This is a genomic window from Aquitalea palustris (genome assembly GCF_003693445.1).
In the GTDB taxonomy this organism is placed as follows: domain Bacteria; phylum Pseudomonadota; class Gammaproteobacteria; order Burkholderiales; family Chromobacteriaceae; genus Aquitalea; species Aquitalea palustris.
In genome coordinates this window covers 1-41,664 of record NZ_RFAR01000070.1, presented here as the reverse complement: position 1 = coordinate 41,664, position 41,664 = coordinate 1, and the positions used below count along the sequence as shown (strand labels likewise).

The window sequence follows — 41,664 nt, the reverse complement described above, 5'->3', positions numbered from 1 at the left end:
CCCAAAGGCGTTTACGTACAAGCAGTGCTGCCGGCAGCCACCCGCACCGAGATTTGGCAGCGCGCCGGCATTGACGTCAACACGCTCCCGGAGGTGATGGAAGTGGGTGAGCTGGTTGATGCCGCGCTGGTTGGCTTTGACCGTCGCGAGCCGGTGACGATTCCCCCCTTGCATGTTGCCGAGCGCTGGGATGCGCTGGATGGGGCGCGGCAAGGGCTGCTGTCCGACATTCGGCAAGCCCATGCCGCTGAACGCTATCAGCAACAACACTGAGCCATCCACCGTATTCATCGGAATGTGAGTCCAACACCAAGGTCACTTCAATGCCCAATCTCTTATTTAGCCCTACCCAGCTTGGCAGCCTGCCGCTGAAAAATCGCATCGTGATGGCACCGCTGACCCGAAGCCGCGCCATCGCAAATCTGCCCAATGACTTGATGGCGGAATATTACAGCCAACGGGCGGGCGCAGGACTGATCATTACCGAGGGGACATCCCCATCGCCAAATGGCCTGGGTTATCCGCGCATTCCCGGACTGTTCAATGCAGAGCAAGTACAGGGCTGGCAACGGGTGACTGAGCGTGTGCATCAGGCCGGGAGCAGGATTTTTGTGCAATTGATGCATACCGGCCGTGTCAGCCATCCTGCCAACATGCCGGATGGTGCTCGCGTCCTGGCACCGTCACCGATTGCTGTGCCTGGTGAAATGTGGACGGATACGGCTGGTATGCAGCCGCATCCGGTGCCACATGAAATGAATGAAGCGGACATCGCCCAGAGCATCGCCGAATATGCCGAGTCGGCCAAACTGGCCTTGCAGGCTGGCTTCGATGGGGTCGAGCTGCATGCCGCCAATGGCTATCTGATCGACCAGTTTCTTAATACCGCCTCCAATCAGCGCAATGATCGCTGGGGTGGTTCGGTTGAAAACCGCATCCGCTTTGCGGTGGAAGTGGCCAGAGTCACTGTCGCTGTGGCTGGTTCCAAACGTGTGGGCATGCGCATCTCTCCGTATGGTGTTTTCAATGCCCAAGTACCAGATGCAGAAATGGACACGCTGTACCTGCGCTTGATTGATGAGTTGAATACCCTCGGCCTGCTGTATATCCATGTCGTTGATCACAGCGCAATGGGCGCTCCAGAAGTCAGCCCCGAATTGAAAGCCAAAATACGTAGCGCATTCAACGGGCAGTACATCCTTTCTGGTGGCTACGATGCCGCACGCGCCGCGGCCGATCTCAATGCAAACCGTGGCGACCTTGTTGCATTTGGTCGTCTGTTCATCTCGAACCCTGACCTCGTAAATAAGCTGCAGACCGGGCAGGAACTGGCCGAGCCGGATTTCGCTACCTTCTACACGCCTGGTGAAAAGGGCTACACCGACTATTAATCGATGTCTCATCCCGCTTGTGCTTGAGGTCACACTCTGATGGCCTGCGCAACCCGGCAGATGCTCAAGCAAATTCAAGGAGAGAAACATGCCTCTCGTGCGTATCGACATCAAAAAGAACCCTGATGCGACCTTTGCCCAAAAACTGGGCAAGGTGGTTTACGCGTCGATGAAGAAGGCGATCAATGTTCCAGACAAGGACAACTTTCAGGTCCTGACAGAGCACGACGACAATCATTTTGTCTACGACCCCTCGTATCTCGGAATACCTCGGACTGATGGCGTGGTGTTTATCCAGATCACGCTGAATGAAGGACGCTCGACGGAACAGAAGAAACTGCTCTACCAGACGATAGCGGAGGGGCTCCATGCAGAAGCGGGTGTTCGGCTGGAGGATGTCTTCATCAGTCTGGTCGAGGTCAAAAAAGAAAACTGGTCATTCGGCAGTGGCCTTGCCCAGTACGCAAACTGATGCGCTCGGCACCATCAGCTGATTCAGCACACGAATACTTCCATTAACGGAGTAAAGGATGAAATACAGCATTTTTGGCAAAACTGGCTTGCAGGTATCGCAAGTGGCTTTGGGTACCGGCAACTTTGGCACTGGCTGGGGCTATGGAGCCGATCCGGACGTTGCTGCCGATATTTTCAACGCCTATGCCGAGGCAGGCGGTAACTTTATTGATACCGCAGACATTTATCAGTTCGGCCAAGCGGAAGCACTGCTCGGAGACCTGCTGAAAGGACGACGTGAAGATTTTGTCCTGGCAACGAAGTTTACCAACGGTGCGGAACCTAATGCCAACCGGCTTGTAACCGGTAATAGCCGCAAGGCAATGATTGCCTCGGTGGAAGCCAGCCTTAAACGGCTCAAGACGGATCGAATCGACATCTACTGGGCACACCATCCTGACGGCATCACGGCCATTGAAGAAATCGTGCGCGGTTTTGAAGATCTGGCGCGTGCCGGCAAGATTCTGTACGCAGGCTTGTCGAATTTTCCTGCCTGGCGGCTTTCCCGGGCAGTCACCTACGCAGAATTAACGCAGGCAGTTCCCGTCGCAGCGGCCCAGTTTGAACACAGTCTGGTGCACCGCGAGCCAGAGGCAGATTTGTTCCCTGCATCACTTGCGCTGGGCCTGGGTATCGTCACCTGGTCACCACTGGGTGGCGGTATGCTGACTGGCAAGTATCGACAGGGGGAAAAGGGACGGGCTGAAGGTTTTGGTGGGCGTGTGTTTCAGGCAGAGAATTCAAGCCAGCGCACGCAGATTATTGACACGGTACTGGCGATTGCAACAGAGCTAGGGGTGAGTGCCAGTCAGGTTGCCATTGCCTGGGCCGGGACACACGGTTCCGTACCCATTATCGGGCCGCGTTCGCAAACCCAACTCAAGGACAACCTTGAGGCGCTGGATCTGACGCTTTCGGCAGAACAGATTCAACGTCTTGATACCGTTAGTAGTCTTGGTGCATCCATGGCTAGCAGAAAACTGATTTCCTGGCATGAAGACTACTAAACTAACCCGGTAGCGTAGGCAGTACGATCTCCCTGCTTTGAGCGCCATGCTTAAGCGGCATGTACCTTCCTTCACTTACGACATTGATGGCTGCTTTCAAACAGGAAGCAGCCATTTTTTGCAATGGACAATGCAAGTCGGCCCCTTTCCCGTCCGCCGTGCCGCAGCGGCAGGCAAATCATCATCCGCCTGGCGGACAGCTGATGTTTGAACAGTTCGATAGTTGCCAAGCGACAGCGGTGTTGCGATATCGGGCTTAACTGCGCGGGTCTTACCCCAAACCAGGTATGGCGCGCCAAGCTCTCTTTACCTTCCTCCTTCCCCCAAAAACCAGCTTTTTTCCTAGCCGCGCAAAGCCCATTCACAAAGTACGGACTTCCGCACCCACCGTGCGGGGCAAAGTACGGCCTGACGTCAGTATGGTTTTTTATGGAAATAAAACATCATTAAAAACAATAAGATAAAAATTTCTAACGGGCCGGAAAGGCTGGCACGCCAGTTGCAATAAGAAGGGCAGCTGAGAAGCTTTCAACTCACCCTTTCGATACAAACTGGAGAATGCCATGACTGTAAAGAACACTTCCGTCAAGAATGACAAGCTGAGCGCCAATGGCCAACATGGCGGCATGCCGCTGTTGCATGAACCCAAGCTGAACAAGGGCACGGCCTATAGCGTGGAAGAGCGTCGTCAGCTGGGTCTGGAAGGCCTGCTGCCGCATGCAGTGGAAAACCTGGACCGTCAGGTAGAGCGCGTCATGGCCCACCTGGACGAAAAAGCCGACGATCTGGAACGCTACACCTACCTGATCGGCCTGGAAGACCGTAACGAAACCGTGTTCTACAAGACGGTGATGTCCGACCCGAAACGCTTCATCCCGGTGCTGTACGACCCGACCGTAGCCGATGCCTGCGAAACCTTTGGTAACAACTACCGCCGCGCCCGTGGCATGTACATCACCCGCTACATGAAGGGCCGCATGGCCGAGGTGCTGCGCAACTGGCCGGAAAAAGACGTGCGCTTTATCTGCGTATCCACCGGTGGCCGCATTCTGGGTCTGGGCGACATCGGCGCCAATGGCATGGGCATCCCGATTGGCAAGCTGCAGCTGTACACCGCTTGCGCTGCGGTACCGCCGGCCGGCCTGCTGCCGGTGCTGTTTGATATCGGTACCACCAATGAAACCCTGCGTGCCGACCCCTTCTACATGGGTACCCGCGAAGCCCCGGTTTCCGAAGCCGAACTGGACGAGCTGACCGAAGAATTCATCCAGGCCGTGCAGGAGGTCTTCCCCAACTGCTGCGTGCATTTTGAAGACTGGAAGGGCACCGACGCCATTCGCATGCTGGATCGCTACAAAGACAAGATCCTCTGCTACAACGATGACATCCAGGGCACCGCCAGTGTGGCACTGGCAGGTATCGCTGCCGGCATGAACATTACCGGTGGCAAGCTGACCGAGCAGCGCGTGATGTTCCTCGGTGCCGGTTCTGCTGGCCTGGGCATTGCCAAGCTGTTCTGCGCCGAGCTGCAAACCCTGGGCCTGAGCGAAGCCGAAGCACGCAAGCAGGTTGCCCTGTTCGACATCAACGGTCTGATCGAGCATTCCCGTACCGATCTGTCCGATACCCAGAAGCTGTATGCCCGCCCGGCCAAGCCGTGCAAGGATTTCCTCAAGGCCATCGAAGAGTTCAAACCGACCGTGCTGATTGGCGTGAGCACCAAGGCGCGCGCCTTTACCCGTGAAGTGATCGAGCTGATGAGCAAGCTGAACGAGCAGCCCATCATCTTTGCCCTGTCGAACCCCACCCACAAGGCCGAGTGCAGTGCCGAGGAAGCCTACAGTTGGTCCAAGGGCAAGGCGCTGTTTGCCGCTGGCGTGCAGTTCCCCGACTTCGAATACGAAGGCAAGACCTACCGCCCGGGCCAGGCCAACAACTTCTACATCTACCCGGCCATCGGCCTGGCGACCTATGCCTGCCGCCCGACCCGCCTGAACGACGAATGCTTTATCGTGGCCGCCCACGCCACCGCCGACCAGGTCACGCTGACCCAGCGCGCCAAGGGCATGTTGTTCCCCAGCCAGGAGCAGATTCTGGAAACCGAAGTGACCACGGCAGCCCGTATTGCCGAGTACATGTTCGATTCCGGTCTGGCCCAGGTAGAGCGTCCGCGTGATATCCGCGCCTGGCTTGAGGCTCAGCTGTACAAGCCGCAGTACTGAGAGGGAAGACATGCGCCGCCCGGACGGGTGGCGCGTGAATAGCTGACGGGTGCTTCGCGCCTGATGGCCACCACCGGTACGACATGTCGGCTGGTGGTGGCTGACCAAACAAAGGTGTCTATCATGGACTACATCATTCATACCCTGCAGAAATACCCGGAGATTGCGATCTATCTGACCATCGCCGTCGGTTTCTGGGTGGGTAACCTCAATCTGGGCAAGTTCAATCTGGGGGTGGTTACCTCCACCTTGCTGGCTGGCCTGTTGATTGGCCAGGTGCATCTGGTGATTCCGGCGGTGCTGCAATCCACCTTCTTTGCCATGTTCCTGTTTGCCGTCGGCTACGCCGTGGGGCCGCAATTCATCCGCGCCCTCAAGAGCGACGGTATTTCGCAGGTGTTCTTTACCGTGCTGGTGTGTGCCTCCGGCCTGTTCACCGCCATCTTGCTGGGCAAGATGCTGCACTATGATGCCGCGCTGACTGCCGGCCTGCTGTCCGGTGGCTATACCAATTCCACCGTGCTGGGTGTGGCAACCGACCTGCTCAATCAGGCCAGCCAGATGCCCGGTGGCGTGAAGGTGGCCATGGCGCTGATGCCGGTGGCCTATGCCGTGACCTATCCCTTCGGCACCGCCGGTTCGGCCTGGTTTCTGGCTTCCTTTGCACCGAAAATGCTCGGTTTCAATCTGGTGGAAGAGTGCAAGACCTACGAAAAGGAAAATGGCAGTGGCCACACCGTGGGTAGCACCGCTTACCGCGAGTTTTCCGCCCGTGCCTTCCTGCTGAACAATGTTGATCTGTTCGACAAGACGGTTTCCGAAGTAGAAACCATGTTCAACCACGAAATCTTCGTGCGCCGCGTGCGCCAGGCCGTGGGCGCCAAGATTGTCGATTGCGAAGGCAACACCCGCCTGCAGCGCAATGATGTGGTGGCCATTTCCGGCACGCTGACCGCGTTGCTGAAATACCAGCACCATTTCGGCCAGGAAGTGAAAGACGTGCCGCTGCTGGACTTCTCCACCGAACTGCTCGACCTGGTGGTGACCAGTCGCAAATACGCCGGCAAGACGCTGGGCGACATCACCGGCGAACTGTTCGGCAAGCCGGGCCGTGGCCTGTTCCTCACCCGCTTCAGCCGTGGTGATCTGGACATGCCGATGGGGCAGGATGTGGTAGTGCAACGCGGCGACGTGCTGACCATTCTGGGTGCCAAGCAGGACGTGGCTGTAGTGGCCAAGCAACTGGGCTATGCCGACCGTCCGCTGGAAAACTCCGACATGGCCTTCATGGGCTTCGGCATCGTGGCCGGTAGCATTCTGGGTGCCATCACCGTGCACGTGGCCGGTATCCCGCTCAGCTTCGGTACTTCGGTGGGCTCCATCGTGGCCGGTATTGTCTGCGGCTACCTGCGTGCTTCCATGCGTACTTTTGGCAAGATTCCCGGCCCGGCGCTGTGGGTATTCAATAATGTCGGCCTGAACGGCTTTATCGCGGTCATTGGCCTGAACGCTGCACCGGGCTTCATTTCCGGCCTGCAACAATACGGCCTGACCCTGCTGTTTGCCGGAGCCGTGGTCACCATGGTGCCGCTGATTGTCGGCCTGCTGCTGGGGCGCTTCGTGTTCAAGTTCCACCCTGGCATCCTGCTGGGAGCCTGCGCCGGCGCCCGTTCCACCACTGCCGCGCTGGGTGCATTGCAGGACGCCGCCCAGAGCAAGGTGCCGGCACTGGGCTATACCGTAGGGTATGCCGTGTCCCGGCTGGTGATGGCTGTGTTCACCATCGTGCTGGTCAACGTGTTCTAGCTGTCTTGTTCTTTCTCCTTTCGGTCGTCGTGGTTCTGCCATGACCTTGCCACGCAGATGACCCTGCGTGGCTTTTTTGCTTGCCATGTTGCGGCGCAATAATTATCGGGTGATTGTGGGATAATGCGCCCGCCATGGCTGCAACAAGGCCGGTTTTTCCAGTCAGACGGGTGTGTCCCGGAGTTGGTATGAAGCGAACCCGTTTTTATCTTTATCTGCTGTTTTCCATGCTGCTGTCGCTGCTGGCCGCCTATGCGGTGTACAGCATCAGCTGGCAGCAGCTGTTACAGCAGCGGCAGCAGGAGTCGGCACGGCGGCTGGCACGCAATGCCGGCTTTCTGGAGCACGAGGTGGACAAATACGGCCTGCTGCCGCTGGCCGCATCGTATAACGACACCCTGCGCGAAGCGCTGCTGCAGCCGGCCGATCCGCCACAGCTGGCCCGTGCCAATGACTACCTGCTGCGGCTCAATCAGGGGGCCGGCTCCTTGCAGGCCTATCTGATGGACAAGCAGGGCAAGGTGATTGCCTCCAGTAACTGGCAGCAAAAAGACAGCTTTGTCGGGCGCAATATCGCCTATCGTCCGTATTTCCAGCAGGCGGCGGCCAACCGCATCACCACCTTTTACGCCGTGGGCACCACCGGCAACGCGACGGGATTTTATCTGGCCACCGGCATCTACCAGGGGGGCGAGCGGCTGGGTGTGGTGGCCATCAAGATCGGGCTGGAACAGCTGGAGCACATGTGGGGCAATATCGTGGAGCCCTTGCTGGTGTCGGATTCCAACGGCGTGGTGGTGCTGTCATCGGTGCCGGAATGGAAATACCACGCCACGGTGCCGCTCAGCTTTGACGCCCGGCTGGCACTGGAAAAAGCCCAGCAGTACAACAAGCAGATCATCAAGCCGCCCATCTGGCAGCGCAAAAGCGTGCTCAACAACCAGGCCATGCTGGTGCAGATGGGGCAGGGCCGCACTCGGCACGAATTTCTGGCCATCAATCAGACCATCCCGGTCAGCGGCATGACGCTGACCATGCTGCTCGATACCCACGAAATACACAGCCTGGCGCTGACCCGGGCGCTGGCAGTGGCGGTGATGGTGGGCTTTGCCTGCCTGCTGTTGCACTCGGTACGGCTGTGGCGCATGGGCATCAAGACCCAGGCCGAGGCCCGTCGCGCCCTGCAGCGCGCCCATGACCAGCTGGAAGAGCAAGTAGAACAGCGCAGCAGTGAGCTGAAACAGGCCAATGCCAGCCTGAAAATGGAAATCGAAGAACGCATCCAGGCTGCGCGCCAGGTGGAGAATTTCCAGAACGAGCTGATCCGCACCGAAAACCTGGCGGTGATCGGCCAGCTGTCCACCGGTATCGCCCACGAAATCAACCAGCCGCTGGCTGCCTTGTCGGCGCTATCGGCCAATACCGTGCGCTTTCTGGAAATCAACGACCTGGCCACCGCGCGGACCAATCTGGAGCGCATTACCGACATCGTGGCGCGGCTGGGTGCGCTCACCGAGCAGCTGAAATCCTTTGCCCGCCGCCCCAGTGGCGAACGCGAATCCGTCGCGGTGGCACAGGCCGTGGATAATGCACTGTTCCTGCTCAATCACCGGCTGAAGAAAACCCTGATCCGGCTGCAGCTGCCCGCCCAGCCGGCAGACATCGTGGTGCTGTGCGAGGCGGTGCGGCTGGAGCAGGTGCTGGTCAATCTGGTCAGCAATGCCATTGATGCGCTGCAGGAAGTGGCCGACCCGCTGATCGCCATCAGCTGGCAGCGCCAGGACGATATCGTACGCATTCAGGTGCGTGACAATGGCAGCGGCCTGTCGGAACAGGTCAGACAGCATATTTTCGAACCCTTCTTTACCACCAAGAAAACCAGCGGGCTGGGGCTGGGCCTGGCGCTGTCCTCGGACATCATCAAGGCCTATGGCGGTATATTGTCCGCCGACAATCACCCGGATGGCGGAGCGGTATTCACCATCACGCTCAGACAAAACAGGCAGGAGTAAAACATGAGCAATCTTCAGGTACTGGTGATCGAGGACGACCAGGACGTCCAGCTGGGCTATGTGCAGGCACTGGGGCTGGATGGCATCCCGGCGCAGGGCTTCGACTCGGTGGAAAAGGCCCGCCGCGCCATCGGCCGTGATTTTGCCGGCATCATCGTCAGCGATATCCGCCTGCCCGGCATGGACGGCCTGGCCTTCATGCAGGAGCTGCTGGCCGACGATCCCGACCTGCCGGTCATCCTCATCACCGGCCACGGCGACATCGCCATGGCCGTGCAGGCGATGCGCGACGGCGCTTACGATTTCATCCAGAAACCCTTCCTGCCACAGGTGCTGGTATCGGTAGTGCAGCGCGCCATGGAAAAACGCCGGCTGGCTCTGGAAGTACGCCAGCTGCGCCGCCAACTGGCCGCCTATGGCGGGCTGGAAAGCCGGTTGATCGGCAACTCCAATGTGATGGCCGAACTGCGCCGGCTGGTGCAGGGCGTGGCGGCCACCCCCACCGACATCCTGATCAATGGCGAAACCGGTGCCGGCAAGGAACTGCTGGCGCGCTGCCTGCACGACCTGTCCGGCCGTACCGGCCCCTTTGTGGCGCTCAACTGCGGCGGTCTGCCGGAAACCCTGTTTGACAGCGAAATGTTCGGCCACGAGGCCGGTGCGTTCTCCGGGGCCAGCAAGCAGCGCATAGGCAAGATCGAATACGCCCAGCACGGCACGCTGTTTCTGGATGAAATCGAAAGCATGAGCATGCCGATGCAGATCAAGCTGCTGCGCGTGCTGCAGGAGCGGGTAATCGAGCGGCTGGGTTCCAACCGGCTGATTCCGGTGGACTTTCGCGTGATTGCCGCCACCAAGGCCGATCTGTCCAAACTGGCTGATGAGGACAAATTCCGCGCCGACCTGTATTTCCGCCTGAACGTGGTCACGCTGGATCTGCCACCCTTGCGCGCCCGCCGCGAGGATATCCCGCTGCTGTTCGACTATTTCGTCAGCCAGTCCGCCCTGCGCATGAACCGCCCGGCACCGGCCATCACCGCAGAAGTGGTGCGCGACCTGATGGCCTACCACTGGCCGGGCAATGTGCGCGAGCTGCGCAACCAGGCCGACCGCTTTGTGCTGGACCTGAAAATGGTGCCGGGCACCGCCGCTGCCGACTCCCAGCTCACCCTGCACACCGCAGTGGAATCCTTCGAAAAGGGCATGATTGCCGAAGAACTGCGCAAACAGGGCGGCAATGTTTCCAAAACCGCCGAAGTGCTGAAAATCGCCAAGACCACGCTATTCGACAAGATCCGCAAATACGATCTGGAAGAAAAGTAAGCCGGCCGCACGCCACAGGCAAAGCCAGCAGTTGGGCAGATCACCGCCGGCTGCTGGCTTTTTGTTAGCCGCACGCCTTGTGTTTTGAGTGGGTTGGCATCACCCATCTGCCATCTGTTGAAATAAATGAATCTTATATTTTCAGTGATGCATGATATTCGTGTGCAATATTGTCAATATTGAACCATATCTGGTTTCTTCCATTGTTTTTTGCCATATAGAGGCAGGTGTCCACTTTGTTTATCAAATCATCGATTGATTCGTTCTGTTCAAAAGCAGATACGCCAATCGAAACCGTGATGGAAATGGCTGGGGCGGAGATCAATTCGTGTTGCTCGATATCAATTCTGATTCGCTCGGCAATTTCCAGTGCTGTTTTCAAGTCGGTGCCCGGCAGTATGGCGATGAATTCTTCACCGCCATATCGGGAGAGTACATCCGATGACCGAAGCTTGAGTTGCACCCGCTGGCCAAAATGAAATAAAACCTTGTCGCCAATGGCGTGGCCGTAAACATCGTTGACTTTTTTAAAGAAATCAATATCAAACATGATCAGGCATGAGTTTTCCAGGTCATGGTCTTTCTTTTGCTGCGTATTAATCAGCATTGCGTTGAGCGATCGGCGATTTGCCAGATTGGTCAGCGCGTCATTGTTTGCCAGGATTTCTACTTGTTTGAGAGATTCTGCCAGCTCTCTTGCAAAATTATTATTTTCCAGCTGTAGTTTTATCCCAAGTATTACCTTGGTGGATAGGACGTTCAGGTTGTAATGTAAGATCAGTAGATATATGGTAAATCCGACTGAAAATTCAGATGCGGCAAATATTTTCGCTCCCCATAGCAGTGCGGGTGGTACCGAGAGCAGCCATAGGCCGGACGCAAAAAAACGGAATGCAGACATGCATGTTACATATACTGGAGCATTGATGGCAGCAACTCCGCACAATACAACAACCAGCCAGGAATCTATCAGTTGATTGTAAAGAAATAGCAGCGGAACGATGGCGCCCCAGGCGAGTCCATCTGCTGCACATATGGCATTCAGTAAGAAGATTATTCTCTTGTTGCTCAGTTGTGATGACTTGATGTGTAAAATTACCGCGTGTGCAACAAGCCACTCTGCAAAAAATATCAAGACCCATGTGCTTATGTTTGGTGCGGGCGTATAGTCATGGCAAAGCCATATCACTAATCCCCATCCCAGAGGCGTTAAGAATAGCGTCTGCTGTAATGATTCTACGCACTGATTAAGGGCTTTGTTTGCGGCATCTTCATGGGCTGATTTTTTGTAAATGGATTTATTCATAAATTTATTAAAAGTATGAAATCAAGAGAGAGTGCCATTGCATTGTCGGATTTGTTTTTCTTGAAAATTCGGCAAGAAAATTGGTGTTGATTATGAGTGTGTGATTTGTATTTATAGCATTTATGCAAAAAAATAAAACCAGCATGAATTGTGGATTTGCGGGATTTTACTGCAGGGCGGGATGCGTTGCGAGTATTTGCCTGGGCGTATTAAGGCTGATGCATTGTAAAATAATAGTATGACGCTTTCGGTGTGCAATGTAGAACACCGTGGCAGTCGGTGGCTAGTAGGTGAGGCCGTACTTGGCGTGCCATCATAGCCTGGAGTTTTGGCTCCCGACAGCAACCCGCAACCGACCGCCTCAGGGCAGCCGCAAATCCGGGAGGGACTGCGATGCCAAGCAGGGGATTGACCGGAACATTACCCCTGCGCGACAGGCCGGTGGGCAGATTGGTCTGGGTTTGTGATGCGCTCGCGTTGCGGTCCGGTTAAAGGGCCGCCACGGTTCAGCGGTGATCGCCTGCGGCCAGCCGGTGCGGGGATCGGGAGAGGGTGGTGTGGCATCAGTCGAGCAGAGGGCAGCAGCCCGTGCAAACTGGGCCCGGTATCGCGATGCGCTACCGGGCAATTTCATCCATATAAGCCATTCATTTATCTGGCGGTGTCCGCTGCTGTAGCACCTGCCGGTTTACTGCACCTTATATACATTGGACGACAGCTGCAGCGTGGCATCAAAAGTGACCGGTGGGCGATGCGGGTGCACTTTCAATACGGCATCCACCCGGAAACGCAGATGTCTTTCCATTTCGCGCGGGGCGTCCAGGTTGACGCGCACCCTGGACAGCCGGGGTTCATGCGTCTCGATGGCGCGTCGCAATTGTTCACGCAGCAGTTCCCGGTCGTCAGGGTTCAGCAGGCTGATGCCGCTCAGATCGGGAATCCCAAAGCGCAGCATGCTGCTGCTGGCCAGGGGGTAGGCATCGAACAAGTCGTCCAGCGGCATGGTGCGAGTATTGAGCAGGGCTTCCAGATCGCGCGCCAGTGAGCGCTTGAATTGGGCGAGTTCATACAGCATGGCTTCGGGCTGGCGCGAGCGGTCCGGCTCGTCATCCAGCAGGCGGTCGAGTACGGAGGGCTGGATCAGGGCGTGACGACTCAGTGTGCTCATGTCAGCTGGCAAACAGCTTGCCCAGCTGCTTGGCCAGCAACCAGCGGTAGGTCATGAAGATGCCGCAACCCGCAATGGCCAGCAGGGCGAAATACAGCCATAAGGGCAGCTCGTGCCGGACAAAGGCCTGAAAGCGTTGTGGCAGCTGGGCATTGGGGGCGAACTCAGCCTTGCCGCCGCGCACTTGCTGGATTTCCTGCGCCAGCTTGTGGGTCAGGTAGCCCAGTTTTTCTTCTCCTTCCAGCAGATATTTACCCTGAAAGCCCAGCAGCAGGCAGCTGTAGAACACTTCTAGTGGCTCGATTTGCTGTGCCGGCTCCAGGCGCAATTGTTCCAGTCGACTGAAAAAACCTTCACCCGCCAGATGTTCGCCAAACAGACGTAATTGCAAGGGCATGCGTTCCCATTCGTCGCGCAAGGGGAAGTCCGACGACAGAATGATTTCATCCATCAGCGCACAAAAGGCGTATTTGGAATAGTTGACTGCATTCATGTCCTTGTTGAAATTGCGCGCATTTTTCTCGTATTGCGCCAGAAATTGGTCGACACGGCGGTTGAATTCCACCGCGCTGCCAGGGGCATTGCCGTCTTTCAACAGAAATAGCAGATAAATGCCGTCTTCCAGCATCTCGCGCAGGCTGGGAGCGGCCGACGGGGTGACCGCCAGTGGGCGTTCTTGGTTGGGGAGGGCAGTAGCTTGGTTCATGGCCTTATCAACGGAAAACGGCAATCAGTTCGAGTGACAGATTGGCGAGGGTTTGTGGGAGGTAGATGCAGATGCTGCGTGACTGCAGCATGCGGCCAAAAATATCTCCGTGCGGTTCGAGGGCGAAGTAATGATTGCCAACCCGCACCGGCACGGCGGACGGTGTCTGCGCCGCATGGCTGAGCGCTACGCCGCGCAGCGCGGAGTTGAGGATTTTCTCCACATCATCCGGCGCACCGATCTTGAGTTTCAGCGGCACGTTGTCGATTACCTGGCTGGCGGGCATCTCGCTTGACACTGATAGGTAGAAATCCACGTTATCCAGCAAACGGTCGCTTTCCAGTCGGCCAATAAAGAAGGATGGCTTGGGCGAATGCAGCGGGATGATGGTGTAGCGCGCCGAGATGACGGTCTCCAGCAGTTCGCGGATTTGTTGATCCAGAACCGGCAGTACCAGATGCAATTGCTCATGCCGGTAGGCGGGAATGTCCGACAAGGTATACAGGGTGGCGAAGGTTTGCAGCTCGCCACAGAACTCGGCGAGTGCCATGTAAAGCTCTTCCGGGTGTAGCGGGCTGCATTGCGACAGATGGCGCAGCCGGGCGAAGTTGCGATTTACCGTATGCAATAGCCAGAAAGAGCTGATGTCAGTGGAGCCATATTCAACAACGCTTTTTGATCTTTCGCGATGGCTGTTGCTCAAAGACTGGTTTTTCACCAACAAAATGTCTAATAGCCGACGCAGCAGCTGCTGAATCTCGGTTGAACCCTCGGTGGTGAGCAGGGGCGGAATGAAGCCGCTGCAGACACGCCATTGTCCTGTTGCGTCCTTTTCCAGTTGGCATAGCGGAACTGATTCGTAGCCATCACGGTTTTCTTCCTCGAACATCAGCTTGATGTCGAGTTCAAGTGTGCTGACATCCGCTTCCAGCGCCTGAGTGTACAAGTCGGCAACTTCACTGCTATTGCTCACGAAGCGAGTAGGGCGATTGAGCGCCTCCCCGCTGCGCGTATTCCCCCCGTATGGCTGCAACTGGGCAAGGCAAGCATAGAGGGTGGTCTTGATGCCAAGCTGGGGAACGGTGGCGCACTCCCGCGACAGGGGCAGTGCTGCATTGCCGGGTGCCTGGTACAGCGTGCCGTCGCGAAATAGCACGGTCAGGGCATCGATACGCACCATGCCGGCTTTCAGTGCTGTTTCATCTACTTGCAGGTGGCTGATGCCCCAGCGATGTCGGTCTGACAGGTGTAGTAGCTGTGCGCTTTTTTGTTCTAGGAACAATGACTGTTGCTGGAAATGCTGTGGCCGCAAAAACATGCCTTCGCCCCACAGAATTCTTTTTGCATATTGCATCTTGTCATGACCTTGCTTTTGCAACGGAGGATCAATGCGGCGCATTGATTTAAACGATGCTTTTAAGGAATTTTACTTAGTAAAAATATCATTTGTCATATTTATGGCAAATGGGATGTGCATAGTAATAATTAAATATTCAATTAATGGACTGATAACAAACGTTGTTAAATTGCAACAGAACAGATTTTTTTACCGGACAAATCAACGCAGCTTGCTGGCGCACTCGGCTGGAGGCTGTGAAGATTGGCCCGGAATTGCGATGTTCTTGGCAGTCACGGGTTGCAGAAAGCAATCGGCAGCCTTGAACACCAGCCCGCGGCTCTTGATGGCATCGGCATCAAACAGCAACCTCCAGTAGCCTGGGTCTGGTCGCCTGAAGAAACCAACCACGCCAACGTAGCGCGTTTCTTCGCCTATGGTCTCGCTGTCAGTCACTGATTTGCCTGGAATCATGGTCAGTTCTTTGCTGGAAATAAGCGTGTTTCCTAGCAGATCCTGCTCTGTTTTCCCCGCCAGCAGGGCATCCATGGTCATCCTGTTGAATGCATCGGCACTGCGCAATTGGTAGATGTGCACCACCACGGATAGCGGTTTTCCCTGTGCATCACGGTTCAGGCCGACGGTGCTTTCGCCGTGGATGGCGATCATTTTCGGGCCGCCGCATGCGCTGAGCATCAAGGGGATCAGGATGCCTGCCAACAGGCTTTTGCGGTGACTTTGCAAATTAAATGTCATTGGAAAATGCTCGTTCCTGATTGAAAAAACTGCATAGCATATTCTATCGGTACTTTTACTAGTTCTTACAGCTATCTTCTCTGGAAAATAAATTACATTATAATATTCTTTTTGCGTATTGTTACATATTGTGATAATACTTTAAATGAAATTATGATTCTCGGGTGTTGATTGTGTCATGCAGATGATTTTTGCCTTGCCGGTACTGATTGCCTTGCTCGTACTGCTGCTGGCTTGGGTTGGCTGGCGTTACTTCTTGGGAGTGGGTGCCTTGGCGCAAGCGCATCCACTGCAGGGTCCCGGCTCGGTTGAGGGGCTGCTGTCAGAGCCATCGTTGAGTATGGAGGATGCTGCTGACTTGGCAACGCTGCCTGCTGGGTCAGTTGCCAATGCTCAGCCACAAGTCCCAGGGGTAAGGCACAGCTTCCGCTGGTTGCTACTTCCCTTGTTGTCCTTGCCCGTGGTGGGTTTGGGGGTGCTGCTGGTGTTGAATATGGGGCGCTACTATCAGCGGCCGGACTACGTGGCCCAGGAGTACGCCCAGACCGAGCGCATCAAGCAGACGCTGCAGGAAGAGAAACTGGTGCCGCCACCAGCCTTGCCGCCCACTGCTTTTGTCGATGCCCAAGCGGAAAGACCTAGTCTGGACATCAATCATGCAAACCGTGACTGGAGTCGTTTGAATCCGGCTTTTGTACAAACAGTGTTGCGGGTGATGGCGGCGATGAAAGAGCGTGGTTTTGCCATGGTTTTGCTGGAAGGCTATCGCAGCCCGGAGCGTCAGAACGCGCTGGCTACGCAAGGTAATCATGTCACCCAGGCCAAGGGAGGGGAGAGCAAGCATCAATACGGTTTGGCTGTCGATCTGGCTCCAATCCGTAATGGCAAGGTGGTGATCTCCGAGCGTGATCCGTGGGCGATGCAGGCGTATCAGGCCTTGGGTGAGGAGGCGCAAGCTGCCGGGCTTACCTGGGGTGGTAATTGGAGTTTCAAGGATTTTGGCCATATCGAACAGACAGGCTCAATTCGGGCTTTGCTGGCTAAAAAATAGCCTTTCTTTTAATTTTTGCTAAGTGACGGTTATGCAAGGTTGGCTTCGGCATGGAAAAGTAGCATCGGCAATCGGTTTTCTGATTCTGATCGCTCTGATTTGGTTTATCGGCCCCTGGATGGGGCTGGCTTCCCAGGAGGCACGCCTCGGCTGGATTCTCGGGGTCATGTTGCTATGGGTGCTGACTTTGCTGGTGGGGCAGATACTGACTCGCCGTGCAGGCGGCCTACTGGAGAAAATGCTGCGCAAGCAGGCAGACGACGCAGTGATCGGTGCGGATGCCGGCAAGCGGGCCGAGGTGACCTTGTTGCGGCAAAAGCTGCTGGCAGCGGTGGATACCCTGAAAAAATCCAAGCTTGGCAGCAGTAGCGGTAGCGCAGCTTTATACGAACTGCCTTGGTACATGATTATCGGCCACCCCGCGGCCGGCAAGAGTTCGGCGATCTTGCAGTCGGGGCTCACCTTTCCGTTTAGCGATAAAAGTGGCATTCAAGGGGTGGGTGGAACGCGTAATTGCGATTGGTTCTTCTCTACCGAAGGGGTGCTGCTGGATACCGCCGGCCGTTATGCGACGCATACCGAAGATCGCGTGGAATGGCTGGAGTTTCTCAAGCTATTGAAAAAATACCGTGCCAAAGCTCCGGTGAACGGCATCCTGATCGCCATCAGCCTGCCCGAGTTGGCTCAGCATAATAGTGAAGGCTTCGCCACCTACGCGCGCCAGATTCGCGAGCGTATCCATGAGATGTGCAACACCTTTGGTGCCCAGGTGCCGGTGTACCTGATGTTTACCAAACTGGATTTGCTGGGTGGCTTTGGTCAGTTTTTCCTGGATGCAGATGACGAGGCGCGTGCCCAGGTATGGGGTGCCACCTTGTCTGCAGAGCAGGGTAATGGCTTCGATGTCGGTACTGTGGTGGCGCAGCAGTTCGAATTGCTCTATCGCGGGCTGGTTCAGCTTGGGGAAGACAAGCTGGTGCAATATCGTGGTAGCCAGGTAAAGCCTGCCCATTTTGCATTTCCCATCGAATTTCATGGGCTGAAGCCGGCCGTCGTCAAGTTCATCAAGCTTTTGCACGAGGATGACCCCTATCACGCACGGCCTTTGCTGCGCGGATTTTACTTTACCAGTGCACTGCAGGAAGGTGTGCCACGCATCGTGGCCGCCAATCGGGTACAGGGTCAGTTTGATCTAAGCCCCTTGGGCAAGGATGCCAAGCAGCCGCCGTCTTCATACAGTTTTTTCTTGCGTGATTTTTTTCGCGATGTTCTGTTCCCGGATCAGCATCTTATTTCTCGGCAGACCGCACCTGGTGGTGGGCGTTTGCGCTTGACCGCCATGGGTGTTGGCGTATTGCTGCTGGCGGGGCTGGCCGGGGTATGGTCGTGGACCTATATCGGCAACCAGCGGCTGATCGAACAAATCGCGGCAGAGCGCGCTGAAGCCGGCAAACTGGCGAGCAGTGGCCAGCTCTACAATAAATTGAAATCCTTGCAGTTGCTCCAGCAACGGCTGGAAGAGCTACAGGCCTATCGTAAGAATGGTGCTCCCTGGCAGCTTGGTTGGGGCTTGTATCAAGGCGATGCCCTGGAAGCAGGGCTGCGCGCAGAGTATTTTGCCGGTTTGAAGCAAGTCATGCTGCAACCGGTGCAGCGTAATCTGGAAGCCACCCTGGTGGCTTACAAGCCGCAAGCAGAAGCTGCGCCTGTTGTTAAACCGGTGCCGGTCGTTACCGACATGCCCAAGCCCGTGGTAAAGCCGCCAGTCAAGCCCAAGCCGCGGCCGCCACGCCATGGCAACAGCCTGCCCAATATCAAGTTGAGCGCGCTGGGCTGGCCACAGAAAGCGACTGCGGCCGAGAGTTCCAGTCCGGTGGCAGAAGCTGAGCCAGCCACGGCCACGAGCAATCAGTCGCGCCAGCTGGATGCCGGCTACAACGCACTGAAAACCTATCTGATGCTGCATGATCGCAAGCGTATGGATGAGGCGCAGCTGATTGACCAGATTCCGCGTTACTGGCGGCCCTACCTGGAAAGTCAGCATGGACAGTATTCCGTGGACGAGGTCATGGGCGTTGCCGAGAAGCTGGTGGCTTTTTATGTCAGCCAGATCCATGAGCCAGACCTGCCGCTTATCGAGAACAATGCTCAGGTAGTGGCTGCCGCGCGCGAAGTACTGCGTGGTTCCTACAAGCATCTCTCGGCTGAAGAGCGTGTTTACAATGAAATTCGCGCCCGTGCCAATACCCGTTTTGCTCCGCTGACGGTTGCCCGCATTCTGGATAACCACGATCTGGACATCATGGCCAGTAGCCAGATGGTAGAAGGGGCGTTTACCCGCGAGGCCTGGAATACCTACGTCAAGACGGCGATAGATGAGGCGAGCAAGGGCGAAATCCGCGGCGATGACTGGGTGCTGGCCTCTTCCATGCAGGACAACCTCGGCCGCGATGGCAATATCGAGAAAAACCGTGCGGCCTTGATGGCCTTGTATCGTGCTCAATATATTGCGGCCTGGAAGAAATTCTTGCCCGGCGTCACCACGCGCGATTTCACCAGCCCGGCACAATCGGCATCGGCACTAACCCGCCTGTCCGACAAGCAAAACTCGCCGATCAAGCTGATTCTGGCACGCGCTGCAGTAGAGACTGCCTGGGATAACCCGTCAGAACTCAACCGCTCGCTGGAAAATGCCAAGCAGTCAGTGCTGGAGAAAACAGCTGATTTCATCAAGGGCAATGACGGACAAGCACAGCCCAAAACCGACAAGCAATATGGCGAGGTAGGGCAGGTATTTGCCGGCGTAGCCTTGCTGGTCAAGGGTGATAATCCGCCGATCAATGGTTATCTTGATCAGTTGGCCAAGCTCAAGGCCAAGCTGGCGGGAATTGCGTCTACCGACGAGCCCGGCCCACAGGCCCGCAATACGCTGCAAGCCACGTTGAACGGATCTGGCTCGGAACTGGCCGATACGACGAGCTATGTCGACAACTCCCTGCTCAGCCAGGTACCCGCTGACACTGCTGCAATGGTACGTCCGATGTTGATCCGGCCTTTGTCACAGTCCTATTCCGCCATCCTTGCTCCGGCACAGCAGGATATCAACCAGGCCTGGGCCAATGAGGTCTTGCCGCAATGGCGTCAGCTGGCCAGCAAGTATCCCTTCAGTGACTCCAGTACCACGGCCTCGGTCGCCGAGATCAATCGCTTTGTCAAAGCCAATGACGGGGTGCTGGACAAGTTCATCAACAAGTATCTGAACGGCTTGGTGCAGCGCAAGGGTGACACCTTGGTGCCGCGTGCCTGGGGTAATCAGGGGATGCGCTTCAATCCGGAGTTCCTCTCCAGCGTTGGCCGCCTCAGCTCTTTGGCCAGTAACCAGTTGCAGGACGGTGAAAACAGCCGTTTCGAATTGCAGCCGCAGCCAACACCAGGGCTCTCGGATATTTCCTTCGTGATTGACGGCCAGGAGCTGCGCTATCGCAATGGGCCGCAGACCTGGCAGCCGTTTACCTGGCCCGGCAGCGATGCGGGTGGTGGCGCACGCATTCAGGTGGTGTCCTACAACGGGGCGGTCAATGTCATTGCCAACCAGTCCGGCCGCATGGGACTGATGCGTTTGCTGGCCAGTGCCAAAGTGACACAGGACAGCCCTGATCTTGCCCAGTTGAGCTGGCCAGCCGGCAAAGCCGCCGATGGTCAGTCCGTTCATTTCAATTTCCGTATGGTCGGTGGAGTCAACCCTTTGCAATTGATCAAACTATACAAATTGACGCTGCCAGAGCGTGTGACCTTGTAACAGGAAAACAGTCACATGGCCTTTAATTTCAAACGTGCTCAAGATGTGCCGGCGCAGTTTTGCATTTTTGGCAAACTGCCGCGACGTGGCGATTTCGTCCGCATCAATGCGACACATCCGGCCGCCACTCAGCTGGATACGGTATTGGCAGAAAGTATCCGGCAACTCGACACCGCTGCCCGGATCGATGGCTACCGCGCCATGCCACCCACTTCGTTTGTCATCCGCTCGCGGGATGGCGCCTGGCTGTCGCTCGGGGTGATCCATCCCAGCCATGATGAAAGTGGCCGCAACTACCCGCTGGTGGCTGCGTCCTTGCTGCAATCAGATGGCCCGCAGCCGCCGATTGCCGTGCTGATGCTGTCCAATGAGCTGTTTTTCAATGGTTTGCAAGAGCAGCTTGGCAATGCCATCGACAATGCAGTCGAAATGCTCGCCTGCCGGCAATACCTGGAAGAACAGTCCATCTTCGGCGCCAGTTCGGCGGCAGACCTGGAGTTGGCTGAGCAACTGCTCAGCAGGCATCTGTCGCTGACCCGTCCCGAGTATCTGGCGGGATTGCTGCGCCAGCATGGCGATACCGATATCGAAGCCTTGCTGTTGTCATTCGTGTTTCATAGTCAGTTGTTGCGCAAATTCAAGGACAGTCTGTCAGCACAAACCTATTTGCTGCCGCTGCCTGCCGGCGAGGGCGAGGAGATGCTGGCTGCCGTGACCTGGCTGTCACTGTTCTCGGCGGCCACGGCCGGCATGCGGGATATCCCGGTGCAGTGTCTGATTATCCGTCAGCCACAGGCCAGTTATCTGGCCCTCGTGCCGGGTGCATTGAGTGAGCATCTGCTGGCACAGTGCTGGGGTGTTCCCCTCGATGCTCGTTGCATCATTGATGTCGATGACGAGCAGGCGCCGTGGCGCAACCATCAGTCCTATGCGGAGGCAGCTTATATTCTCAGCCGACGGCTGACTGATCCGCACTTTTCGGTAGCTCAGCTTTGCGATGTGATGGCCAGCCTTTCGCGCAGCCTTGTTTAATCTTTTTGGCGATTAGTTCAAACCTTGGGGAGTCATGATGGCTAACGAAAGTACACAAAAGAAATTGTCGCGCGTACGTCCGCCGCGCGTGCAGATTACCTATGACGTTGAGATCGGCGATGCCATCGAAACCAAGGAGCTGCCCTTTGTCATGGGTGTGCTGGGCGACTATGCCGGCCACAGCAAGGACCCGCTTCCCAAGCTGAAAGAGCGCAAGTTTGTACAAATTGACCGCGACAATTTTGATGAAGTGCTCAAGGGCATGGCGCCGCGCCTGGCGATGAAGGTCGATAACAAACTGGCTGATGATGAAAGCCAGTTGGGCATTGAACTGAACTTCCAGAGCCTGACCGATTTTGAACCGCAAAACGTCGCCCGTCAGGTGGAGCCCCTGAACAAACTGCTGGCCGCGCGCCAGCGCCTGGCAGACCTGCGCAACAAGATGGCAGGCAATGACAAGCTGGAAGAGTTGCTGGATGACGTTGTGCGCGATACCGAAAAGCTGCGTCAGATCAGCCAGGGTAAGAATGACAAGGCGGGTGAATAAGCGATGAACGCGGAACAACAGCTCAATACTATCGAACAGACTGCTGCAGCCAATACTTCCAGCCTGCTGGAAAGCATTATCGAGCAGAGTCACGTTGCTACCAATGACAGTGAAAAAGGCCATGCCCGGGATTTGATTTCAGAGCTGGCCGAGCAGGTGCTGGAAGGCAGCGTGACCATTTCCCGTGATCTGAGCGCCAGTCTGGATGCGCGCATCGCCGAAATCGACGCGCTGATTTCCGATCAGCTCAATGCCATCATGCACCAGCCGGATTTTCAGAAGCTGGAAGCCTCTTGGCGTGGTCTGAATTATCTGATCAAAGAGTCTGAAACCAGCACCATGCTGAAGATCAAGGTGCTGAACGTTTCCAAGAAGGATTTGGTCAAGGATTTCAAATCGGCTGCCGAGTTTGACCAAAGCGCCCTGTTCAAGAAAATCTACGAAGAAGAGTACGGTACTTTCGGTGGTGCTCCTTATGCTGCATTGGTGGGGGATTACGAGTTTACCCGTCACCCGGAAGACTTTTACCTGCTGGACGAACTGTCACATGTGGCTGCTGCAGCCCATGCACCGTTGATTTCCGCTGCGGCACCCGGACTGTTCGGCCTGGAAACCTTTGCCGATATCGGCAAGCCGCGCGATCTGGCCAAAATATTCGACACGGTTGAGTATGCGAAATGGAAGTCGTTCCGTGAGTCCGAGGATTCACGCTATGTCGGCCTGGTTTTGCCGCATGTGCTGGGGCGTTTGCCGTACGGGCGTGACAATGTCCCGGTGGAAGAGTTTGATTTTGAAGAAAATGTCGATGGCAGCAACCACGACAAATACCTGTGGACCAATGCGTCCTATGCCTATGCCGCGCGTTTGACCGATGCGTTTGCTCAGTTCGGCTGGCTGGCGGCCATTCGCGGGGTTGAGGGGGGCGGGCTGGTGGAAGGCTTGCCGGCACATACCTTTAAAACCGATAACGGCGAAGTGGCCTTGAAGTGCCCGACCGAGGTGGCGATTACCGATCGAACCGAGAAATTGCTGTCGGATCTGGGCTTGATTTCATTGGTGCATTGCAAGAACACGGATTATGCCGCCTTCTTTGCTGGCCAGTCGGTACAGAAAGCCAAGACATACAACACCGATGCTGCCAACGCCAATGCCAGACTGTCCACCCAATTGCCTTACATCTTTGCGGTATCGCGTATCGCGCATTACATGAAATCCATCATGCGCGACAAGATCGGTAGTTTTGCTTCCCGCCAGAATGTGCAGGACTACCTTAATACCTGGCTGGCGCAGTACGTATTGCTGGATGACTCGGCCAGTCAGGAGGCCAAGGCGAAATATCCCTTGCGCGAGGCACGGGTGGATGTGGTGGAAGTGCCGGGCAAACCTGGTGTTTACCGAGCAGCTGCGTTCTTGCGACCCCACTTCCAGCTTGATGAGTTGACCATTTCGTTGCGTCTGGTGGCGGAGTTGCCACAGCCCGCAGCTTAATTGGTGATTGTGGAGGGTATCCTCCGTTTTGTTCCTGCTTTAAGGAGAAGTAATAATGGCTTTTGATGCATTCCTGAAAATTGATGGCATTCCTGGTGAAAGTACTGACGACAAACACAAAGACTGGATCGAAATCCTGTCCTTCGCCCATGCTCTGGAACAGCCGGCGCAGTCCACTGCCAGCTCGGCTGGTGGTGCCACTGCCGAGCGTGTAAACCATGCTCCCTATCAGATCACCCATTTCCTGGACAAGGCCAGCCCGAAGATTTACGAGGCTTGCTGCACCGGTAAGCACATCAAGGAAGTTGTCATCGAGCTGTGCCGTGCTGGTGGTGACAAGGTGAAGTACATGGAAATCAAGATGGAACAAGTCCTGATCTCCAAGGTTGAGCCGACGGGTTCTGCTAATGATGCTGGCTTCCCCAGCGAAAAGGTTAGCTTCTCCTATGGCAAGATCAAGTGGACCTACACCCAGCAGAAACGTGCTGACGGTACTGGCGGCGGCAATGTAAGCGCTGGCTGGGATCTGACCAGCAACAAGACTATCGCCTGATTCCTGTGAATTGAGCATAGCGCCCGCTCCGCCCTGGAGCGGGCTGTTTTCCGCTTTTCTCGGATGTTTGTCATGAAGCAATTCTTGTTAGCCTGCCTGTTTTCCTCGCTATTGGCTGGATGTGCCAATACGTCCCCAAAGCCGGTGGACCCTGTAGCAGCAGCGGCTGCGCAGAAAATGGCGGCTGATCGCGCTGCGCTGGAAAAAAAGATTGATGCCAATATGGCGATTGATCCCAATTTCATCCCCTTTGACAAGATGAGCCCCAAGCTGGACCCGGTTGGGCAGGGGCAACTGTTGCGTTTGCTTCCGCAATTGAAAGCCAGCAAGTCTGTTGTCATTCGCGGTCATTGTTACCGTGGTGATGTAGGCAATGCCAAGGCGGCAGCACAGGCGCGTGCCATTGAAGTGAAAGATTTTCTGGTTGGAACCGGCTTGCTGGAAAGCAGGATATCCATCCGGTTTGATACCGAGCGCAAGACCCACGGTGTGCAGTTGATTTTCAAATAATCGGAACCGCCAGCCTTGCTGCCAGCTCGCTTGAGCGCGGCATCGCTGCTTGCCTGTGAGCTGCTGGCTGCCAACGGGCAGCGTGCTATATCGGTTTGGTCTTGTTGCGGGGCGTTGTCACTGTCTTGTGAGGGGCGGTAATGCTGCCTTGGGTGGAAAAATACTGCTGCAGGTAATGTTCCAGTGCGGCTGCATCCAGCGGACGGGCGTAGAAGTAGCCCTGAAAGGTATCGCAGCCGTTTTCCCGCAGAAAGGCCACTTGTTCGATTTGTTCCACCCCTTCGGCGGTGATGCCAAGCATCAGGCTTTTGGCCAGCATGATGATGGCCTTGCACACGGCAGAGTCCTGGCTGAGTGCCGGTGTATTGCAGATGAAGGAGCGGTCTATTTTCAGCCGGTCTACTGCCAGGTCTTTCAGCACGGCCATGGACGAGTAGCCTGTGCCGAAATCGTCAATGGCCACGGACACGCCCACGGCTTTCAGTTCTTTCAGGATACGTTTGCTGTCCTCCAGTGATTGCAGCACGCTTTCGGTGATTTCCAGTTCCAGCAGGTGTGGTGGCAGGCCGGAGTTTTGCAGCACGGCTGCCACGCGCTGGCGGAAATCTGCTTCGACGAACTGCATGACTGATACATTGACCGCCACCTTGAGCGGGTAATGGAAGCTGGTGTTCCAGCGCTGTGCTTCGATGCAGGCCTGCTCCAGCACCCAGCTGCCTATTTCCTGGATCAGTCCGCATTCTTCGGCCACCGGAATGAATATCGCGGGTGGGATGTCCTGCTCGCCATCCCGCCAGCGCAGCAGGGCTTCGAAGCCGATCAGCACGCTGTCCTCCACCCGGATCAGCGGCTGGTAGTGCAGGGTAAAGTGCTGTTCCTTGACGGCCTGGCGCAGCCGCTGTTCCAGCCGCAGCCGTTCGTGCACTTTTTCCGCCATGGATTCATCAAAGGTGCAATAGCGCCGTTTGCCGGATTCCTTCGCCTCGTACATGGCGCTGTCGGCGGCGCTGAGCAGTTTTTCCGCGGTGCGGCCATGCTGCGGGTACATGGCAATGCCGATGCTGCAGGTCACCACGATGGTTTCATCCCGTGCTTGCATCGGCTGTTCCAGCTTTTCCAGCAGGCGCCCGGCAATCGCCGTGCAGTCTTCCTCGCTGCTATGCGGGCAGATGATGAAAAATTCGTCGCCACCAAAGCGCACCGGGATATCCGAGCGGCGTATGGTTTCACGAATGCGTTGTGCCACCACTTTCAGCAACTGGTCGCCGGTGGCGTGTCCCAGCCCGTCGTTGATCAGCTTGAAGCCGTCCAGGTCGATGAATAGCAGTCCCATACGGCTGCCATTCATTTCTGCCCGCTGCAGTTCGATGGCCAGTTGTTCGTTCAGCAGGTAGCGATTGCCCAGTTCGGTCAGTGCATCATGAAAGGCCATGCGGTTGAGTTCGATTTCGGCTTTCTTGATGGAGCTGACATCGGTGCAGCCAATGATGTAGTGCGAGGGGAATTCATTGTCGTACGACACCAGGCAGATGTGTTCCCAGGCGGGGAATTGCTCGCCGTTCTTGCGCTGGCACATCACTTCGCCATGCCATCCCACTTCTTTCATCTGGCTGATGCTGTGGTAAAAGTCCGGCGTGTGCTTTTTGACATGCAGCAGTTCGTCGATGTCCTGTCCCAGTATTTCCAGCAGGGAAAAACCGGTCATGCGCAAAAAGGCCGGATTGGCCGATTTCACCAGCCGCTCGGCATCGATCACCACAATCCCCTCGGCCGTGGACTGGAATACCGCGCCGGCTTGCTGCAGCAGCTGTTCGGACTTGATGCGTTCGCTGATGTCGCGCAGCACGCCGATCTGCTTGGCGCTTTCCTGCCATTGCGGCTCGTACTCCTGTACCGACATCTCCACCCAGACCGCTTCGCCATCGTCCGGGGTGATGGTGGTGATCATGTCCACCCGGCCGCGGTCCTTCAGTAACTGGTTCAGTCGGCTCTGGTCGGCAAGCTCCAGTAGCCGCATAAACGGCGGCGTGGCTTCCTGGCGCTGCTCCATGGCCAGGCCGGTGATCTTGCCGAAGTAGCCCTGGCCGGTAAACAGCGATTGCTGTTGATCCCATTCCCAGATACCCAGCTGGGCAGTTTCCACCGCCAGCATCAGCAGTTTTTGCTGTTTGTGCACTTCGAGTTCGGCGGTGCGGCAGGCCAGTGCCATGCGGATGGTGGCGTTGAGTTCGCGTAGTTCGAAGGGTTTGAGCAGATAGCCGTAAGGCGCACTTTTTTCCGCCTGCTGCAGGATGTTCTCTTCGGCAAAGGCGGTCAGGTACACCACGGGAATGTCCAGTTGCTGGCGGATGTGCAGCGCGGCCTCCGTGCCGGACATGCCGCCCTCCAGGTGGATATCCATCAGGATGAGGTCGGGGCGCAGTTTGCCCGCACTGCGGATGGCTTCCTCGCCGGAGGCGCAGTTGGCGACAACCTCAAAGCCCAGGCTTTGCAAGGCGATTTTCAGATCCAGCGCCACGATGCGCTCATCTTCTACGATCTGGATGCGGTGGGCCATGCTTACTCCCGGATGAGGTCTGGAATGGTCAGGGTGAAACAGCAGCCTTGATCCGGTGCGGTTTCCAGGGTCAGTGTTGCCTTGAGCTGCTCGCTGAGCATGGGCAATAGCTGAAAGCCCAGCGTGCTGGCATGCCCCAGCGACACGCCGGGCGGGCAGCCCTGGCCATCGTCGCGTATCTCCAGCACCACGCTGGCGGCGCTGTGCATGTGTATGGCCACCTTGCCGGGACGGCCGGGGCGGAAGGCATGCTTGCAGGCATTGACCACGATTTCGTTGAGGATCAGCCCGAAGGGAATGCTGTTTTGCAATTCCAGATAGGCCTCTTCTCCCGCACGCTGAAAGCTGAAGGCGATATGGTTGCCATAGCCGGTGCTGACATCGCGCAGCAGATGGATCAGCCGCTCGACATACACCGACATCGGGATGCGCGAGAAATCATTGCGTTCGTACAGCAACTGGTGGATCAGCGCCATCGAGCGCACATGGTTCTGGCTGTCCAGCAAGGCCTTGTTGACCTCGGCTGTGGCATTGCGAGATTGCAGGCTGAGCAGGCTGGAGATCACCTGCAGATTGTTTTTTACCCGGTGATGCACCTCGCCTAGCAGCACGGTTTTTTCCTGCAGCGCCTTTTCCAGTTCCAGCTTGGCATAGTAGCGCTCGGATACATCGGAAATGCAGGCCAGCGTCAGCACTTCCTCGCCCACCTGCATCGGGTTGAGGCCGATTTCACAGGGAAACTGCGAGCCATCGCGCCGCTGGGCAAACAGCGGCTTGCGGTTGGCCATGCCGCGGGCCGATGGGGCGGTGAAAAACTGCGTGACATAGCTGTCGTGGGTGGAGCGAAAGTGATCGGGCAGCAGGCTGGACAGTTTTTCGCCCACCAGTTCGCGCCGGCTGTAACCGAACAGCTGCTCCATGCGGGTGTTGATCAGGCGGATGATGCCGTGCTGGTCCACCATCATCAGCCCGTCCGGGGTGGATTCCACTACTTCCCGGAAATAGGTTTCACTGATTTGCAAGGCCAGTTCGTTTTGCTTGCGGTCCGTGATGTCGATGCCGGAGGCAATCAGGTTGCTGATGGTCCCATCTTCATCGTGCAGGGGACGCAGCATGAAATCGATGATCATGCGGCTGTCGTTCTTCATGCGCACCACCACGTCGTAGCGCACGGTTTCACCGCTGGCGGCGCGGGCGATGGCCTGTTGCAGCTCGCTTTGCACCAGTGGATCGTGGTCCCACCAGTAACATTCCCAGAACAGCTTGCCCTGGACTTCGGCCAGTTCCAGCCCCGCCTGTTCCAGCGGTGCGCGGTTGGCTTCCAGCAGCACCCCCTCGCGGCTGAGCACCCCGACAAAGGTGAACAGGGCATCCAGTACCTTGCGGATGCGTTCGTTACTGACACGGATGGCCAGCTCTGCCCGTTTTTTCAGCGAAATGTCTTCCACCATGGCAATGATGCCGCAAGGCTCGCCTTGCTTGTCAAAGCGCGGGTGGTAGCTGGCATTCCAGTAGGTGATGCAGCCAGACCCCGGCGGGATTTCGGCACTGGCTTCAAAATTGCATTCGGCCAGGCCGCTGGTCATCACCTGGTGCATGATGTCTTCCAGACCGGGGCCGGCCTCGGGCAAAACATCGCGCGGGGTGCGGCCGATATGGGCCTCCGGGCTCAGTCCGTTGGAGTCGGCCAGCTGGTGATTGATGTGGACATAGCGCAGCTGGCTATCCAGTACTGCAATGCCGATGGGGGAGGTTGCCAGCAAGTCCGCGATCAGTTTTTCCATGCCCATGCCCCGCTATGCCGTATATGGCGACTGAATAGTCATTATGGGTAACGAAAATGAGTATTGAAAGTATTGAATTGGGCATGAGTTGGTTGATTAATTCCGCTGTTGGCAGAGTGGTTTTGTAGTAATGGGCAAGAATAGGGGGTGTCACTAGCGGGACTGCGGGGTGTGGCCGGGGCTGTCGGTCGCCGGGCAGGAGGCGCTGTGCTTGCCGGGCAGATGCTTCGCTGCTGGCCGGAATGGTTGCCAGCCAAGGCTGCGTGAATATCAGTGGAATAAGCGCAATTGTTTTAAATATGGTGATTATTTTATTTCTGGATTGATATATTTATTCGGATTTCCGGATAAATAAACATATCGGCGTTCGGATTTTCGAATTAATGCTTTTCTATGCGAATGGCCATAAAAACCGCGTTGCGCCGAATATATGAACTGGTTAGCATTCACCCGTTGTCAGATCAAAGATTATCAGCGTGCTGCTTGACAGAATATTGTCGTGGCTTTGATAGTCGCTAATAAATATGTGAAACCAACGGGAAAACATCGTGTCAGAAAATCAAGGTGACAAAAAGCTGCAGCGCGGGCTTGAGGCACGGCACATCGAGCTGATCGCCCTGGGCGGTACCATCGGTGTCGGGCTATTCATGGGCTCCGCCAGCACGCTTAAATGGACGGGGCCTTCGGTATTGCTGGCTTATGCCATTGCCGGCGTATTTATCTTCTTCATCATGCGCACCATGGGCGAGATGCTGCATACCGAACCGGTAGCCGGCTCGTTTGCTTATTACGCCTATAAATATCTCAGCCCCTACTGGGGTTATCTGACAGCCTGGGCTTACTGGCTGATGTGGATAGCGGTGGGTATTTCCGAGATTACCGCCGCCGGGGTTTATGTGCAGTACTGGTTCCCCACCGTGCCACAGTGGGTGCCGGCCATTGCCTTTGTCGGCATCCTGGCTGCGTCCAATCTGCTGGCGGTACGCCTGTATGGCGAGTTCGAGTTCTGGTTCGGCCTGATCAAGATTTCCACCATCGTGGTAATGATTCTGGTGGGGCTGAAGCTGATTCTGGTGGGTGGTGCCGATATGCCGGCCATCGGTTTTGCCAACCTCACCGCGCATAGTGGTTTCTTTGCCGGTGGCTGGCAGGGCTTCCTGTTTGCACTGTGCCTGGTAGTGGCGGCGTACCAGGGGGTGGAGCTGGTGGGCATTACCGCCGGTGAGGCCAAGAACCCGCAAGTCACGCTCAAGCGCGCCATCAACAACATCATCTGGCGCATCCTGATTTTCTATGTGGGTGCCATCTTCGTCATCGTGGCCATTTATCCGTGGAACCAGATCGGCAGCAGTGGCAGCCCCTTCGTGCTGACCTTTGCCAAGGTGGGCATTGCCGCTGCCGCGGGTGTCATCAACTTCGTGGTGCTGACCGCCGCGCTGTCCGGCTGCAATAGCGGCATCTACAGCTGTGGCCGCATGCTGTATACCCTGGCGCAGAACAAGCAGCTGCCGTCCTTCCTGGCCAAGGTGTCCAAGGGTGGTGTGCCGGTCAACGCCATCTGGGTGACCATTGCCTGCATCGGCCTGGGTTCGGCGCTCAACTACATCATCCCGAATCCGGAGCGCGTATTCGTGTATGTCTACAGCGCCAGCGTGTTACCGGGCATGGTGCCGTGGTTTGTGGTGCTGGTGTGTCAGGCCCGTTTCCGTCTGGCGCACAGCGACAAGATGGCGGCGCATCCCTTCAAGTCCATCCTGTTCCCCTTCACCAACTGGCTGACCATTGCCTTCCTGGTGTGCGTGCTGTTCGGCATGCTGGTGAATCCGGATACCCGCGTATCGCTGTTTGTCGGCAGTGGCCTGCTGCTGGCCGTGTCGGTGGTGTACAAGATGTTCAATCTGGGTCGCCACCACCAGCCGGCACTGGCTGCGGTGGAGCGTGACTGAGTGATGCGCCGGCGTGCAACGGCACGCGGTTAATGTGCAAAGGGCGTGCCGGCGGGCACGCCCTTTTTGCTGGCCCGCCGTTTAGAGCAGCGAACCGGAGCGCAGTATTGCTGGCGCAGGGCGGCGTAACGCAGCCGCGGGTGTTTTAGGCGAAGAGGGCGGTGCTGGGGAGAATGTGCGCGCCCAGCTGGCGGATTTCGGCGACAAAGTCCTCCGCCTGTTTTTCGAATCCTGGTACCGGGCTACTACAGTCTTCCAGCAGCACCAGCTTGCGGGCGAAGTCTGGCCCCAGATGGCGCAGCAGGCTGCGCACCGAGCTGGCCACGCAGTGGGACAGAGCCTCGCCACCCACCAGCACCCGGTCTGCTGCCAGCAGTGCGGCCAGCTGCTGGTGGTCGAAGCAGGTGGCGGGGTCGTCGGCACGCGGTACATCGGCCTCAAAGGCGGAAAAGTGCTCGGTCAGCGGGTTCAGCCCCTTGAACAGCAGCTGCATCACCCGCAGCCGCTGGCATTCCCACTGCTGCAATGCCTGGTTCAGATCCTGCTGGATATTATGGCCCCAACTACCGACCAGGCAGTGTGGCGGCCACACATACAGGCTGCTTTGCTGCAGATAAACGCGGACCTCAGCCAGCAGTGCCGGATTGGCCGGCAACCAGCGCCCGCTATCGACATCTGCCAGGCTGATCGGCGTGTGCAGCGGCTGCTCGCCATGCGGGCCGCGCCAGAAGGCCGGATGGGCGATGTCGTAGCGATGATGGCTATCCAGCGTCACCGTGATGCCGTCCAGCTGCGTGCCATGACGGGTGATCAACTGCGCCAGCCGCTGCAGGTCGGCATTGGCGCCGCTGACGGGTAGCGCAGACTGGGGCAGGTCACAGAAATCGTTCTGGGGGTCGATGATCAACAAATGATGGCGCATGCTGGGCTCGTGGGTGGCTTGGCCGCCTATTGTGCGACAAGCGTGGTTTTCTGGACAGGCTGGCCACTGCCTGGTGGCCTGATGTAGTTGCCGGATTGGTCTCGTGAATGTGGCCAGTTGCGCCGTTTGAACCGAGCATGCTTGCCATGTCATCGACTTCTGGCATTATAAATTTTCATTTCAATGACTTTGAAGGAGAAATCATGGGACTGCTGGATACCCTGGGTGAAGTAGCTGGTGCCATTGCTGCGGTGGAAGCTGCTGAGAAGCTGGATCCCGATGCGGGCCTCCTGACCAAGGGCATTGCCGCTGTGGCCGGTTTCAAGGGTGCGGGCGCACTGGAAGACATGCTGGAAAAGAAAGACGACAGCGCCAGCGACGCCGCTCAGGACGACCAAGCCCAGGCTTGAGCCCGGCTTGCAGCTGCCATCAGCCAGCCCGTGCCGCACACCATCGGCACGGGCTTTTGCATGTCCAAGGCTCGCAGCATGCACCTTTACGATTGGTAAGTTCGGCTTTCCCGCTGGTTTTCGGTTGTTCTTGCCTTGTCTCACTCGCGCTCGCCAAATACTCAACTGGCACTAAGTTAAGCACATTGTTTCATTAGCTTTTTTACTGCTAACAAGTTCAATTATTGTTGGTTATGGATATAACGGGGCTCTGCTAAGGTGCTGCTCATTGACATGACGCACTGCGGAAAACCCACCCATGACCGTTCTCGCCATTCTCGGCAGCCCCAGTAAAACCTCGCGCACCGCGCGCCTGATCGAGCGTAGCCGTGTCGCGCTGACTGCACTGGATATCGAGCTGCAAACCCTGTCCATTCACGATTTTCCGGCTGATGCCCTATTGCATGGCCAGTTTTCTCACCCGCAAATCCAGGACTTCCAGCAACGGGTCAGCACGGCCAGCGGCCTGATCATTGCCACCCCGGTATACAAGGCCGCCTATGCCGGCGCGCTCAAGGTGCTGCTGGACCTGATTCCCGAAGGTGGCCTGGCTGGCAAGCCGGTGCTGCCACTGGTCAGCGGCGGTAGCCCGGGCCATTTGCTGGCGGTGGATTACTCCATCAAGCCGGTATTGGCGGCACTCAAGGCCAGCGCCATCCATCAGGGCGTGTATGCGGTGGAGTCGCAAATCGGCGCCAATGCCAATGGCGAGGCCGAACTGGCCGAGGAGCTGGAACAGCGCCTGCAAACTGCGGTGCACGAATTCGCCGCCCTGCTGGGGGTGAATGCCCCGGCCCCGCATGCGCCGCGCTATGCCAACGATTTCATTTCCCGGCTGATCAGCCTGTAAGGAGCGCCAGCATGGCCATTTCCCTATTGAAGAAAACACTGGGCCTCGCCTGGCTGGCTGCCGTTTCACTATCGGCCCAGGCGCTGGAGCTGAATGTCGGCTACCAGAAAAGTGCCATCAATCTGGTATCGCTCAAGGCGCAGGGCACGCTGGAAAAGCAGCTGGCACCGCTGGGGGTGACGGTGAAGTGGTATGAGTTCCAGGCCGGCCCGCCCATTCTGGAGGCCATGAATGCCGGCAGTGTCAGCATCGGCATGACCGGTGATTCGCCACCGGTATTCGCCCAGGCCGCCGGGGCCAATATCGTCTACATCGGCCAGGAACCATCCAAGCCGGAATCATCGGCCATTCTGGTGCCCGCCGGTTCGGCCATCAAGAAGCTGGCCGATCTCAAGGGCAGGCGCGTGGCCTTTACCAAGGGCTCCAGCGCGCACTATCTGACGGTGGCGGCACTGAAAAAAGCCGGGCTGCAATACAGCGACATCACCCCGGTATACCTGACCCCGTCCGAAGCACGGGCGGCATTCGAGCGCGGCAGCGTGGATGCCTGGAGTATCTGGGACCCGTACTACGCGGCAGCTACACGGGCTGGTGGCGTGCGGGTGTTGTCCAGTGGCAAGGGCTTGAGTGCCAACAATACCTTCTATCTGGCGGCACGTGACTTTGCCCAGGCCAACCCCAAGGTGATTGCCATCGTGTTCAAGGCGCTCACCGACAACAACAAACAGCTGCGTGGCGATGTGCAGCAAGTGGCAAAAACCCTGTCCGGCTACACCGGGCTGGAGGCGGAAACCTATGCCGCCATGCTCAGCCGCCATCCGGACTACAGCGTCAGCTACGTCAACGCCAAAACCATCCAGCAGCAACAGCAAGTGGCCGACACCTTCCACGCACTGGGCCTGATTCCCAAGGCCATCAAGGTGCAGGACTCGGTGTGGAAGCCCTGAGCCAAGATCAACAAGCAAGCAAGAACAAGACAAAATCAAGACAGGAATAATAGACATGCAGATTTTCTGGTTTTTCCCCACCCATGGTGATGGTCGTTATCTGGGTAGCCCGGAAGGGGCGCGCACGGTGGACCTGGACTACCTCACCCAGATCGCCCGCGCGGCAGACAGCCTGGGTTTTGATGGCGCGCTGATTCCCACTGGCCGTTCTTGCGAAGATCCGTGGGTTACCGCCGCCACGCTGATTCCGGCTACCACAAAACTGAAATTCCTGGTGGCGGTACGCCCCGGCATCATGTCGCCCACGGTGGCAGCACGCATGGCTTCCAGTTTCGACCGCCTGTCGCAAGGCCGCCTGCTGGTGAATGTGGTGGCCGGTGGCGACCCGGTGGAGCTGGCCGGTGATGGCAGCTGGCTGAGTCATGACGAACGTTACGAAGCCGCCAGCGAATTCCTGCATATCTGGAAGGGCGTGCTGGCCGGTGACAAGGTGAATCTGGACGGCAAGCACATCAAGGTGAGCGATGCCCAGTTGCTGTATCCGCCGGTGAGCAAGCCGTATCCGCCCCTGTACTTTGGTGGCTCGTCCGACGCCGCGCATGATCTGGCGGCCGAGCATGTGGATGTGTATCTGAGCTGGGGCGAGCCTCCTGCCGAAGTAGCCAGGAAAATTGCCGACGTGCGGGCACGGGCAGCAAAGCTGGGCCGCACGGTACGCTTTGGCATCCGTCTGCACATCATCGTGCGCGAAACCAACGAAGAGGCCTGGGCTGCGGCCGACCGGCTGATCAGCCGTCTGGATGACGCCACCATCGCCAATGCGCAGAAAACCCTGGCGCGGGCGGACTCGGAAGGCCAGCGCCGCATGGCTGCGCTGCATGGCGGCAGCCGGGACAAGCTGGAAATCTCGCCCAATCTGTGGGCGGGCATCGGCCTGGTGCGCGGCGGCGCAGGCACGGCACTGGTGGGCGATGGCCCCACCGTGGCAGCGCGCATGCAAGAGTACGCCGAGCTGGGCATCGAAACCTTCGTGTTCTCCGGTTACCCGCATCTGGACGAGGCCTACCGTGTGGCCGAGCTGCTGTTCCCCCATCTGCCGGACCGTCTCAAGGCCAGCCTTGGCCAGCAGCCGGCAGGCGAGGTGATGGCCAATCAGCTGTTGCCCAATGAAACCCGCCTGGCGGCGGCTTCCTGAGGAGCACCCATGTCACGTTCTGTCTCATTTGCACGCGGGCTGTGGCAGCGCCTGCTGCCCTGGCTGGTGCCGCTGTTATTGGTGATCGGCTGGCAGATTGCCTCGCTGGCCGGCTGGCTGAACCACCGGGTTCTACCAGCACCTAGCGAAGTGCTGGTGGCCTTCTGGCAACTGCTGATCAGTGGCGACCTGTTCCGCCATCTGGCGGTCAGCTTTGCCCGGGTGGCGGCCGGCTTTGTCATCGGCGCCGGCCTTGGTCTGCTGTTTGGCCTGCTGACGGGGGTGTCACGGCTGGGCGAGGCGCTGTTTGATACCACCTTGCAGATGCTGCGCAATATCCCGCCCTTGGCCATCCTGCCGCTGGTGATCCTGTGGTTTGGCATTGATGAGTCGGCCAAGGTGTTTCTGGTGGCGTTTGCCGTGCTGTTTCCGGTGTATCTGAATACCTATCACGGCATCCGCTCGCTGGACCCGCAGCTGCTGGAAATGGCGCGCAGCTACGGTTTGAGTGGCCGCGAGCTGTTTCGCCAGGTCGTGTTGCCGGGGGCGCTGCCATCGATTCTGGTGGGCATACGCTACGCACTGGGCATTGCCTGGATCATCCTGATCGTGGCGGAAACGCTGTCGGCTACCAGTGGTATCGGCTATCTGGCGGCCAATGCCCGCGAATTCCTGCAAACCGACATCGTGGTGCTGTCCATCCTGCTGTATGCCGCACTGGGCAAGGCGGTGGATGTGGCGGCCCGTTTGCTGGAAAAACGCTGGCTGCGCTGGCATCCATCCTACTTTCAGGCTGCCTGAGGAGAGTCATGATGAAACTGGATGATCTCAAGACTGACCAGGCGATCCGCCTGCATGGCCTCAGCCGCCGCTTTGGTGAACGGCTGGTGCTGGATCAGCTGGATTTGCAGATTCCGCAAGGCCAGTTCCTGGCCATTGTCGGCCGCTCTGGCTGCGGCAAGAGCACCTTGCTGCGTTTGCTGGCCGGGCTGGATCGGCCCGATGGCGGCCTGTTGCAGCAGCCAGCCGGGCAAAGTGTGCGGGTGATGTTTCAGGAAGCGCGCCTGCTGCCGTGGAAAAGCGTGCTGGACAATGTGGCCTTGGGCTTGCCGGCCAGCCGTCTTGGCGAAGCCGAGCAGGCTCTGGCTGAAGTAGGGTTGGCCGACCGGGCGCAGGAATGGCCGGCCCGGCTGTCCGGTGGCCAGCGCCAGCGGGTGGCATTGGCGCGGGCGCTGGTGCATCAGCCGTCCTTATTGTTGCTGGACGAGCCGCTGGGCGCGCTGGATGCGCTGACCCGGCTGGAAATGCAGGGCCTGATCGAGAAGCTGTGGCAGCAGCATGGCTGCACCACGGTGCTGGTGACGCACGATGTTAGCGAGGCGGTGGCGCTGGCCGACCGCGTGGTGCTGCTGGAAGAGGGCCGGGTAGCGCTGGATTTGCCGGTGGAGCTGCCGCGCAGCCGCACTCATGCCGACCCGCGCTTCGTGGCGCTGGAGCAGCACATCCTGCAGCGCGTGTTGCAGGGGCCGTCATTCAATACGCCGCTAATCAATGAAGCACCGCTCACGTCGCTGCATTTCTCGCAGCTGCACTGGGCCTTGTAACCCCATTACACAGAAAGCAGAGCATGAGCATTCAATCCATTAATGTACGCAACCAGTTCAAGGGCGTGATCAAGGAAATCATCGAAGGGCCGGTGTTGTCCGAGGTGGACGTGGAAACCCCATCCGGCATTGTTACCTCGGTGATCACCACCCGCTCGGTGCGGGAGCTGCAACTGAAGGTGGGCTCGCCGGTGGTGGCTTTTGTCAAATCGACCGAGGTCTCCATCGCTACGCTGGCCTGAGCTTGACAGGGCGGCTTGCTAGTCCGCCATTACTCCCTGCGCAGTCAGGCAGGCGTGCAACTTGTCTGCTGTATCCAATATTCTCTAAAACGATATACAACGAAATTTTTATTATTTTTGGTTTGGGCGTACTGCCGCTAGACTTGCCACTCCTGACGGGTTATCCCCCGTCGCTCACCCGCTTTCTGCCTGATCAGGGCAGGGGATAGAACGCAGACGGTATGATAGAAGTACGCAATCTCAGCAAGCATTTCACCCATGAAGGCCGCCGCATTGCCGCGCTGGACAATGTCAGCCTGCAAGTCTCCGCCGGGGAAATCTACGGCATCATCGGCCGCTCCGGGGCCGGCAAGAGCACCCTGATCCGCTGCCTCAACCTGTTGGAACGGCCGGATAGCGGCACGGTGACGTTGGGCGAGCAGGAGCTGACTGCCTTGCCGGAAGCTGCCCTGCAGCAACGTCGCCAGCGCATCGGCATGGTGTTCCAGCATTTCAATCTGCTGCGTTCGCGCACCGTGGCCGGCAATGTGCGCTTCCCGCTGGAACTGGCGGCTACCCTGAGCCCGGCACAAATGGATGCGCGGGTGGACGAGCTGCTGCAGCTGGTGGGTCTGGCCGATCACAAGGACAAGCGCCCGGCGCAATTGTCCGGCGGACAAAAGCAGCGCGTGGGCATTGCCCGTGCGCTGGCCAATCACCCTGATCTCTTGCTGTGCGATGAGGCCACCTCGGCACTGGACCCGGAAACCACCGATTCCATTCTGGCCCTGTTGGCCGACATCAACCGCCAGCTCAATCTCACCATCGTGCTGATCACCCACGACATGCGGGTGATTCGCCAGCTGTGCGACCACGTGACGGTGATGGATCACGGCAAGGTGGTGGAGAGCGGCCAGGTGCTGGACGTATTCCTGCAGCCGCAGCATGCGGTTACCCGCAGCCTGCTGGCCGAAACCGGTTTTGGTCAGGGCGAGCGGGTCGATGCCTGGCGCGCGCGCATTGGCGTGCCGCTGCTCAAGCTGACCTTTGTCGGCGAGCCTACCCTCAGCCCGGTACTGGACAAGGTCGGCCGCGAAACCGGCCTGCGCGTCAACCTGCTGAGCGGCACCCTGAGCGAAATCCGTGACACTCCCTGCGGCCAGCTGCTGGTGGGCGTGGTGGCATCGGATGTGGAACTGACGGCACTGCCGGAAATTTTTGCCCGCGAGGGTGTACGTTGCGAGGTGCTGGCATGAGCGCATTTGACCCAAGCCTGTTGTTGACCGTGGACTGGCCGGAAATCGGCGGTGCCACGCTGGATACCCTGACCATGCTGGGCGTATCGCTGCTGTTTACCATCGTGCTCGGCCTGCCGCTGGGCGTGCTGCTCTACATCAGCGCCCCGGGCCAGCTGCGTGCCCGTCCGCGCCTGTATGCGGTGCTGTCTTTCCTGGTGAATGTGCTGCGCTCGCTGCCCTTTGTCATTCTGCTGATCGTGCTGATTCCGCTCACCCTGCTGCTGGTGGGCACGTCCATCGGCGTGGCCGGTGCCATTGTGCCGCTGGTGGTGGGGGCCATTCCCTTCTTTGGCCGCCTGGTGGAAAACGTGCTGCGCGAAATCGATCGCGGCGTGATCGAAGCCAGCCAGTCCATGGGCGCCAAGCTGCCGCAGATTGTGTTCAAGGTGCTGTTGCCTGAAGCCATGCCCGGCCTGATTGGCGCAGCTACCGTTACTGCCGTGGCGCTGGTGGGTTACACCGCCATGTCCGGTGTCATTGGCGGCGGCGGCCTGGGCGACCTGGCCATCCGCTATGGCTATCAGCGCTTCCAGACCGAGGTGATGATCGTCACCGTGGTTTTGCTGCTGGTGCTGGTGCAGGGCCTGCAAACCGCGGGCGATGCCCTGGTGCGCCGCTGTCGCTTCGGCTGAGTCAGCCGCCAGCACATTACTGCATTCCCTTTGTTGTGAATCCCTGTGCAGCCGGTAGCCGCCGGCTGTATGGACCCCCTTTGCCCATTGATCTGGAGAAAAAACGATGAAACGCGTTTCCAAGCTGTTTGCTGCCCTGAGCCTGAGCGTGGCCGCCCTGGCCGTACATGCTGAAAATGTAAAACTGACCGTGGCCGCCTCGCCGGTGCCGCACGCTGAAATCCTGGAAGCCCTGAAGCCCACCCTGGCCAAGCAAGGCGTGGATCTGCAGGTGAAGGTGTTCAACGACTACGTGCTGCCTAACACCCAGGTAGAAGAAAAGCAGCTGGATGCCAACTTCTTCCAGCACATTCCGTATCTGGACAAGTTCAACAAGGACCGTGGCACCCATCTGGTGGTGGCGTCCAAGCCGGTTCACATCGAGCCGTTTGCCGTGTACTCCAGCAAGTACAAGAAAGTGGCTGAGCTGCCGCAGGGCGCTACCGTGGCCATCCCGAATGATCCGACCAATGCCGGCCGTGCGCTGCTGCTGCTGGATCAGGGCGGTGTGATCAAGCTGAAGGATCGCAAGAACATCTACCCGACCACCAAGGACATCGTGTCCAACCCGAAGAACATCAAGATCAAGGAACTGGAAGCCGCTACCCTGCCGCGCGTGCTGAACCAGGTGGATGCCGCCCTGATCAACGCCAACTACGCACTGGAAGCCAAGCTGAATCCGAAGCGTGATGCGCTGTTCACCGAAACCACTTCGCCGTATGCCAACCTGCTGGTAGCCCGTCCGGACAACAAGGACAGCGCCGCCATCAAGAAACTGGCTGCTGCGCTGAACAGCCCGGAAGCCAAGAAGTTCATCGAAACCAAGTACCAAGGTGCGGTGATTCCGGCTTTCTGATCCGGACAGACGTGCTCGATTGACTGAAAACGGGGTGGCCATGGCCACCCCGTTTTGTATTTTCAATACCTCTCCGGTGCACTTTCCGCTGTTTTTGTAAGCACTTGTCTGGGCAGAAAACGACGATTCGTTTTGTTATGCCAGAAAATGCCATAAGAACGGTGTGGTTATCGATTTTCTTCATAATGACTGCAGATTTTCTTGCTTAGTCGCGGCCAGTGCGCCGCGTATATTGGTCTCCAACGCAACAGATAAGCAGCGCAAGGAGACCAGCATGAGCCAACTGCATTCCCCCGTCAGCACCACCCAGGCCGGCCCTTCCGGCCATCAGCTCCGCGCCACCGACGCAGTCAGTGCCAGCGAAGAGCTGCTGGAAATTGCCCGCCTGCGTGCGGCAGACAGTGGCCTTGCCTATACCGGTGCGCTCTATCCGCTGGAGGCCTGGTCGCTGGTGGAAGCCGGTGTCGCCACGCTGGTGGATGTGCGCACGGCCGAAGAGCGCAAATTCGTTGGCCAGGTGCCCGGCTCGTTGCATGTGGCCTGGCAGACCGGCACGGCGCTGATCAAGAATCCGCGCTTCCTGCGCGAGCTGGAAAACAAGGCCGGTGGCAAGGACAGCGTCGTGGTGCTGCTGTGCCGCAGTGGCAAACGCTCTGCCGCCGCTGCCGAGGCTGCTGCCAAGGCTGGCTTCACCCAGGTGTACAACGTGCTGGAAGGCTTCGAGGGTGATCTGGACAGCCAGAACCAGCGCGGCGATGTAGGCGGCTGGCGCTACTGGAATCTGCCCTGGCAGCAAGACTGATCCATTCTTTTTTCGCGCACCACGATACAGCGAGTACTGCCATGAATGATCTGGTCCGTCCCTTTAATCCCGCCCAGCCAGTGGTGCATGACTGGCATCTGGATAGCGTGGTCAGCCAACTGCATGCAGCACGTGCCGACTGGCGGCAAAGCCAGGGCCGCTTGCGGGATTTTTCCACCCGCGAGTTTCCATCCCGTGCTGCCTTGCGTGACATCGTGGCGGCACTGGCTGCCGCGCTGTTTCCGATGCGACTGGGGCCGCCGGGCCTGCGCGACAGCAGCGAGGACTTTTTTGTCGGCCACAGCCTGGCGGTGGCGCTGGATGCGCTGGCGGCGCAAGTGCAGCTGGAGCTGCGCTATGGTGCCAGATTGAGCGGGCAGCCCAGCGAGGCCTGCGCCGCAGGGCTTGAGGCGCAGGCGGTGGCCATTGTTCAGCAGTTTGCTGCGGCCTTGCCCGACCAGCGCCGCCTGCTGGATGCCGACATCACCGCCGCCTGGCAAGGCGATCCGGCAGCGCGCAGTGTGGACGAGGTATTGCTGTGCTATCCCGGCATCAACGCCATCCTGCATCACCGGCTGGCACACTTGCTGTATCGCGCTGGCTTGCCCTTGATTGCCCGCATCATTGCTGAGATCGCCCATGGTGAAACCGGGATCGACATTCATCCCGGTGCGCAGATTGGTGCTGGTTTCTTCATCGATCACGGCACCGGCGTGGTGATCGGCGAAACCGCTGTCATTGGTGCGCGGGTGCGCTTGTATCAGGCCGTCACCCTGGGCGCCAAACGCTTCGAGCAGGGCGAGGATGGCAGCCTGCTCAAGGGCCAGCCGCGTCATCCCATCGTGGAAGACGATGTGGTGATCTACGCCGGCGCCACCGTGCTGGGGCGTATCACCATCGGCCACGGTTCCAGCATCGGTGGCAATGTCTGGCTCACTCGCAGCGTGCCACCGGGCAGCCAGATTACCCAGGCCAGCCTGCAGGCAGCCCCCCCGTGAGCAGCTAACAAAAAACCTGCTGCTGCGTTGCGCCGCCT

35 protein-coding genes and 2 pseudogenes are annotated in these 41,664 nt (G+C 57.9%); 29 read left to right on the top strand and 8 right to left on the bottom strand.

Annotated elements, in window-relative coordinates:
* The 8 genes and pseudogenes from EAY64_RS16180 to EAY64_RS16145 form a co-directional block, all read left to right on the top strand.
* Window positions 1-273 (top strand): annotated as a pseudogene (locus EAY64_RS16180) (SDR family NAD(P)-dependent oxidoreductase); the annotation flags it as partial.
* A gap of 50 nt (window positions 274-323) precedes the next feature.
* A complete protein-coding gene (locus EAY64_RS16175) occupies window positions 324-1,391 on the top strand; it encodes an alkene reductase (protein ID WP_103525771.1) in 1,068 nt (355 codons plus the stop codon).
* Between the two features lie 88 nt (window positions 1,392-1,479).
* Window positions 1,480-1,863 carry a tautomerase family protein gene (locus EAY64_RS16170; protein ID WP_103525770.1) on the top strand — a complete coding sequence of 128 codons (384 nt, stop codon included), beginning with the start codon at window positions 1,480-1,482 and terminating at the stop codon, window positions 1,861-1,863.
* Between the two features lie 58 nt (window positions 1,864-1,921).
* Window positions 1,922-2,911, top strand: coding sequence for an aldo/keto reductase (locus EAY64_RS16165; protein ID WP_103525769.1), 990 nt, complete (start codon window positions 1,922-1,924; stop codon window positions 2,909-2,911).
* 563 nt (window positions 2,912-3,474) lie between these two features.
* Window positions 3,475-5,133 (top strand): NAD-dependent malic enzyme, encoded by a 1,659-nt coding sequence (locus EAY64_RS16160; RefSeq protein WP_103525768.1) that lies wholly within the window; start codon window positions 3,475-3,477, stop codon window positions 5,131-5,133.
* 123 nt (window positions 5,134-5,256) lie between these two features.
* On the top strand, window positions 5,257-6,939 hold the full coding sequence (gene aspT / locus EAY64_RS16155; RefSeq protein ID WP_103525775.1) for an aspartate-alanine antiporter: 1,683 nt from the start codon (window positions 5,257-5,259) through the stop codon (window positions 6,937-6,939).
* Window positions 6,940-7,127: 188 nt separating this feature from the next.
* On the top strand, window positions 7,128-8,951 hold the full coding sequence (locus EAY64_RS16150; RefSeq protein ID WP_158604711.1) for a sensor histidine kinase: 1,824 nt from the start codon (window positions 7,128-7,130) through the stop codon (window positions 8,949-8,951).
* 3 nt (window positions 8,952-8,954) lie between these two features.
* Window positions 8,955-10,274 (top strand): sigma-54-dependent transcriptional regulator, encoded by a 1,320-nt coding sequence (locus EAY64_RS16145; RefSeq protein ID WP_103525766.1) that lies wholly within the window; start codon window positions 8,955-8,957, stop codon window positions 10,272-10,274.
* A gap of 133 nt (window positions 10,275-10,407) precedes the next feature.
* Here the strand turns inward: EAY64_RS16145 and EAY64_RS16140 are convergent, their stop codons facing one another.
* The 5 genes from EAY64_RS16140 to tssJ form a co-directional block, all read right to left on the bottom strand.
* Window positions 10,408-11,580 (bottom strand): GGDEF domain-containing protein, encoded by a 1,173-nt coding sequence (locus EAY64_RS16140; protein ID WP_103525765.1) that lies wholly within the window; start codon window positions 11,578-11,580, stop codon window positions 10,408-10,410.
* Window positions 11,581-12,268: 688 nt separating this feature from the next.
* Window positions 12,269-12,748, bottom strand: coding sequence for a type VI secretion system baseplate subunit TssE (tssE, locus tag EAY64_RS16135; RefSeq protein ID WP_103525764.1), 480 nt, complete (start codon window positions 12,746-12,748; stop codon window positions 12,269-12,271).
* 1 nt (window position 12,749) lies between these two features.
* Window positions 12,750-13,454, bottom strand: coding sequence for a type IVB secretion system protein IcmH/DotU (gene icmH / locus EAY64_RS16130; protein WP_103525763.1), 705 nt, complete (start codon window positions 13,452-13,454; stop codon window positions 12,750-12,752).
* A gap of 7 nt (window positions 13,455-13,461) precedes the next feature.
* Window positions 13,462-14,808 carry a type VI secretion system baseplate subunit TssK gene (gene tssK / locus EAY64_RS16125; RefSeq protein WP_103525774.1) on the bottom strand — a complete coding sequence of 449 codons (1,347 nt, stop codon included), beginning with the start codon at window positions 14,806-14,808 and terminating at the stop codon, window positions 13,462-13,464.
* A 204-nt stretch (window positions 14,809-15,012) separates the two neighbouring features.
* A complete protein-coding gene (gene tssJ / locus EAY64_RS16120; RefSeq protein WP_103525762.1) occupies window positions 15,013-15,546 on the bottom strand; it encodes a type VI secretion system lipoprotein TssJ in 534 nt (177 codons plus the stop codon).
* Window positions 15,547-15,730: 184 nt separating this feature from the next.
* On the opposite strand from tssJ, the gene EAY64_RS20660 reads away from it, so the two are divergent.
* The 7 genes from EAY64_RS20660 to EAY64_RS16085 all read left to right on the top strand — a co-directional run bounded on the left by EAY64_RS20660 (window position 15,731) and on the right by EAY64_RS16085 (window position 24,526).
* On the top strand, window positions 15,731-16,597 hold the full coding sequence (locus EAY64_RS20660) for a M15 family metallopeptidase (RefSeq protein ID WP_233566502.1): 867 nt from the start codon (window positions 15,731-15,733) through the stop codon (window positions 16,595-16,597).
* A gap of 31 nt (window positions 16,598-16,628) precedes the next feature.
* Entirely contained in the window at window positions 16,629-20,396 is a 3,768-nt protein-coding gene (tssM, locus tag EAY64_RS16110; RefSeq protein ID WP_103525761.1) for a type VI secretion system membrane subunit TssM, read from the top strand.
* A 15-nt stretch (window positions 20,397-20,411) separates the two neighbouring features.
* On the top strand, window positions 20,412-21,428 hold the full coding sequence (gene tagF / locus EAY64_RS16105) for a type VI secretion system-associated protein TagF (protein ID WP_103525760.1): 1,017 nt from the start codon (window positions 20,412-20,414) through the stop codon (window positions 21,426-21,428).
* Window positions 21,429-21,462: 34 nt separating this feature from the next.
* Entirely contained in the window at window positions 21,463-21,975 is a 513-nt protein-coding gene (tssB, locus tag EAY64_RS16100; RefSeq protein WP_233178898.1) for a type VI secretion system contractile sheath small subunit, read from the top strand.
* Window positions 21,976-21,978: 3 nt separating this feature from the next.
* Window positions 21,979-23,463: a type VI secretion system contractile sheath large subunit gene (gene tssC / locus EAY64_RS16095; RefSeq protein ID WP_103525759.1), complete on the top strand. Its 1,485-nt coding sequence runs from the start codon at window positions 21,979-21,981 to the stop codon at window positions 23,461-23,463.
* 55 nt (window positions 23,464-23,518) lie between these two features.
* Complete coding sequence (locus tag EAY64_RS16090; RefSeq protein ID WP_103525758.1) at window positions 23,519-24,016, top strand: Hcp family type VI secretion system effector; 498 nt, start codon at window positions 23,519-23,521, stop codon at window positions 24,014-24,016.
* A gap of 72 nt (window positions 24,017-24,088) precedes the next feature.
* A complete protein-coding gene (locus EAY64_RS16085; RefSeq protein WP_158604710.1) occupies window positions 24,089-24,526 on the top strand; it encodes an OmpA family protein in 438 nt (145 codons plus the stop codon).
* A gap of 85 nt (window positions 24,527-24,611) precedes the next feature.
* On the opposite strand, the gene EAY64_RS16080 is transcribed toward EAY64_RS16085, so the two are convergent.
* Both EAY64_RS16080 and EAY64_RS16075 read right to left on the bottom strand, forming a co-directional pair.
* Window positions 24,612-27,083, bottom strand: coding sequence for a two-component system response regulator (locus EAY64_RS16080; protein WP_103525756.1), 2,472 nt, complete (start codon window positions 27,081-27,083; stop codon window positions 24,612-24,614).
* A 2-nt stretch (window positions 27,084-27,085) separates the two neighbouring features.
* Window positions 27,086-28,867 (bottom strand): PAS domain S-box protein, encoded by a 1,782-nt coding sequence (locus tag EAY64_RS16075; protein ID WP_158604709.1) that lies wholly within the window; start codon window positions 28,865-28,867, stop codon window positions 27,086-27,088.
* Window positions 28,868-29,415: 548 nt separating this feature from the next.
* Between EAY64_RS16075 and EAY64_RS16070 the strand changes: the two genes are divergently transcribed.
* Window positions 29,416-30,813: an amino acid permease gene (locus tag EAY64_RS16070; protein ID WP_103525754.1), complete on the top strand. Its 1,398-nt coding sequence runs from the start codon at window positions 29,416-29,418 to the stop codon at window positions 30,811-30,813.
* 145 nt (window positions 30,814-30,958) lie between these two features.
* Here EAY64_RS16070 and EAY64_RS16065 read toward each other — a convergent pair whose 3' ends face one another.
* Window positions 30,959-31,735, bottom strand: coding sequence for a cysteine hydrolase family protein (locus EAY64_RS16065; RefSeq protein ID WP_103525753.1), 777 nt, complete (start codon window positions 31,733-31,735; stop codon window positions 30,959-30,961).
* A 203-nt stretch (window positions 31,736-31,938) separates the two neighbouring features.
* On the opposite strand from EAY64_RS16065, the gene EAY64_RS16060 reads away from it, so the two are divergent.
* From EAY64_RS16060 to epsC, 13 genes and pseudogenes are all read left to right on the top strand, one after another.
* Window positions 31,939-32,145, top strand: coding sequence for a hypothetical protein (locus tag EAY64_RS16060; protein ID WP_103525752.1), 207 nt, complete (start codon window positions 31,939-31,941; stop codon window positions 32,143-32,145).
* A gap of 298 nt (window positions 32,146-32,443) precedes the next feature.
* A complete protein-coding gene (ssuE, locus tag EAY64_RS16055) occupies window positions 32,444-33,034 on the top strand; it encodes an NADPH-dependent FMN reductase (protein ID WP_103525751.1) in 591 nt (196 codons plus the stop codon).
* A gap of 11 nt (window positions 33,035-33,045) precedes the next feature.
* On the top strand, window positions 33,046-33,981 hold the full coding sequence (locus EAY64_RS16050) for a sulfonate ABC transporter substrate-binding protein (protein ID WP_103525750.1): 936 nt from the start codon (window positions 33,046-33,048) through the stop codon (window positions 33,979-33,981).
* 55 nt (window positions 33,982-34,036) lie between these two features.
* Window positions 34,037-35,176: an FMNH2-dependent alkanesulfonate monooxygenase gene (gene ssuD / locus EAY64_RS16045; RefSeq protein WP_199734470.1), complete on the top strand. Its 1,140-nt coding sequence runs from the start codon at window positions 34,037-34,039 to the stop codon at window positions 35,174-35,176.
* Window positions 35,177-35,185: 9 nt separating this feature from the next.
* Window positions 35,186-35,977: an aliphatic sulfonate ABC transporter permease SsuC gene (gene ssuC, locus EAY64_RS16040; RefSeq protein ID WP_103525748.1), complete on the top strand. Its 792-nt coding sequence runs from the start codon at window positions 35,186-35,188 to the stop codon at window positions 35,975-35,977.
* Between the two features lie 8 nt (window positions 35,978-35,985).
* Entirely contained in the window at window positions 35,986-36,780 is a 795-nt protein-coding gene (locus EAY64_RS16035; RefSeq protein ID WP_103525747.1) for an ATP-binding cassette domain-containing protein, read from the top strand.
* 23 nt (window positions 36,781-36,803) lie between these two features.
* Window positions 36,804-37,022 (top strand): TOBE domain-containing protein, encoded by a 219-nt coding sequence (locus tag EAY64_RS16030; RefSeq protein ID WP_103525746.1) that lies wholly within the window; start codon window positions 36,804-36,806, stop codon window positions 37,020-37,022.
* A gap of 221 nt (window positions 37,023-37,243) precedes the next feature.
* A pseudogene (locus EAY64_RS16025) lies at window positions 37,244-37,975 on the top strand (methionine ABC transporter ATP-binding protein); the annotation flags it as partial.
* A 51-nt stretch (window positions 37,976-38,026) separates the two neighbouring features.
* Complete coding sequence (locus tag EAY64_RS20910) at window positions 38,027-38,257, top strand: NIL domain-containing protein (RefSeq protein WP_324255847.1); 231 nt, start codon at window positions 38,027-38,029, stop codon at window positions 38,255-38,257.
* A complete protein-coding gene (locus EAY64_RS16020) occupies window positions 38,254-38,931 on the top strand; it encodes a methionine ABC transporter permease (RefSeq protein WP_103525744.1) in 678 nt (225 codons plus the stop codon). Before EAY64_RS20910 ends, EAY64_RS16020 begins: the two co-directional genes overlap by 4 nt.
* A gap of 106 nt (window positions 38,932-39,037) precedes the next feature.
* Window positions 39,038-39,826: a MetQ/NlpA family ABC transporter substrate-binding protein gene (locus EAY64_RS16015; RefSeq protein ID WP_103525743.1), complete on the top strand. Its 789-nt coding sequence runs from the start codon at window positions 39,038-39,040 to the stop codon at window positions 39,824-39,826.
* Between the two features lie 274 nt (window positions 39,827-40,100).
* Entirely contained in the window at window positions 40,101-40,628 is a 528-nt protein-coding gene (locus tag EAY64_RS16010) for a rhodanese-like domain-containing protein (RefSeq protein ID WP_103525742.1), read from the top strand.
* Between the two features lie 41 nt (window positions 40,629-40,669).
* On the top strand, window positions 40,670-41,626 hold the full coding sequence (epsC, locus tag EAY64_RS16005) for a serine O-acetyltransferase EpsC (protein WP_103525741.1): 957 nt from the start codon (window positions 40,670-40,672) through the stop codon (window positions 41,624-41,626).
* The last annotated feature ends 38 nt before the right edge of the window (window positions 41,627-41,664 follow it).

What these genes read in the sequence shown, in the direction of transcription:
- EAY64_RS16175 (WP_103525771.1), top strand. Translation starts at nt 324, where the DNA reads ATGCCCAATCTCTTATTTAGCCCTACCCAGCTTGGCAGCCTGCCGCTG.
- EAY64_RS16170 (WP_103525770.1), top strand. Translation starts at nt 1,480, where the DNA reads ATGCCTCTCGTGCGTATCGACATCAAAAAGAACCCTGATGCGACCTTT.
- EAY64_RS16165 (WP_103525769.1), top strand. Translation starts at nt 1,922, where the DNA reads ATGAAATACAGCATTTTTGGCAAAACTGGCTTGCAGGTATCGCAAGTG.
- EAY64_RS16160 (WP_103525768.1), top strand. Translation starts at nt 3,475, where the DNA reads ATGACTGTAAAGAACACTTCCGTCAAGAATGACAAGCTGAGCGCCAAT.
- aspT (WP_103525775.1), top strand. Translation starts at nt 5,257, where the DNA reads ATGGACTACATCATTCATACCCTGCAGAAATACCCGGAGATTGCGATC.
- EAY64_RS16150 (WP_158604711.1), top strand. Translation starts at nt 7,128, where the DNA reads ATGAAGCGAACCCGTTTTTATCTTTATCTGCTGTTTTCCATGCTGCTG.
- EAY64_RS16145 (WP_103525766.1), top strand. Translation starts at nt 8,955, where the DNA reads ATGAGCAATCTTCAGGTACTGGTGATCGAGGACGACCAGGACGTCCAG.
- EAY64_RS16140 (WP_103525765.1), bottom strand. Translation starts at nt 11,580, where the DNA reads ATGAATAAATCCATTTACAAAAAATCAGCCCATGAAGATGCCGCAAAC.
- tssE (WP_103525764.1), bottom strand. Translation starts at nt 12,748, where the DNA reads ATGAGCACACTGAGTCGTCACGCCCTGATCCAGCCCTCCGTACTCGAC.
- icmH (WP_103525763.1), bottom strand. Translation starts at nt 13,454, where the DNA reads ATGAACCAAGCTACTGCCCTCCCCAACCAAGAACGCCCACTGGCGGTC.
- tssK (WP_103525774.1), bottom strand. Translation starts at nt 14,808, where the DNA reads ATGCAATATGCAAAAAGAATTCTGTGGGGCGAAGGCATGTTTTTGCGG.
- tssJ (WP_103525762.1), bottom strand. Translation starts at nt 15,546, where the DNA reads ATGACATTTAATTTGCAAAGTCACCGCAAAAGCCTGTTGGCAGGCATC.
- EAY64_RS20660 (WP_233566502.1), top strand. Translation starts at nt 15,731, where the DNA reads ATGATTTTTGCCTTGCCGGTACTGATTGCCTTGCTCGTACTGCTGCTG.
- tssM (WP_103525761.1), top strand. Translation starts at nt 16,629, where the DNA reads ATGCAAGGTTGGCTTCGGCATGGAAAAGTAGCATCGGCAATCGGTTTT.
- tagF (WP_103525760.1), top strand. Translation starts at nt 20,412, where the DNA reads ATGGCCTTTAATTTCAAACGTGCTCAAGATGTGCCGGCGCAGTTTTGC.
- tssB (WP_233178898.1), top strand. Translation starts at nt 21,463, where the DNA reads ATGATGGCTAACGAAAGTACACAAAAGAAATTGTCGCGCGTACGTCCG.
- tssC (WP_103525759.1), top strand. Translation starts at nt 21,979, where the DNA reads ATGAACGCGGAACAACAGCTCAATACTATCGAACAGACTGCTGCAGCC.
- EAY64_RS16090 (WP_103525758.1), top strand. Translation starts at nt 23,519, where the DNA reads ATGGCTTTTGATGCATTCCTGAAAATTGATGGCATTCCTGGTGAAAGT.
- EAY64_RS16085 (WP_158604710.1), top strand. Translation starts at nt 24,089, where the DNA reads ATGAAGCAATTCTTGTTAGCCTGCCTGTTTTCCTCGCTATTGGCTGGA.
- EAY64_RS16080 (WP_103525756.1), bottom strand. Translation starts at nt 27,083, where the DNA reads ATGGCCCACCGCATCCAGATCGTAGAAGATGAGCGCATCGTGGCGCTG.
- EAY64_RS16075 (WP_158604709.1), bottom strand. Translation starts at nt 28,867, where the DNA reads ATGGAAAAACTGATCGCGGACTTGCTGGCAACCTCCCCCATCGGCATT.
- EAY64_RS16065 (WP_103525753.1), bottom strand. Translation starts at nt 31,735, where the DNA reads ATGCGCCATCATTTGTTGATCATCGACCCCCAGAACGATTTCTGTGAC.
- EAY64_RS16060 (WP_103525752.1), top strand. Translation starts at nt 31,939, where the DNA reads ATGGGACTGCTGGATACCCTGGGTGAAGTAGCTGGTGCCATTGCTGCG.
- ssuE (WP_103525751.1), top strand. Translation starts at nt 32,444, where the DNA reads ATGACCGTTCTCGCCATTCTCGGCAGCCCCAGTAAAACCTCGCGCACC.
- EAY64_RS16050 (WP_103525750.1), top strand. Translation starts at nt 33,046, where the DNA reads ATGGCCATTTCCCTATTGAAGAAAACACTGGGCCTCGCCTGGCTGGCT.
- ssuD (WP_199734470.1), top strand. Translation starts at nt 34,037, where the DNA reads ATGCAGATTTTCTGGTTTTTCCCCACCCATGGTGATGGTCGTTATCTG.
- ssuC (WP_103525748.1), top strand. Translation starts at nt 35,186, where the DNA reads ATGTCACGTTCTGTCTCATTTGCACGCGGGCTGTGGCAGCGCCTGCTG.
- EAY64_RS16035 (WP_103525747.1), top strand. Translation starts at nt 35,986, where the DNA reads ATGATGAAACTGGATGATCTCAAGACTGACCAGGCGATCCGCCTGCAT.
- EAY64_RS16030 (WP_103525746.1), top strand. Translation starts at nt 36,804, where the DNA reads ATGAGCATTCAATCCATTAATGTACGCAACCAGTTCAAGGGCGTGATC.
- EAY64_RS16020 (WP_103525744.1), top strand. Translation starts at nt 38,254, where the DNA reads ATGAGCGCATTTGACCCAAGCCTGTTGTTGACCGTGGACTGGCCGGAA.
- EAY64_RS16015 (WP_103525743.1), top strand. Translation starts at nt 39,038, where the DNA reads ATGAAACGCGTTTCCAAGCTGTTTGCTGCCCTGAGCCTGAGCGTGGCC.
- EAY64_RS16010 (WP_103525742.1), top strand. Translation starts at nt 40,101, where the DNA reads ATGAGCCAACTGCATTCCCCCGTCAGCACCACCCAGGCCGGCCCTTCC.
- epsC (WP_103525741.1), top strand. Translation starts at nt 40,670, where the DNA reads ATGAATGATCTGGTCCGTCCCTTTAATCCCGCCCAGCCAGTGGTGCAT.